Origin of the sequence: Flavobacterium lindanitolerans, from assembly GCF_002846575.1 — a bacterium.
Classification (GTDB): Bacteria; Bacteroidota; Bacteroidia; order Flavobacteriales; family Flavobacteriaceae; genus Flavobacterium; species Flavobacterium lindanitolerans.
The window spans coordinates 57672-115342 of record NZ_PJND01000008.1; the positions used below are offsets into that span (position 1 = coordinate 57672).

Sequence of the window (57671 nt, forward strand, 5' to 3'; positions counted from 1 at the left end):
AGAGTCGCTAAGCAAAAAGTATGACTCATGAAATCTATACCAATATAAAGTTTCGGATAATCGATAAAAAAATTAAAGAAAAAGGGGGATTTTACAATCCCCCTTTTTTATGTTTTGAAATTCCTGATTTTAACCAGGCTTCATACTCTTCTTTATCTGGAGTGTAACCTACCGGCTCATTTAAATCATTTCCTTCTGAATCCAGAATAATATAATACGGTTGTGCATTTGCCTTATATCTTGTGATTTGAAAATCACTCCATTTGTTACCTTTAGTTTTGATTTTTCTTCCGGTTTCTTTAGAAACATATTTTTCAGCTTCTGCGAGTTCCTGCTTTTCATCCACATATAAGGAAATCAACACTACATCATTTTTTAGAATAGACTGGATATTATTGTCAGACCATACAAAGTCCTCCATCTTACGGCAATTTTCACAGCCAAATCCGGTAAAATCCAATAAAATTGGCTTATTTACTTTTTTAGCATAGGCAACACCCTGGTCATAATCTGTAAAAGCAACAATATCGTGAACTGCTAATTTTGCACCTTCGGGAAGTGCTTCACCGGAAGAAGTCCCTCCTCCTTTTGAGTTTCCAACTCCATACGGTGACTCGCTATAAGTTATAGACGGAGGGAAACCGCTAATAATTTTTAACGGGGCGCCCCAAAGTCCCGGAATAAGGTAAATCGTAAACGATAATACCAAAAGACCTAACGAAAACCTGCCTACAGAAATATGGGTTAGCGGACTATCATGCGGCAATGTTATCTTTCCGAATAAATAGAACGCCCAGGCTCCAAACACGGCAATCCATATGGCAAGGAAAACTTCTCTTTCCAGTAAATGAGTCTGCATTACCAAATCTGCCTTTGAAAGGAATTTAAATGCAAAGGCTAACTCTAAGAATCCTAAGGAAACTTTAACCGTATTCAACCATCCGCCTGATTTTGGAAGTGAATTCATCCATCCCGGGAATAAGGCAAAAAGCATAAACGGAAGCGCTAAGGCCAAAGAGAATCCCACCATCCCTACAATAGGTGCGATACCGCCTTTAGAAGCTGCTTCGACTAAAAGCGACCCTACAATTGGTCCTGTACAGGAAAAAGAAACTATTGCCAGGGCTAACGCCATAAAAAAGATTCCGATAAAACCTCCTCTGTCTGCCTGTCTGTCTACTTTATTAGCCCATGAATTTGGCAAAACAATTTCAAAAGCACCTAAAAAGGAAGCAGCAAAAAATACCAGCAGAATAAAGAAAATAATATTAAACCAAACGTTGGTTGAAAGGGCATTCAATGCATCTGCTCCAAAAATTGCAGTAACCAATGAACCCAATATGACATAAATTAAAATAATTGAAACACCATATAATATAGCATTTCTTATTCCCTGGGATTTGGTTTTGCTTTGTTTTGTAAAGAAACTTACCGTCATCGGTATCATTGGAAAAACACAAGGTGTCAGTAAGGCTGCAAAACCAGAGAAAAAAGCAATCAGGAAAATAGTCAAAAGTCCTTTTTCAGTTTCCTTTGCCGGTTTTTGTGGGGTTACGGTTTCTGCTTTTTTTTCGACTTTGGTTGTTACCGGTTCAGAAAACGTCTTTACTTCCTGGGCAGTGAGATTTTTCAGGTCAAACTCAAAGTATTTATTTTGCTGGATGCAAACCTTTTTACATACCTGATAAGATAATTCTATCTGGACTAGGTTGTTATCTTTATTGATTATCTTAATCTTTTGTTTTAGCTGTACGGTATTTTCAAAAAATATCTCATCTATTTTGAAAATATCGTTGAACTCAGTACGTGTTTTACTTTCTTCGGCTTTACCTGTTGCCTCAAAATTACCCTCACCATTAATCATCAATACTTCCAATGGATTTACACCACCTTCTGGCGTAAATTGAGAATACATATGCCACTCCGGCTCAATAACTCCGTCAAAAGTCATTAGGTATTCTGTATCTGATATTTTTTCAATTTTGGAAGTCCATTTTACAGGGTCTAAAATCTGCGCATGAGTAGAAACAAGGGCGAAGAAGAAGAACAGCAGGAGGCTTATTTTTTTCATTTCAGGATTTCTATTTTTAATATTTGTTGAGTTGTATTGCTTACATAAAATCTACGGTCTGAACGTTTTCCTATAATCCAGACTATCTTATTGTCAGAAATCAGCAGCCATGTATTTTCTTTTTCGCTTAAAGACATTTTCTCGTCTTTAAAATACTTGCTGATTTTCTTTTTTCCATCGATTCCAGTCGGACAAAAATAGTCACCTTCCTGCCATTTTCTAATATGCAACGGAAACTTTAACGTTTCTTTATCTACATAAATCCGGTGAGTATCTGAAGCCTTTATTATTTGGTCTGTTTCCGAGATTTTCAGAGGTATGGGCGTCTTGATTTCATTGCCAATTATTTCATAAATGCCGGAATCTTTTTCTTTGACAGGCTCTAAAATCAGATATTCTCTATCTTTCAGCAGCCTGTAGTTTTCAGAGAGAATTATTTTTCCGGATTGGGCTTCTGTGAGTTCATAAATATCTTCCCATGCTCTGAATCCGAAAGGTTTTAGCCATTCATATAAATAGGCCTTATAATTAGCCAGTCTTTTCAGTTCTGAAATATTGAAATGCTTCTGGTTTTCTTTTTCAGAAACGACCTGCTTATAAACCAAAACCGAAGCATCTTCTGCCAATGATTTTGCCTGTTGCAGATTATTCAGAGTATCCTGAAAAGAATCCAAAAAAGAAGGATTCAGGCTTTTCAGCATTGGAATAATATCATGACGCAGCTTATTTCGGAGGTATTTGTCGGATGCATTACTACTGTCTTCCCTCCATTCAATTTTATTTTCAACGGCAAAATTTCGGATTTCTTCCCGGCTAAAATTCAGAAGCGGACGTACAATCCTGTTGTTTTTGTCAAGGATTCCTGTCAATCCATCCAGTCCTGTGCCTCGTGTCAGATTAATCAGAAAAGTTTCCAGATTGTCATCCAGATGATGTGCCGTGAGTATATAATCGAGCTTATTTTCTTCAAGCAACTGATAAAACCAAATGTAGCGAAGTTGCCGTGCCGCTACTTGAATTGATAGTTTATTATCTGTAGCAAAACTTTCTGTATCAAAACGGGTTACGAATAACTCAATTTTGTTTTGTGAAGCAAAATCTCTGATAAATTTTTCATCCCCATCACTTTCATTTCCGCGAAGTTGAAAATTACAATGTGCCATTGTAAAATTACAACCTGATTCTTTTAACAGATATGCCAAAACCATGCTGTCAAGACCTCCGCTAAGTGCCAATAACAGTTTTTTTTCTTTTAAGAAAGGAAGGTTTTCAGCTAAATGTTTTTGAAATTTTAAAAGCATTTCCAAAGATATAAAAAGGAAAAATGAATACCTAGCACCTTACGATTCCAATACTTCACGCATGGCCTTTGCTTTTAACAGGCATTCTTCATATTCTTTTTCAGCAACCGATAATGCTGTTATGGCACTGCCTACAGAAAAGGAAACATATCCGTTTTGTTGGTTATACAATATACTACGTATGACAACATTAAAATCAAAATCGTTTTCCGGTGTAAAATACCCCACAGCCCCGCTGTAAAGACCTCGTTTGGTTTCTTCCAGGCCTTCGATAATTTTCATTGCAGAGATTTTTGGCGCTCCCGTCATACTTCCCATAGGAAATGTTGTCTTGATAATTTCTACAGCAGATTTTTCTTTATCTGCTTTGGAAACAACTGTTGAAATCAGATGATGCACCTGTTTGAAGGTATAGGCCCCGCAAAGTTCCTCCACTTCTACAGAATTTTTTGCTGCCGTTCTCGACAAATCATTTCTCACGAGGTCAACAATCATGATATTTTCCGAACGCTCTTTTTCATTGGATAATAACCTTTGCTTTATGGCTTCGTCTTGCTGAAAATCGGGATGTCTTTTTGCCGTCCCTTTAATAGGTTGCGAAATAATCTTATCCTTTTCTTTTCTTAGGTATCTTTCCGGTGAAGCCGATAAAAGATACTGTTTGTTGTTTTTAAAAAATACGGCAAAAGGCGGTTCCGAAATCTTATTCAGACTTTTATAAGTTGCTATAGGGTTAATTGTTGCGTTTTCTGCAAAAAATTCCATGCAGAAATTGGCTTCATATATGTCTCCCCTATGGATATGTTGCTGCATCTCAGAAATTTTTTGCAAATAGCTCTGTTCAGAAATGCGTTGCTGTATTTTTAATTTTTGTTCAGCGTTAACCGGAGTAACCTGTTTGTTGATTGCTTCCAAATCCTCCTCTATTTCATCATCACACATATTCAGGTAACAAATCTCCAACTGATTGCCCTTCAAAAAGAAAAGTTTTTTAGGTTGGAAGAAAAACAGGTCAGGAAAGTGCAAGCCGTCAAAATTGTCAGATATCAAATCTTCCGTATCATTTTTCAAATCATACGAAAGATAGCCAAAAAGCCAGTCTTTAGTCGTTTGCTGGTATTGTTTCAGGTCTTCAAAAGCATTGTGCTCGTCTGTCTGGATTGACGTAAAAGCATCGACGGCAAGTATTGCATCAAAAGACGTATAATTTTGACGGTAATAATTGCTGTCTAAAAAAAGGGCTTCGCGGAATTGTTCGGACCAGCCTAAAAGCTGCTGTTTAAATTCCTTTGGTTTTTGGACCTCTATAATGATGGATGTTCTCAAGAATGCTTTGTTTGGAGACAAAATTACGATTTAGTTGTGAAAAATAATCGCTATATCAGGTATGAAAAAACCCGCTTCTTTTGAAAGCGGGCTTTTTTATCATAATTAGCGTCTGTTACATATGTATTGACCTGTTGTCTGTTGCAGCAAGTGCCGCTTCTTTTACAGCTTCAGCATAGGTTGGGTGAGCATGGCTCATTCTTGCAATATCTTCAGCAGAAGCCTTAAATTCCATTGCTGTAACTGCCTCCGCAATCAAATCGGCAGTTCTTGCACCAATCATATGGATTCCTAAAACTTCATCTGTTTTAGCATCGGCAAGGATTTTCACGAAACCGTCTGTATCACCGCTTGCACGCGAACGTCCTAAAGCCTTGAATGGGAAACTTCCTGCTTTATATTCTACTCCTGCTTCTTTCAATTGCTCTTCTGTTTTTCCAACAGCGGCAACTTCCGGCCAGGTATAAACAACTCCCGGAATCAGGTTGTAATCAATATGCGGTTTTTGTCCGGCAAGAGTTTCTGCAACAAATACACCTTCTTCTTCTGCCTTATGTGCTAACATTGCACCTTTGATTACGTCACCAATTGCATAAATATTCGGAACCGAAGTCTGTAAATGGTCGTTTACTTCAATCTGGCCTCTTTCCGTAATTTTCACCCCTGCTTTTTCAGCATTTAATCCGTCAGTGTAAGGACGACGTCCTACTGATACTAAAGAGTAATCTCCATCAAGAGTAATAGTTTCGCCTTTTGCATTTTCAGCCTGAACCTGAACACCATCTCCGTTTCTTTCAACTGATTTTACTTTGTGCGACGTATAGAATTTCATTCCTTGCTTTTTCAATACTTTTGTCAATTCTTTTGACAAACCGGCATCCATACCCGGAATGATTCTGTCCAGATATTCTACTACAGAAACCTGTGCTCCCAAACGCAGGTAAACCTGCCCTAATTCCAAACCAATGACACCACCACCAATAACAATCAGGTGTTTAGGAACTTCTTTTAAATTCAGAGCTTCTGTTGATGTGATGATTCTTTCTTTGTCAATTTTGATAAATGGCAAGGTAGATGGCTTCGAGCCGGTTGCGATAATCGTATATTTTGCTTCAAGAGTTTCAGATGAACCGTCGGCTTTGGCTACATTGATGTGCGTTGCATCTTCAAAAGAACCAACTCCCTGGAAAACAGTAATTTTGTTTTTATCCATAAGGTATTTGATTCCTGAAACGTTCTGGTCTACCACGGTTCCTTTGCGGGCAACCATCTGTTCAATACTGAATTTTACTTCTCCGGTTATTTCGATTCCGTGTTCCTTGAAATGCGAAACGGCATCATAGTAATGGTGCGAAGAATCAAGCAATGCTTTTGACGGAATACATCCAACGTTCAGGCAAGTTCCTCCTAAAGTACTGTATTTTTCAATGATTGCGGTGTTAAAACCTAATTGTGCAGCTCGGATTGCAGCAACATATCCACCAGGACCTGAACCTATAACGACTACGTCAAATGAACTCATGATATATATTTTTTTTGTGTTTTTAAAAATTTGTGACACAAAATTAAGGAAGTTTTTTTGTTCTAGGAAGCGCTTGGCTGTTTAAAAATTCTCTTACTGTTTTTATTAGTCTTTAAATACCATACAAGTAATTTCGGTCAATAAAAAAAGCCCGGAATTTCTCCCGGGCAGTTCTTTTAATTTTTTATTATCTGCTATATTGGCGATTGGTCGCAGGTATAGACTTGCGGGCAGGCAATATAGTAGATGCAATACTTAGGACCTGTCACGGCACCGCTGCACGAGCAGCCGCATAAAGATAAATCGATGGAGGTATCCAAATCTACCGACCCTTGTCCTTTAATTGCTTTTAAATTTTCTTTTGAGAGTACTGCTACTCCGGCGATGTTTAAAATGTTTGTTTTCATAACAATAATGTGGTTAAGTTAATAATCTCAAATATAAGGATTTACGTTTTTTTATTTTTACGATTTCCCACATATTTCAAAACTTTAACAAAATAAACACGAATAATATAGACTATTACTTATGAAGCACTAATACTTCCTGTTTCGTTTTTAGGCTTTCGATTAAGTAAAACATAGCCTGAAATTCCGGCAATTATAGAAGCGGCAAATATGGCTATCTTAGCTTGTGTAACATGTTGCGGGTTGTCATAAGCAAGTGTTGTTATAAAAAGACACATCGTAAAACCAATACCGGATAAAATACTTATACCCAAAAGATGCCTCACTGTCATTTTCTTTGGAAGCTTTACCAATTTGAGCTTAAGCAACAAAAACGTAATTCCAAAAATACCGAGAAACTTCCCTACTATCAATCCTGTCACTATACCCAAAAAAATATTATTTGAAAACAAATCTGCAAAGTCAATATCAAACACAACTCCGGCATTTGCCAAAGCAAAAATGGGCATGACGATAAATGAAACTACAGGATGAAGGCTATGTTCAAGACGTTGCAAAGGTGGAGTTGCATGTTTTGTCATCGACTTCATTTTTTTTATGATGTTTAACTGTCCTTTAGTTAAGGTAACACCTGATAACGATTCCGTTTTATCCAGTTCACCTGAATACGACTTGATTTTAGAAAGAAAACCTTTTTCACTTATTTTAGTAGTGGCAGGAATGGTAAACGCTACTAATACAGCCGCTATTGTGGCATGGACACCTGAAAGTAAAAACGGAATCCATACACCAATAATACCTACAATACCATAAAAGAGTGTACTCCTTACCCCTATTTTATTGGCCAAAATCAGCAGTAGAAAAAAGAGCAATCCTAATCCCAGGCTCCACATCGATATTTCATTAGTATAGACTAAAGCAATCACCAAAACAGCACCAATATCATCTACAATTCCAAAAGCCGTAAAAAAAATCTTCACAGACACCGGAACCCTATCTCCCAATAAGTATAAAATCCCAAGTACAAATGCAATATCACAAGCCATAGGAATTCCCCATCCGTTGATGGCCTGGGTATCAGATCCATTAAAAAGAAAAAAAATAAATGCGGGAAAAATCATTCCGGAAATCCCAACTATAATAGGCAGGACTGCATTTCTGAAACCTGATAACTGACCGTCCACCATTTCTCTTTTCAACTCCAGTCCCAAAACAAAAAAGAATATAGAAATCAAACCATCATTAATCCAATGATGCAAATCATAATCTAAAAAAACAGTATCATTAAATCCAATCGAGATTCTGTTTTTCCAAAATCCTAAAAAAGATTCCGACCAGGGTGAATTGGCTAAAATCATAGCAATAATGGCAGCGCCCAAAAGCACCACACCACCCATAACAGAATTGCTTATAAAAGATTTTAACGGATTGATTATGTATTTATCAACTGTAGTCTGTTGTAATTGATGCTGCATGTAATTTTTTTTGGTTATTCTCAAAAATAGATTTTTAACATTTAAAAACCAATGATTACAAGCACATTAGCATTTATTTAGCTTTTTGAAATCAAAAGACAAAAGCAGTAGTATTCTTGACTTCTCCAATCATAAACATACTGTGCGTACTGCCAATATGCTGCAGACTTGTAAGTTTAGTAACCATAAATTCCCTATATTCTTCCATATTTTCGACACAAATTTTAAGTATGTAGTCATAATCACCGCTCACATGAAAACATTCAAGAACTTCATTGAGCTGTACGACCTCTTTTTCAAACTGAGAAATAAATTCTTTGGTGTGCTGCATCAATTTCAAGTGGCAAAAAACAACAAATCCTTTTTGGATAGTATTTCTGTCAAGAAGAGCTACATATTTTTTTATGATTCCTTCCCTTTCCAGTTTTTTTATGCGTTCATAAACGGCTGTAACGGAAAGGTCCAGCTTTAGGGAAAGTTCTTTAGTAGTACGCTTGGAATCCTCCTGCAGCAGTTTTAAAAGTTTTTTGTCAATAGTATCTAATGTCATAATTGATGGATTTTCGGTTGATATAATATTTTACAATACAATTCAGATTAAAAAACTATCAAAATTATAATTTATAGTTTAATATTCTAAATTTTAAATATATAATTGATTTTTTACTTATTTGATTGTTTTTTTGGTTTTTATTTTACTATTAACTATCACTATATTATGAAAGATTTTAATCCGGCAGACAATATTCAGGACTTACAATATTTTGGAGAATTTGGAGGCGTAAACCCTTCTATATCTGACTCTTCTACTTATACTTTTTTATCGGCAAAAACAATGTTCGACACTTTTGAAGGCAATGCTGAAGGATGTTACCTGTATTCACGCCATTCCTCTCCAAGCAACCTGTATCTTGACAAGGCTCTGGCTGCTATGGAAGGTACAGAATCTGCAAATGTAGCGGCTTCCGGTATGGGTGCGATTACACCAACCTTATTGCAATTGTGCGGAAATGGTGACCATATTGTTTCCAGCAGAACTATTTACGGAGGAACTTATGCCTTTTTAAAGAATTTTGCCCCTAAATTTGGCATCAAAACAACTTTTGTAGACATTACAAAGTTGGATATTGTTGAAGCTTCTATTACACCTGACACTAAAGTTCTTTACTGCGAAACTGTGAGTAACCCGCTTCTTGAAGTGGCTGATATTGCCGGTTTAGCTAAGATTGCCAAAAAACACAATATCAAGTTGGTAGTCGATAATACTTTTTCGCCATTGTCTGTTGCTCCTGCAAAACTGGGTGCCGATATTGTAATACACAGTTTAACAAAATACATTAATGGTAGTAGTGATACCGTAGGCGGTGTTGTTTGTGCATCACAGGAATTTGTGAATAGCCTGAAAAATGTAAACAATGGTGCGAGTATGCTTTTAGGACCTACAATGGACAGTCTTCGTTCTGCCAGCGTGATGAAAAATCTAAGAACATTGCATATCCGTATTAAACAACATAGTTACAATGCTCTTTATCTTGCTGAAAAGTTTGAGAAAGATGGATTGAAAACAGTCTACCCGGGACTAAAAAGCCATCCGAGCCACGAATTATACAAAAACATGATTAATCCTGAATATGGCTTTGGAGGAATGATGACAATTGATGTAGGTACGCTTGATAAGGCAAATGAACTGATGGAGTTGATGCAACAGCGAAATCTGGGATATCTGGCCGTGAGTTTAGGATTCTACAAGACTTTGTTCAGTGCTCCGGGAACATCTACATCAAGCGAAATTCCTTTAGAAGAACAGGCTGCTATGGGATTGACCGATGGATTAATCCGTTTTTCAATCGGATTGGACAATGATATTGAAAGAACTTATTCTATGATGAGAACCTGTATGGAAGACTTAGGAATACTGGATAAGTCTATGGCTTTAGCATAATAACCAACCTAAATAAACCGTGATGCCTTTTTAGTTCCAATCTGGAATTATAAAGGCATTTTTTTCTTCTTTAGAACACTGACTTCTCTAATTCCTCAGATTTTCACTTATTTTAAAATCTGGGATAATCTATGCAATCTGTGGCATATATTTGATTCTGCATAATTTTAGGAATGCGGATAACACGGATTTCGCTGATTTCACGGATTTCCATCCATCTCTTGAAAATCTGGTGTAAATCTGAATCATCTGTGGCGTATATATTTGATTCCTTATAATTTAGGAACGCGGATGACGCTGATTTCGCTGATTTCCATCCGTCTATTAAAAACCTGAGACATCTTGATAATTTGTGACGTATACATTTGATTCCGTATAATTTAGGAATGCGGATGACGCTGATTTCACGGATTTCCATCCATCTCTTAAAAAATCTGTATTAATCTATGCAATAAGGTCAAAGATGGCATTACCTTTTTTAAGGAATATTTGTAACAATCTTTCATTTCCACGACTACTATTTTGAGTAAATTAGCGACTTTAATTTTAACAACATGAAAAAAATATCTTTTTTATCGGCTTTCCTTCTGGCTGGGATTGTCGCTTATGCCCAAAAGAACCTTACTATTGAAGAGGCTACTTTTGGACAATATCGAAACTTTGCCGTTGAAAACCTGGTTGCTCCAAAATGGAGAAAAGACACCAAAGCCATAACCTATCTGGACAATTCTTATTCAAAGCTGGTTTCAAAAAGCGAAGAAGGCAATTGGACAGAAACAATTCTTTTGACAAAAGCCGACCTTCAGACAGCCTTGAAAAACAAATTTTCTACTGATGAATTTCAATTGAGAATGTTCCCGTATTCTTATACGTGGATTGACAAAAGCACATTGGAATTTGAAGTAGACGGAAAGAACTCCAAATATCTTATCCAATTTGATGTTGATAAAAAAGAAGTCAGAAATGGCATTGCTTTTTCTTCTGATGGAAGAAACCAGATTATTTCGTCAGATGGAAAATATGCAGCCTGGCTTGACAATAACAACATTAAGATTACTACCAATTCAGGGCAGACAACTAACGTTACTTCTGATGAAAATGCTGGAATAGTAAACGGAAGCGATTATACACACAGACAGGAATTTGGAATCAACCGCGGAATGTGGTGGAGTCCAAAAAATGACAAGCTGGCTTATTACCGAAAAGATGAAACAATGGTTGCCGATTATCCGCTTACTGATTTTAGTGCGCGAATTGCGGCCAATAAAAATATCAAATACCCAATGGCGGGTATGAAAAGTGAGGAAGTAACTCTTGTGGTTTATGATGTAAATGCTAAGAAATCGGTAACATTGCAAACCGGAGAACCTAAAGAACAGTTCCTGACCTGTATTACCTGGGACCCAAGCGGGAAATTCGTTTATATTGGCGTATTAAACAGAGAGCAGAACCATTTGAAATTAAACAAATATGATGCTTCAACGGGAACTTTAGTAAAAACGTTATTTGAAGAAAAAGCTTCTACTTATGTTGAGCCGTTACACGACCTGACTTTCCTTCCAAATTCTGCAACAGAATTTTTATACCGAAGTGAAAAGGACGGTTTTGAGCAATTGTATCTTTACAATACAGACGGCAAACTGGTTCGAAAACTGGGCTATAATGATGTTGTGGTTACCAGCCTATTGGATTTTGATAAAGAAGGAAAGAACGTATTCTACATCGGAACATCAAACAACGGTCTGGACAGACAGTTTTTTAAAGTGGATTTGAAATCAGGTAAAACAACACAATTGACAACTACATCCGGAATGCATGCCGGTAGCATTAGCAGTGACGGAACCTTATTGCTCGACCAATTTACCAATGTGACTACTCCTAATGAAGTGGCCATTGTAAATTTAAAAACAAACAAATCAACCAATCTGATTAAAGCAACCAATCCTTACCTGGGAAAAACAAATCTTCCAAAAATGGAATTGGTAAAAATAACTGCTGCCGATGGTAAAACACCATTGAATGGGCGTTTGATTTATCCTGCTAATTTTGATGCTACTAAAAAATATCCTGTAATGGTATATGTTTATGGCGGACCTCATGCACAGTTGGTACAAAACGAATGGCTTGGTGGAGCGGGTCTGTTTGATTTCTTTATGGCACAAAATGAATTTGTAGTCTTTACGGTCGATAACAGAGGAAGTGATGCCAGAGGAAGAGATTTTGAGCATGTTATTCACAGAAATCTGGGACAAAACGAAATGGCAGACCAGATGAAAGGAATCGAATTCCTGAAATCAAAAAGTTTTGTTGACCAGGACAGAATCGGGGTTTACGGATGGAGCTTTGGAGGTTTTATGACTACTTCTCTCCTTTTGAACCATAATGACGTTTTCAAAGTAGGCGTTGCCGGAGGTCCTGTTTGCGACTGGAAATACTATGAAGTAATGTATGGTGAAAGATATATGGATATGCCGCAGGAAAACCCTGAAGGTTATGAAAAAGCAAGCGTTATCAACAAAGCCAAACAATTGAAAGGACATCTGTTAATGATTCACGGAGCACAAGACCCGGTTGTTGTACAGCAAAACAGCATGGAATTTATCCAGGCCTGCATCAAAGAAGGAAAACAGATTGATTATTTCTTATACCCTACACACGAACACAATGTTAGCGGTAGAGACAGAATCCACTTGAATCAAAAGATTGCAGATTATTTCTTCCTGTATTTGAAAAAATAATTTCCACTAATAGAAAAGAAAGCCGGCTTAATCAGCCGGCTTTCTTTTTATCTTTAATTCTCCTTTATAAAATTCAGTTTGCTGTGTTTTCTGCTATAGCCAAAGTAAATTGCCAATCCAACTAACAGCCAGATAAAGAAGTAAATCCAGTTCCAGACACTTAATTCTGCCATCATATACAAACAGCAAATTAATCCCAATAATGGTATGAGTGATAGATTTTGGCGGAATGCCCACACAGCCAGTCCTACCAAAACGGTAAGGAAAATCCACATTGGTATTTTGTGCTTGAATAAGGCAAAACCTGTTTCATATTTCAAAGATTTATCTATGGGAAGCGATTCTACAACGGCAATGTATTCTGTTTCATTTTCCTGAAAATCGCTTAGTATCTGCTCTAAATCCGTAGTCTTATTAAATACCCTTTCTTTATGATTTTCAACCAGGAATTTATATACTTCTTCCGTTTCAGCTTTATTAAGAGAAGTAACGATGGAAGCCGGACTGTTAATCTGCGGTACATTCGTTATAAAATCCATCGTGTTCTTTTTGTTGTAGGTAAACGAATAAACAATACCTGCAAGCAGTAAAACAGGAACGATGTATTTGGAATTGATATAAGGCGTTTTGAACTTTCCTCGCGGAATATTTGGTTTGTTCTGCAATACAAGTACACCCGTACAAACAAGTACAAAAGCAAATAATGTTCCTATACTGCACAAATCAGTAACCATGGTCAGATTTAGGAAAAGAGCCGGAATAGCAACCACGAAACCGGTTACAATGGTTGCAAAGGATGGCGTCTTGAATTTAGGATGCACTCTTGAAAATTTCTGTGGCAACAAACCATCGCGGCTCATGCTCATCCAGATTCTTGGCTGTCCCATCTGAAATACCAACAATACGCTGGCCATAGCTACAACGGCACTTACCGCTATAATTCCTGACATCCACTTCAAATCCAGCTTTTCAAACACAAAAGCCAAAGGATCACCTACATTCAGGGAATTGTATTTTACCATACCAGTTAATACCAGCGCAATAGCAATATACAGAATTGTACATATAATAATAGCCCACATCATTCCTCGCGGAAGATCACGCTGCGGATTCTTACATTCTTCAGCCGTAGTAGAAATAGCGTCAAAACCAATATAGGCAAAAAACACAGCAGAAACTCCTTTTAGCACGCCATTCACCCCATTTGGTGCAAACGGATTCCAATTTTCCGTATCTACATAAAAAACACCTACAGCAATTACCAAAAGTATGACACATAGCTTGACAACAACCATCAGGTTACTGGCATTTCTGGATTCTTTCATTCCTCTGTATACCAAAGCAGTTATCAAAACGATGATGAATAAGGCAGGAATATCTGTTACCAGATGAAAAGAACCTATTACAGGCGAAGTTGCCCAGGCTGTATAAGCATCCTGTAATCCTGCGTCCAGATTGGCGAATGATTTTCCGCCCTGCATTAAGGCAGTTGCTTCTGCATAGCCGTTAGAAGCTGTGAGATAATCCATCTGTATCCATTGCGGCAGATGGAGCCCGCCGCTTTCGAGCAGTCCGGTGAAATAATCACTCCACGATATGGCTACGGTAATATTCCCGATGGCATATTCCATAATCAGTGCCCAACCAATAATCCAGGCTATCAATTCCCCAAAAGCAACATAAGAATAAGTATAGGCGCTACCTGAAACAGGCACCATTGAAGCAAATTCAGCATAGGCAAAGGCTGCAAAACTACAGGCTAAGGCTGTAAACAAGAATAAAAAGATAACTGCCGGACCACCATCAGCACTGGCTTTTCCAATAGTACTGAAAATTCCGGCACCAACTATGGCTGCAATTCCAAAAGCCGTCAGGTCTCTGGCTGTCAGGTGTTTTCCTAATGAACTGTGTCCGTCTATTTCGTTTTTTTCAACCTGCTTTAAAATATCCTGTACTGTTTTCTTTCTGAATAAACTGGAAAAACTCATATATGGAAGTGCGTATTTAATTGATTTTGTGAAGAATCTATTTCTGTGGTTTAAAATTTAACCAAAAACAAATATATAAAACCAAACTTAATAATAGGATTTATGAAAAAGAAAAATGCCAAAACTGCGAATTCAATAAAAATAGAAATCAAAAATTAGAAGATTCTCAGCCTACCCAAAACAATAGCCTTAAACTATCGATAAATAAATATATATAATAATTTTCTATGTGTAAAAGTAAATCATAAGTGTAGTTTTGCATCAGATAAAAAAATAACTTTTAAACCAAATATATTATGTCATTAGTAGGAAAAAAATTCCCAAGCATTGCAGTAGATGCTATCTCAGAAATGGGTGATAATCTAAAAATCAACATTTTTGAAGAAGCAGTAAACAACAACAAAAAAGTATTATTGTTCTGGTATCCAAAAGATTTCACTTTTGTTTGCCCAACAGAACTACACGCCTTCCAGGCTGCATTGCCAGAATTTGAAAAAAGAAACACTATCGTAATCGGAGCTTCTTGCGACACTAACGAAGTACACTTTGCATGGTTGAATACACCAAAAAGCAACGGGGGAATCGAAGGTGTAACCTATCCTATCTTAGCGGATACTAACCGTAACCTTGCTAACATCCTTGGAATCTTAGACATAGAGTCTACTAGCTACAGCGAAGAAACAGATTCAGTAATCATCGAAGGTTCAAACGTAACTTACAGAGCTACTTATTTGATTGATGAGACAGGAAAAATCTTCCACGAAAGCGTAAACGATATGCCGTTGGGAAGAAACGTTGCTGAATACTTAAGACTAGTTGATGCTTATACTCACGTACAAACTAAAGGTGAAGTATGTCCTGCTAACTGGGAAGAAGGAAAAGAAGCGATGTTCGCTACAAGAGAAGGTGTTGCTTCTTACCTGAATAACTAATAACAATTTCAATTGCCGTCTTTATGACATTATTAAAGACGGCAATTTATAAACACAAAAAAAGATTGCTATGTTAATTGATTTAAACGAAGACACACTACAGAATTTAGTAAATTCTAATGAAAAAGTTGTCGTGCAATATTCTGCTTCCTGGTGTGGAAACTGCCGTATCATGAAGCCAAAATTCAAAAAACTGGCTTCAGAAAACGAAAATATCACTTTCGTTTTGGTAGATGCTGAAAATTCACCGGAATCCAGAAAATTAGCCAACGTTTCCAATCTGCCTACTTTTGCGACTTTCGTAAACGGACAGTTGGTAAACCAGACACAAACTAATAAAGCAGAAGTTTTATCAGAATTGGTAAATGAAATAGCTTAATTGAACCATTAAAAATTTAAGAAATCAAACATGAAATTACCCGTTATCAAACATCTGACTCAATTTATTGAAGAAAATGACCAGGATTATATAATTGAAACCATCGAAGTGCTTGAAGCTTTGACCGAAGTCCCGTCACTCAAGGATGAAGAACTGGATGTTATCGGGGAATTGATTTCTAATATGTACGGTGCTCTTGAAGTCAATAAGATGATTAAAGACGGTACAGATAAAAAGGAAGCGCTCAATAAGTTTATGCAGCGGGTTCTTGGCTCCATTGACAAATAAATCCTTTTTGCCTTATAAAATTTGCTCTCTTTACGGGGGCTTTTTTTTGTTTATTACTTCTGTATTTTCATAAAGTGCTACAATAGTTTTTAAAGTTTGAAATGTTCCTAAAAAACAATATGTTTGTAGGGTAAGCTTAGAAAGTTTCTTTTTTGTTATGACAGGTGAAATGTTTCCAATAAAAAGTTTTTCTATTCTACAGATACCGCATCTTGTAGAGTCCGGCTATTTGATGGCTGACAAGTCTCTAATCCGTAAATCCAAAATCATCTTCCCGAATTTATAAGCACCCGCGAGTGTGCTTAAAAACCTGAATCTATACCGCTAAATTTTTAGTGGGCATTGCTATGCCCGCCGCTTACTCGCAGGTATATTTTTCTATAGGTTTTAATTCCCCTGATACAAGAATTTTATTTCAAAACATTTAAAAGTTATTATCATGGCTAAAGGAAAAAATTTAAAAGCTCCGACTGTTGATTTAAAAGAAAAGAAACAAGAAAAAATAAAACAAAAATTAGAAGCTAAACAAAATCGTAAGCGCAAATAAATAATTCTGTCCAAAGCCCATTGCTGTTGCAATGGGCTTTTTATATTGACTCACTGCTACAAACCTGAATTGAAAGCAGCTCTATATCATCAATTCAAACATTTCAAATCACTTTTCTAGCCGTCACCAAATCCCCGCCGGTTCCATATACCATGAGAGTTTTTTAACATCACTCCTTTTAACAAATATATTTTTCATACTTTTGAACCTTATAAAATTTAAAAAAATGGCAGCAGTAACATTAGGAGGAAATCCAATAAAAATAAGCGGTGAGTTACCTAAAGTAGGTTCAAAAGCACCTGATTTCAAATTAGTAAATAAAGATTTAGGCGTTGTATCCCTATCTGATTTTGCAGGAAAAAAATTAGTGCTGAACATTTTCCCTAGTATCGATACAGCCACTTGTGCTACTTCTGTCAGAAGTTTTAATGCTAAGGCAAGCAGTTTGGAGAATACTACTGTACTTTGTATTTCAAGAGACCTTCCATTTGCTCAGAAACGATTCTGTGGTGCTGAAGGACTGGATAATGTAATCTGTCTTTCTGATTTCAGAGATGGAAGTTTTGGAAAAACCTACGGATTGGAAATTGCAGATAGCGCTTTGCAAGGCCTGCACTCCCGTGTGGTTATTGTTCTTGACGAAAACGGTACTGTGCTGCATACAGAACAGGTTTCTGAAATTGCCAACGAGCCGGATTATGAAAGTGCATTGGCCGTACTTTAAATTATAATACAAATATGAAGACAGACCATTCTTTTGTAACCGGGCGGCTAAAAAGTTTTAAATATGCCATTCGTGGTGCTTACAAACTAATTTCAACCGAACATAGCGTTATGGTCCAATTCTTTCTGGGAATTGCAATCACAATTGCCGGATTCTATTTTAATATTTCCAAAACGGAATGGCTATTCCAGACAATGGCAATTGGGCTGGTCTTAAGTATCGAAGGATTGAATACGGCTGTGGAAAAAATAGCCGATTTTATTCATCCCAATTTTCATGATAAAATTGGTTTTATAAAGGATGTTGCTGCCGGAGCCGTGTTTTTTGCTGCGGTAGCCGCCATCGCTGTCGGCCTCATTATATATATACCGAAATTTCAAAATTTGTAGAAAATTTATTTATTTTTACATCTAATCATCTCCTCTTTTAATGGCTAAAACGACAAAAAAAGAAACTCCCGGCAAAAAGGATTCTCAATCTTCTGAGAAGAAAACCTGGAAATTGACAAGACAACACAAAGTAATCTTCGGAGCTTTATTAGTCTTGTTTTCTGTTGCCCTTTTGCTGGCTTTTATATCCTTTTTCTTATACGGTCAATATGACCAGAGCGCTGTAGATGCATTGGCAGACCGTTCAGTAGAAGTTCAGAACTGGTTAGGGAAATTTGGTGCTTACCTTGCCAATTTATTCTTATACCAGGGATTTGGTGTAGCCTCATTTCTTTTGGTACGCTTATTCTTCATAACCGGAATGTACCTTATTCTGGATTTGCCGGTAAAAAAACTTAAAAACACCTGGTTTTGGGATTTGTTTGCCATTATCATCATTTCCATATTATTTGGATTCTTTGCCGATTTCCTACCTGAACTGGGAGGTGTTATTGGCTTTGAAATGAATCTTTTCATGCAGGATTATCTTGGAAAAGCAGGTACCCTACTCCTATTGGTTTTTGGATTGCTTGTTTACCTGATTTTCAAAATGAAAGTTTCGCCGGATGCTATCAAAAACTATTTCGAGGAAAAAAAGAGAAAAGCAGAAGAAAGAGCCGTGGCCGAATCTGTTGCAGCTCCTGTAGCCGTACAGGAACTGACAGACGAAATTTTGGAAGAGGATATTATCGAAGAAGAAGATATTATTGAAGAAGAGGATGAGGAAATTGAAGAACCTACCCTAAAACCGCTTTCCCAATTTGAAATCAATAAGGAAGCGTTAAAACCTACCATCAATAATCCTTCACATATTACTATCGAGCCAATCGTCAAACCTCCGGTAGCTCCGGTACATTCGCACGAACCGGAAATTATAGAAACAAACGACGACGCTTTCGTAATTGAAAAATTTGCCGATGAAGATACGGTTATAGAAAACCTGGCTTCAAAATTAGTTGCCGATTTTGGAGAATTCGACCCTACTTTAGACCTGTCGAATTACAAATTCCCAACACTGGACCTCCTGAAAGAATATTCAAATGGTGGAATTACAATCAATCAGGAAGAGCTTGAAGAAAACAAAAACAGGATTGTTGAAACCTTACGAAACTATAAAATAGAAATTGCCCAAATCAAAGCTACGGTTGGTCCTTCTGTAACATTATATGAAATTGTTCCGGAAGCCGGTATCCGAATTTCAAAAATCAAAAGCTTGGAAGACGATATTGCCTTATCATTATCTGCTTTGGGAATCCGTATCATTGCGCCAATTCCGGGAAAAGGAACTATTGGTATCGAAGTGCCTAATAAGAATCCGACTATGGTTTCTATGAAAAGCGTTATTGGGGCTGCAAAATTCCAGGAAGCTGAAATGGAACTTCCTATTGCACTTGGTAAAACAATTTCCAACGAAACATTTGTTGTCGATTTGGCAAAAATGCCTCACCTTTTAATGGCGGGTGCTACCGGACAAGGAAAATCTGTCGGTTTAAATGCCGTATTGACATCATTGCTTTACAAGAAACACCCGGCGGAAGTAAAATTTGTTTTGGTAGACCCTAAAAAAGTCGAGCTTACGCTATTCAATAAGATTGAACGCCATTACCTGGCCAAACTTCCTGATACGGAAGAAGCCATCATAACCGATAATGCCAAAGTAATCAATACGCTAAATTCTCTTTGCGTTGAAATGGATAACCGTTATTCTTTATTAAAAGACGCGATGGTGCGTAATATTAAAGAATACAACGAAAAGTTTAAGTTAAGAAAATTAAATCCTGAAAACGGACACCGGTTTTTGCCTTATATCGTTTTGGTCGTCGATGAATTTGCCGACCTTATTATGACAGCTGGCAAGGAAGTCGAAACTCCTATTGCAAGACTGGCACAGTTGGCAAGGGCCATCGGAATCCATTTGATTATTGCAACGCAACGACCATCGGTTAACGTTATTACTGGTATAATCAAAGCGAACTTCCCTGCAAGGATTGCTTTCCGTGTTACTTCAAAAATCGATTCCAGAACTATTCTGGACACTCAGGGTGCCGACCAGCTTATTGGACGTGGAGATTTACTATATACCAACGGAAACGATGTAATCCGTGTGCAGTGTGCTTTTGTAGACACTCCGGAAGTAGAAAAAATTACTGAATTTATAGGTGCACAAAAAGCCTATCCTAACGCATACCTGCTTCCCGAGTACATCGGAGAAGAAAATGGCATTAAACTTGATGTGGATATTAGCGAAAGAGATTCCATGTTCAGGGAAGCTGCCGAAATCATTGTTACAGCACAGCAAGGTTCAGCCTCCCTATTACAGCGCAAGCTGAAACTGGGTTATAACCGTGCCGGAAGATTAATTGATCAATTGGAAGCCGCCGGAATTGTTGGCCCTTTTGAAGGAAGTAAAGCCAGAACCGTTAATATTCCTGACTTGAATTCTCTTGACCAATTCTTTAACAATGAGCAAAATGATTTTTAAAATGAAAAGGTTATTACCCGTTATTGCATTATTTTTTATCTCCTTTACTATTCAGGCGCAGAACAGCCAAAAAGCCAGAAATCTGCTGGATGAAGTATCTGCCAAAGTAAAAAGCTATGATAATATTGCTATTGACTTTAAATATTCCCTTACCAATCCAAAAGAAAACCTAAATCAGGAAAGCAAAGGAAATGTTATCATGCAGGGCAATAAATATGTCCTGAACTTCATGGGAGTGACCAAAATCTATGACGGAAAAAAAATATATAATATTGTTCCCGAAGATGAAGAAATAAGCATTTCAAAATTTGACGAAAATGAAGAAGATGCCGTAACACCATCCAAAATGCTGACATTTTTCAATCACGGATTCAAATATTCCTGGGATATCCTGCAAAACGTTCGCGGTAGAAAAATCCAATATGTGAAGCTGGTTCCAACAAGTTCTAAAGACGAAAGAAAAGAAATCTATTTGGGTATTGATGTTCAGACTAAACACATCTACAATCTTATGGAAATAGGAAAGAACGGATCAAAAACTACAATCACTGTTAATTCTTTTAAAACCAATCAGCCATTATCAAAAAATCAATTTACCTTTGCGGAAAGTAAATACCCTAATTACTATATCAACAAACTAGATTGATACATCGGTGAAAATTCTTGACAGATACATTCTAACGACATTTCTGAAGACATTAGCTACGGTTTTTGTAATCCTCTTTTTCATTTTTATCTTGCAAACAGTCTGGCTTTTTATTGCTGAATTGGCAGGAAAAGATTTGGATATGCTTCTAATTGTAAAATTTCTTTTGTTCTATTCGCCAAAGATGATTCCTTTGGTATTGCCGCTTTCCATATTACTGGCCTCTATCATGACCTTCGGGAACCTGGCAGAGAACTATGAATTTGCGGCTATGAAATCTTCAGGAATTTCGCTTCAGAGAGCGATGAAAAGCCTGATGGTATTTATTGTCTTCTTAAGTATCGTAGCTTTCTTTTTTGCGAACAATGTCATTCCGGTAGCGGAATACAAATCCTTAAATCTTCGCAGGGATATCGTTCAAACCAAACCTGCTATGGCTATTGCAGAAGGACAATTTAGTGACGTTGGCGATTACAATATCAAAGTCAATAAAAAATCGGGAGATAAAGGCGAAAAGCTGAGCGGAGTGACTATCCACAAAAAAGCGGCCAATGGTATTGGAAACAATATTGTCATCAAGGCTAAAAATGGCCTATTGGTAAATCAGGAAGAATCTACTATGCTGCAAATGATTTTGTTTGACGGCAATTATTACGAAAATATTATTCCTAAGAAATACGAAGAGCGTAATAGAGTTCCTTTTGTGAAAGCTTCCTTTAAAAAGGACATTATCAATATTGATTTGTCCAAACTGAATACGGTGGAAGACGAATCGAATATTACGAATACCAACGCCATGCTTAATGTAAGTGAACTTAAATACACCTTAGATTCCCTTCATAAAAACTTCAATAAGGACTTGGTTTCTTTTGCAGAAAATATTTACCAGAGAAGCGGGGTCATTAATTACAAAGCTCCAAATGCAGCAGCTGCCAACAGCAAACCTAAAAAAGATACTAACATAACAGATCCTTTAAGCATTTTATCTACAGCCGACAAATCAAGAGCATTGGAAATTGCAATAAGTAATCTTGAAAGCGCCAAATTCTCTATTGAAGGCACAAAACAGGAAATGGAATTAAAACAAAAAAACATCAATAACCACTGGCTGGCTTTGTATGAAAAATTTGTCATTGCTTTTTCCTGTATATTAATGTTCTTTATCGGAGCTCCTCTTGGCGCAATTATCCGAAAAGGAGGATTGGGATTGCCAATCGTATTTGCCGTCCTCATTTTTATTACCTTCCATTTTATCAATACCTTTGGCCGAAAACTGGCTCAGGAAAACGGAATTCCACCATTTTTGGGTTCCTGGATGTCCTCATTTGTTTTGTCCCCTTTGGCCATCTTACTGACTTACAGGGCTACAAACGACATCGGATTGATTAATATGGATATTATCCTCTCTCCTATCCAGAAAGGATTCCAAAAATTATTCAGAATTAAAAACAACAACACACCTAAATAATGTCCGAGAATAAAATTACAAAGCTCAATACTATTGAAGAAGCGATTGAAGACATCCGTCAGGGAAAAATCATCATTGTAGTTGATGATGAAGATCGTGAAAATGAAGGCGATTTTATTGCCGCTGCAGAAAAAGTGACACCTGAAATGATTAATTTCATGGCAACGCATGGTCGTGGGCTGATTTGCGCCCCGCTAACCGAAGCCCGCTGCAAGGAATTAGACCTCAACCTGATGGTTACCAATAATACGGTATTACACGAAACCCAATTTACGGTTTCTGTTGACTTGATAGGACATGGTTGTACTACTGGAATTTCCGTACATGACCGTGCCAAAACCATACAGTTTTTGGTTGACGATAATACCAAGCCGGAAGATTTGGGACGTCCGGGACATATTTTCCCGTTAAGGGCAAAACAAGGCGGTGTTTTAAGAAGAACCGGACATACAGAAGCTGCTATCGACCTGGCACGTCTTGCCGGGCTAAAACCGGCCGGAATTCTTGTAGAAATCCTAAACGAAGATGGCTCTATGGCACGTTTGCCACAGCTGTTTGAAGTGGCTAAAAAATTCGACCTGAAAATCATTTCAATCGAAGATTTGGTAGCTTACAGAATGCAGCACGACAGTCTTATCCAAAAGAAAGAAGATTTCGAAATTGAAACCCGTTTTGGCACATTCAGACTTAGAGCTTATGTACAAACTACAAATAAGCAAGTCCATCTTGCCCTTACCAAAGGAAGCTGGAATATAGGAGAATCAATATTGACCCGTATTAATTCCACACAAGTCAATAATGACATCTTAGGTACGCTTACGAATGATCCTGACCAAAAACTGGAAAGAATGTTCCAACGTATCAATGAAGAAGGCAAAGGTGCCATTCTGTTCATCAATCAGGAAATCCAGCCTATTGAACTCCTGAATCGTATCACAGAACTAAAAGGATTACAGGAAAAAGGAGTTTTTAAGGCACCACAAGTAAAAATGGACAACAAAGATTTTGGTATTGGCGCACAAATATTGCATGATATCGACATCACCAACATCCGATTATTATCCAATTCTGAGCAGACGAAACGTGTCGGTATGATTGGATATGGCTTAGAAATCATGGAATACGTCGAATTCTAAAAAATAAATGAATTTTATTTTTGGTGTAAACACTAGAAAATGAAATAATTAAAAATGTTGCTGAAAAATGTTTTGAATTTTACCTTCAAAATGTTTTGAAACTCAAAAAAGGTTTCTATATTTGCACTCGCAATCAGGAAATGATAGCAACATACTGGAGAAATGGCAGAGTGGTCGATTGCGGCAGTCTTGAAAACTGTTGACTGTAACAGGTCCGGGGGTTCGAATCCCTCTTTCTCCGCAGAAGAATCGGAAGATATCTTTAAAAGCATTATAAAGCCTGCAAATCTTAAGATTTGCAGGCTTTTGCTTTTTACTCCTACACGCATTATTTTCAAAAGTGCTCTAAGTTTTAGTGGCAGATTCGTGGCAAAAATTTATTTAAAAAAACTGCCACGAATTACTACATAAACCACTATAAATCAATACGAAAATTCATTTATATCTTGTTTCTAGAATGTGATGCTACTATATTTATTGACTAATAATATTACTAAAAATTAAAGACACACAAAGTTGAATAATTTCCTTCGTATGTCTTTATTTAAATAATACTACAATGCTTATTGTCTTGCAAACTTTTCTAGCTCTGTATTGAATTTTTCTGTTTCTTCAACAAATAAGGCGTGCCCACTATTTTCAAATCTTATGATACGGGAATTTTTAATTCCTTTATTCAGCTCTTCCGCAAACCCGAATGGACATAATTTGTCTTGTAGCCCATGAAAAATCGCTACGGGAATATTAATTTTAGATAATTCAGGACGTAAGTCAATATTTGAAAGCGCTTTTATCGATTCGGTGATGGCATAAGGCGATGCTTGCAAATTGATACTTTCCAGCCATTTTTCTACATTTTTCGAGATATTGCCTTCTTTGGCAGGAAAGGCGCTTCCAAATCCAGCGATCAAATCTTCTCTGCCTGTCATGGTTTTTGCGATCAGTCCGTTTGCATCATCTTCAGATATGCCATAAGGAGATCCGTCTCTTTTCTTCCACGAAGGGGCTGCTGCTCCAAAAAGGGCTAGTTTGTTAACATGGGCTGCATCATATTTTGTAACATAATGAAGCACTACCGCACCACCCATGGAGAAACCACCCATTACAGCATTTTTAATTTTCAGTTTGTCTAAAACCACTTTAATATCATCCGAAAAAACATCAAAATCATATCGCCCATAAGGCTTGTCTGATTTTCCAAAACCTCTCAAGGTTATTCCGATTACCCTAAACCCCTTTCGGCTTAGATACTGGTATTGGTATTCATACATTTCGTCGCTTAGAGGCCAGCCATGAATTAAAACAACAGGCTGTCCTTCACCTAAATCGGTTACATGAAGTTTTACATTTTTCTCTACTTCAATATATTCTTCCCTACCAGCCGAAGCGGCGACTCTTTTTGTTTGTGAAAACGAAACATTGCTTATTAATAAGGTTGAAAACAATCCGACTGCTAAAATTAAATTTTTCATTTTTTGTTATTTTTAAATTGTTAGTATTATTCGATGAAGCAAAGTTGCGGGAAATGTTCAAGGACATCAATGGACGGTTTTCTCTTTAAATTGCACTTTTTTCCCTGAATGCAAAATCAAGCGGATTCATAATGCTTTACATTATTTCCCTGTATTGGTTTAATAGAAAAAGCACGACATAATTGCCGTGCTTTGCTTATAAATTTGCTGTCTGTTTAGATTTAGAATTGCTTTCTAAAAGACATCGGCGACAAACCTGCGTATTTGGTAAAAAAGCGGATGAAATAAGCATCGTCTTCATAATTGAGAATGAAGGCAATTTCTTTTACTGTCATTTTGGTATGCGCCAAAAGTCGCTTGCTCTCTAATATGATTCGTTCTTTTATAATATCGTTTGGAGTTCTTTTGCTGATTAGCCCTATTTTTTTACTTAGGTTTTTTGGCGTTATGAATAACATCTCAGCATAATCGGCAACGGTATGATGTGTCTTAAAATTTTGTTCAACCAATTTGCTGAACTTCCTTAAGAACTGAACATCTGCATGCTGGCTGTTTTCCGATAGCTGATGTTGCTGTTTCCATATGCGAGTCGATTTGAGAATGATAACTTTTAATAGAATTCTTAACATTTCCTCTGTACTGGAATCATCATTTGTCATTTCAGTGTTGATTTCCTGAATAATACTTTGGATATTCCCGGATTGAATTTCATCTAATTTGATAAATGGAATTTCAAAAACATTACTATAAAGGATACCATCACAGGCCACTTCCTGGTCGTGAATTTCGATACAATAAAAATCTCTATTAAAATAAATCAACTGCCCATTGACGGTTTCACAAGGTTTAATAATCACCTGGGGATTGATGAATAAAAGCGTATCTGTTTCCATCGTGAATTCCTGGAAATCAACCTGTATAGTAGCCTTTCTTGGTATAAATAGAATTTTAATGTGTTCAGCTATTGAAGCGAGTGCCGTTTCTTCTGTAGCTTCCTTGCTGAATTCAATGTTCCCAAACTGTTTATATGAAAATTCTCTTAGCATATTTCGATCTTATGTAATAAAAAGAATAGTACTCATTAGTTTTCGTTTGGATAAAAAAATTATGCTAAAAATAATGATTATTAGTTTTTTTATTCATCATGACTTTGAATCTAACCGTTTCAAAATGAGCGACCGCAAACGCTCTTCATGTTCATCTCCCCATCCGCCAATTGCTGCAATTACGGGAATCAGCGTTTTTCCAAAATCTGTCAGGCTATATTCAACTTTGGGAGGCACAACAGGATAAATCATCTTTGAAATCAATTCATGGTCCTCCAACTCTTTCAGCTGAATCGTCAGCACTCTTCTTGAGGCATCCGGGATTTTACGTTGCAGTTCGCTGGGGCGCTTATGTCCCTGGTTGATAAACCACAACAAACGCATTTTCCATTTTCCATAAAGGACTTCGCCAATAAGGTCAAGGCCGCAATTCAGGTTTAAAGGTATTTTTCTCTCGTACATATAGCAAAGCTAGTGCAATGTTCCAAATTGTACAATAGGGGAAAAAATTATCCCTATGCAATTCGATTTTCCCTTATTGCCAGATAGTTATATACATCCCAACTTTGTACAAAAATATAAAACAATGGAACAAACATTTAATTTCAACAACGAGTTATCCGGCAAGATTGCTTTGGTAACCGGAGGTACAAAAGGAGCCGGAAAGGCAATTGCAGAAAGACTGCTACAGGCTGGCGCAACCGTTATTATTAGTGCAAGGAACGCACCCGAAAAAGAAAACAGCAGACTGCATTTTATTCCTTCCGATTTAAGTAAGGCAGAAGGAACACAAAAGGTAATCCGTGAGGTGCTATCTGTTTATGGAAAGCTTGACATCCTTGTGAACAACCTTGGTTCTTCAACAACACCCGCCGGTGGTTTTACCGCATTGAGCGATGAAGATTGGGAATCAACCCTACAAGCTAATTTACTGGCTCCTGTGCGGTTGGACAGGGGATTTCTGCCACAAATGATAAGTCAAAAAAGCGGTGTCATTATACATATTGCCTCAATTCAGGGCAGATTGCCTTTGTATGATTCTACTTTGCCCTACGCCGCTGCAAAAGCAGGACTGATCAATTATAGTAAAAGTTTATCAAATGAAGTAACACCCAAAGGTATTCGCGTGCTTACTGTTTCACCAGGATGGATAAATACAACAGCATCGGAAGCGTGGCTGGGCGAGATTGCAAGAAACGCAAACAGTACCATAGAAGAAGCCCAACAGGGTGTCATGGATGCGTTGGGAGGAATACCTTATGGCAGGCCTGCCCAACCGGAAGAAGTAGCCGAATTGGTTGGTTTTCTCGTTTCACCAAGGGCCAATTATTTAACGGGAACAGAATTTATAATCGATGGTGGTACAGTACCAACAATTTAATCATCTAAAAAAATAAAAATGAACTTACCGAAAATAATAACAGACTTGGTTAATGCACAAAACAGCTTCGATAGCATTGCCTACACCAATTGCTTTTCTGAAACCGCCGTGGTGTTTGATGAGGGCAAAACGCATAACGGAAGAGTCGAAATCCAGTATTGGATAGAAGAATCAAATGAAAAATACAGATCTGTGATGAAACCTCTTGAATATACTGAAAATGGCACTTCAAGTGTTTTATCGGCAGAATGTTCCGGTACATTCCCGGGAAGTCCTATTGTATTAAAATTTCATTTTGATATTGTTGATGGATTAATTCAGCATTTGAAAGTAACGGGATAGCATCAACGAAAAAAGAGTGACTCATTTTAAGACACCCTCTTTCAAATTGAAGGCTATTGAATAAATTTTATCAAAATCACCGACGTAGTGCTTATATTCTTTTAGGTTTAGGTTCATTAGCCGACTTGCAATTTAAAATACTTATATTCACTTGCTGTGCGGAAATTTCAATATTATTTTTTAGCTGTTCAAAGAAATATAAAAGCGAAAGGGTTCGTCTGAAATCCCAAGACTCCAAAGTATACTTTAAATCAAATAACCAGGTTGTTTGTTTCTAGTAAAAATTATTGGAATACCTCATGAAGCCTGCAATTGTGATAATTGCAGGCTTTATCGTTTTAAATTGGCAACAAACAAAATGCTCTGCAAGTTTGTAAACATGTATAAAAAAGAAAAAACGTCTAACTCAATTAAGTTAAATCGTCTTTTTTATTTAAACAAATAAAAATCAAATAGAGCTATAGCGCCAAACCGCTGTTGATCGCCAACAAATTTTATTAAGATTTTTTTAGCATTTTAAAAAGATTAATATTAATTTTCCAGCCAAATCAACAAACCCAATGCTTAAACAGTATCAATTCGACAAAGAAGAGCTGTACTCCGATTCCACTCAACTTTTGTTGACCTCATCCCTGACTCCTTGTCATCAAAATGTTGTTTGTCAATTCCTGATTCTTTTACCTATTGACTTATGCTAAAAGTAATCCTAAGGCCCTCAAATTTTAAGCTTCTTTTTTCCATAAAAACGATGCTACACTGAATTACTACGTTAATATCCAAAAAAGCTTCGCTTATACATCAGTTGAGATTATGATTTTTCTTTGATTTATTATTGTATGCTGAAAAAACCATAAAGTATGAAATTAGAATGCCTTACGGTCAAAATAACGTCGGTTAAATTCAGCATCTGAAAATTTAAAAGCAAACCTTAAATATAAACTATGAAAACAAAAATTACTTTTCTGTACCTTCTGGCACTTATATGCTTTATCCAGAAGGTCAGTGCGCAATGCACTTACGGAAGTCTGACTTCCTCCCAAGCAATTACCCCCGTTTATGACAACAATGAACGTATCATCTTCAATGGTATACGTCCGGGCGAATATCTGTTGATAAAAACATTTTCAACGGCTACGCGATATACATTCAAAAGCACACGTGCCACAGATTATATCACAATTGCCGATGCTAATGGTGCACAGGTATTTGTGAGCGGTCTCTCGGGTTCGAATGGTCTGAACTTTACACCTCCTTATCCTCAGACGATTCGTTATTACATTCACACCGGCTCACAGTGCGAGAGTGGTGATATAACAGATAGACAAGTATATTTAAAAACTACCACAATAGACAGTTCCTGTGATTCTCCTAATACACTTTCGGTTTCGAATATCACTTCGAACTCTTGTAAAGTGAGTTGGAACGCTCAAATTATAGGGCAGATTACATCCTATGATGTTTATGTAAACACTACTGGAATTTCTCCTGTTACGAATACAATTCCAACTACGGAGGCTAACGGTTCCAGAGAAGCTCAAGTATCAGGATTAGCTCCTAATACAACACACTACTACTGGGTACGTACTCAATGTGTTTCCGACAGAGGAGTTTGGGTTCCTGGTGGCTCTTTTACGACTACTGCTTCCGGAACGGGTACTGCAGGCTGTAACGGCGCTCCTTTTGGACTGTATCCTGAAGCCACTGTCAATGTAACCTGTAACGGAACTGTTCAGCAAATTGCTGCCGATGCCCATGCAGGAGAATATACAAACGTATATGTAACCCCTAATGAGCAATATACATTCACCAGTTCTGTATCGACAGATTTTATTACTATTACTGATCCTACCGGAGCTACTATTTATACTTCCGGACAAACTCCATTAGTATGGGTTAACAACTCTAACTGGGGTACTATCAGATATTACCTGCATACCAATTCTTCTTGCGGTACACAGAATACAGCAAGAATCAAATCGATTAAATGTGGTGGTGTTGTAGGAGGATGCACCGTTGGTGAGCTTCATCCACAAACTACATTTACTCCGGCTTGCTCCGGCTCTCTTGAAATGATTGTTAACGACGCCTATGCCGGCGAATATTCAAATGTCAATGTAACGGCAAACAAACAATATACTTTTTCAAGTTCGAATGTAAATGATTACATCACTATTGCGAATCCGGTTGGAAATGCAGCTATAGCTACCGGCCCTTCTCCATTGGTTTGGAATTCAGGTTCTACGTCTGGTGTTATCAGGTATTACATACACACTAATTCAAGTTGTGGTACACAAAACATCAACAGACAACGTTACATACAGTGTACTGCTGCTGCAGCAACTTGTGGTGTGCCAACTGCTTTATCGGTTTCAAACATAACTTCAAATTCAAGCCGATTAAGCTGGACTGCACCTGCAACAGCACCTGCTTCATACGATCTTTACATCGTTACTACCAATACGGCTCCTACTACAAATACGGCTGCTACAGTTACAAGCACTACTGCCGGAGTTGACGTTTTAAGCGGATTGGAAGGTTCTACAACTTATTACTACTGGATCAGATCCAATTGTGGATCTACAAAGAGTGCCTGGGTATCTGGCGGAAATTTTACAACTATTGCAGCCCTAAACTGTAACGGTGCTATCTACGGATTGTATCCTAATGCTACTTTCACACCTGCATGTACAGGAGCTAATGAACCAATAGCTACTGACTGCTGGGCTGGAGAATACTCAAATGTGAATGTAGTGGCAAATAAACAATATACTTTTACAAGCTCGGTTGCTACAGACTATATTACTATTACAAATGCTGCCGGAACAACAGTTTTGGCAAGCGGAGTAACTCCTTTAAACTGGACTTCAGGTTCTACTACAGGAGTTGTAAGATATCATTTGAATACGAATGCTAGCTGTGGAACTGCAAACACAAATAGAACACGTTCTGTTAAGTGCGTTGATGCTCCAACAGGAGGTTGTGGTGTGCCAAGTGCTTTATCGGTTACCAACATAACATCAAACTCAATCCGATTGAACTGGACTGCGCCTGCAACTGCACCTGCTTCATACGATATTTATATCGTTACTACAAATACGGCACCTACTGCCAATACTACAGCGACTGTTACAAGTACTACTGCCGGTGTGGGTGTTTTAAGAGGATTGGATGCTTCTACAACTTACTATTACTGGATCAGATCCAATTGTGGTGGTACAAAAAGTGCATGGGTATCTGGTGGGAATTTTACGACCATTGCCGCTCTAAACTGTAATGGTGCTACTAATGGATTGTATCCTAATGCTACTTTCACGCCAGCGTGTACAGGAGTTAATGAACAAATCGCTTCTGACTCCTGGGCAGGAGAATATTCAAATGTCAATGTAATGGATAACAGACAGTACACGTTTACAAGTTCTGTTGCCACAGATTATATCACGATTACAAATGCGAATGGAACAGTAATTCTGGCTAGCGGAGTAACGCCTTTAAACTGGAGTTCAGGCACTACTTCAGGAGTTGTAAGATACCATTTGAATACCAATGCGAGCTGTGGAACTGCAAACACAGATAGAGTACGTTCTATCAAGTGTGTTGATGCTACCCCAAGTTGCGGTGCACCTTCTAACCTTTCAGTAACCGATGTAACATCAAACTCAGCCCGAATTATCTGGACGGCACCAACTCCTGCTCCTATGGGATATGACTTGTATGTGGTACAAAGCAATACTGCTCCAACAGCAAACAGTAATCCTACGCACCTGTCTTCTACCAACTCAAGACTTATTACCGGATTGAGTCCTGCAACCAATTATAACTATTGGGTACGTGCAAATTGCGGTTCCACAAGAGGAAACTGGGTTTATGGCGGAAGTTTTGATGCTATTCCTGCTGTTGGTTGTAATGGTGCTATATATGGCTCTTACCCTACAGAAACGCTTCAATTAGCTTGTACAGGAAGCCCTCAGATAGTTGCTGAAGGTCTTGCCGGTCAGTTTACAAAAATGTACATCAATTTTGGTCAGTATTATGTATTCTCAAGTTCAATAGCAACAGATTACATCACTATTACGGATGATAATGGAATGACCGTTTTGGCAAGTGGAACTACGCCACTAAGCTGGTCATCTGGAAGCAATGTTGGCGTTATCCGTTTTTATGTACATAGCAATGCAAATTGTGGTGCTGAAGATGCTATCAGAGTAAAATCGGTTACCTGCAGCAGTACTCCTATCGGAGGTTGCGGTCTGCCAACCAATGTTTCTGTATCTAATGTAACATCAAACTCTGCCCTGATCAGATGGACTGCTCCATCACCAACACCTTCGTCAGGATATGATTTATATGTGGTTCAAAGTAATACTGCTCCAACATACAATAGCACACCAACGCATACGGTTTCTAATAACTACACTTCAATGGTTGTTAGCGGACTAAGTCCTGCAACAAATTACAGCTATTGGATACGAGCTAATTGTGGTTCTACAAAAGGAGACTGGGTTTATGGCGGAAGTTTTGATGCTATTCCTGCTGTTGGATGTAATGGTGCTACATTTGGACCTAATCCTGCAGAAGCAATTCAAATAGCCTGTATGGGATCTGCAGAGGTAGTTTCTCAAGGTTTTGCCGGTGAGTTTACAAACATTTACATCAATTATGGTCAGCAATATACTTTCTCAACTTCAGTAGCAACAGATTATATTACTATCACAGATGATAATGGAATGACCGTTTTGGCAAGCGGACCTTCGCCATTGAACTGGTCATCTGGCAGCAATGTAGGTGTTATCCGTTATTATGTGCATACTAATGCAAATTGTGGTTCTCAGGATGCCGTTCGAGTTAAATCAGTTACTTGTAGAAATCCTCTTGGTATTGATCAGTTTGCTCAAAATAATGTTACTATTTATCCTAACCCAAGTTATGGTCAGTTTACTGTAGAAACCGGAAGTGTAATAGCTGATAACATTACAATTACAGATAACCTTGGAAGAGTAATCACTACTTTCAAACCATCTCTGTCAAAATCGGATTTATCGATAGATAGTTTTGCAGAAGGTATTTATTATGTGAAAATAGATTACCAGAATAAGAGTGTTACTAAAAAACTGGCTCTTAAAAAGAACTAATTTTTATAAATTACTCTGACTTAAACTTAAAACCCCGCTAAAAGCGGGGTTTTTATTTTTATAGCTATCAAGTTGAAGTTTATAACTGCCACTTAGTTTCTAAACGAAAAAACTATAACTTTACAGAAATACAAGAGATAATGCTTATCATAAATTTTTCAGATTTTCCTGAATTGGAAACCCAAAGGCTGAAACTCCGACGTGCTGATTTAAATGACGCCAATGAACTATTTGCACTACGTTCTGACCCAAACATCATGAAATATATTCCGCGTCCGGTAGCTACATCACTTGAAGAAGCAACAGAACACTTCAAAATGATGGATGAAAAAATCAGCAACAATGAGATGATTAATTGGGCCATTACGCTAAAAGACAATCCTAAAATGATTGGAACTATTGGCTATTTTCGTATGAAGCCGGAACATTACCGGGCAGAAATTGGCTATATGCTACTCCCTGACTTTCATGGAAAAGGTTATGTTACCGAAGCCATTAATGGGGTTGTTGATTATGGATTTACCAAAATGGGATTACATTCTATCGAGGCAATGATTGATCCTGAAAATATAGCGTCGGCCAAAGTATTGGAAAAATGCAGTTTTGTTAAGGAAGCACATTTTAAGGAAAATGAATTTTATAACGGAGAATTTATCGACACTGTAATCTACTCTAAATTAAACAGATAAGAATTATCAATAACCATAGCCTTACATAATGGAACCAGACACAAAATATAAAACTCTATTCTATATAATCATTATTACTTTATTTGTAGGGGCTACTCTACCCGTTAAAGGCCAGGAAGGAAGTCATAAATCTTCTGAAAAAGCCAATATTCCACAAAAGTTATCTGTAAAAAATATGCAGGCCGATATGGCTATCCTGTGGTCGGCAATAAAAGAGATGCATCCGGGATATAATTATTATACCTCAGCTGACAGTCTCCGCAAAGCTTATGATCAGACCTATTCATCAATCAATAAATCGTTATATGAAAGTGAATTTATTTCTCAGCTATACCCATTTATCTGTAAATTAAGATGTGGGCATACACAGATAAAACATTCTGTAGGACATAAAGATCCTCAGGGTCTGTATCCTGCCCATATACCATTTGAAGTACTTGTCACTAATGGTAAGGTTTTTATAACTACCCATCAAACAGAGGTATTACGAACCGGGGATGAAATTATCAGTATCAATGACGTTGTTGTAAAAGAAATTATCAAACATGGTTTTGACTTGTATTCTACTGACGGATATAATCAAACCTTTAAAGAATTGTTTTTAAGTGAATACGGCGGTTTTGCGGACGCCTGCAATAAATATTACCATTGGAAAGGTGCTTATAAAATGCAGATACGAACCAGGCAAGGCGAACTTAAAGATTTGACTGTAGATACAGATGAAATAATCTTGAACGACCCCCAAGCTTCGCTTCTTGATAATTATACAAACTGGACTACGGCAAAAAACACAGGAAATCTTAAGCTTCGGTTTTTTAATGATTCTCAGACTGCATTATTTGAGACAAAGCCTTTCTCCTATCAGGACACCATTACTTATAAAGAGGCTTTTAAGCAGATCGAGTCTAAAAAAATAAAGAATCTGATACTGGATATGCGACACAATACGGGAGGTGACATCCGTGTTGCAATTCAATTGTTGTCCTATCTCGCAGACTCGCCTTTTTCTATCATTAAAGATGTCAAGTCGCGGTTACAAAACCCGGATTTAAATAAGTCTGCCAACTATTTTGATAAAGATCGTACCAATGATTTTTTACAGGGATATAAAATCACCAATAAAGAAGGTTTATGGTATCATGTAGAGACGACACCTGCAATGGGCACAGTATACGGTCCGCTTCCGTTAGCAAAAGAGTATCATTTTGATGGCAATTTGTATGTCTTAATTGATGGAGCTACTTTTTCTTCGGGTGCTCTTTTTACAGCAGCGCTTAAATCACAACGTAAAAATGTAAAATTCATTGGGAGAGAAACTGCCGGCAGTGAAGAAGGATGCAATGGTATGGTCATGCAGGAATTAACGTTACCAAACACCAAGATAAGGATTGACTTCCCCTGGATGCGTGTCGAATCTGTAGCCCTAAATTCAATTCGTGGTCGGGGAATTATGCCGGATTACAAAGTGGAGTATGCTCCATCAGACATTATAAGTAAAAAAGATTGTGATCTTGAAAAGGCTATGGAGCTGATAAAGTAATTAGCTAGCCGTAAGCATTAACCAACATGGTTCAAAATGAAATCTTACACATTATTTATAATTCTATTTTTTCTGGCTTTATGCAGTTGCGAATCCAGAGAAGAAAAAATAAACAGCAATTGGAAATACGCAGGAGGTTATCATATTGGAGATTTTTTAAGTTTTAAACATCAAAATTTAAAAATACAAAATGATACTATTTATAAAGGCTCAATGCCTTTAGCAGTTATAGTAGAATTAAAAACAACCTACTTACCCGGAACGGAAAACAAACTTACATTAAAAGATATAGAAAGTGGAGCGTTAGGAATCTATACAGATAAAGGAAAATAATATTTATTAATGAAACACCTAACCTTAGCCCCTCAGAACCTTAGTCACTTAGCCCCTCTTTTAAATAAACCTTCTTCCTGTAATCAATTCCCCATTTTGCCATTTCATCAATTAATGGCGAAAGTGTCTTACCATATTCCGTAATTGAATATTCAACCGTTATTGGTTTTGTATTCATTACTTTTCGATTAACTAAATTATTTACTTCCAAATCCTGAAGTTCCTTTGAGAGCATTTTTGTCCCAATTCCGTTTATTTCCCGTAACAGATCCATAAATCCCAATGTATTGCCTTCTATTAGTGTTCCCAATATATGAAATTTCCACTTTCCTGATAACAGGCTCATCGTATCACTAATAGCTTGCATTCGAACCTGACAAATAGGTGTAGCATTTATTTCGGCGGTTTTTTTCATCGTTTTTGGATTAAATGTATGTTTTACAAAGTTATGCAATCCATCAGACACTTTCTAAAAGGAAAGTAGTTTCCAAAGGGAAACCCATAGCAAATATACATCGAATGTAGCGTAGTTTTGTGGGTATAAATTGTAAGCCTATTCTGAAATAGTATTCAAAAAAAATGAAATTAAAATCTATAACAGTACTAGTATTAATGCTGGCTAACTTCGGTTGTCAGGCTCAAACAGATAAAAAAATGGAAAACAATACCAACCCCCTATTATGTGATCCTGTTGAAGGTATTTGTGGAATACCCGATAATGCAGAATCAGGAAAAGTTGTAACGCAAAACACCCAAAAACCAGTAAAGGTTATTTATTTCACAGACCCTATTTGTTCTTCTTGCTGGGGAATAGAACCACAAATCCGAAAACTAAAATTGGAATACGGTAATAGTATAGAAATTGAGTACCGAATGGGTGGTTTATTACCGGATTGGAGCTATAACAGCGGCGGTATCAGCAAACCTTCTGATGTAGCACATCATTGGGATGAAGTGAGTCTTTATTATGATATGCCTATTGATGGTGATGTTTGGTTGGAAGACCCGCTACCATCCTCCTATCCGCCATCGATAGCTTTTAAAGCAGCAGAAATGCAGAGCAAAGAAAAAGCTATTCATTTTTTAAGGGAAATCCGGGAAATGGTTTTCCTGCAAAAAAAGAACATTGCCAAGTGGGAAAACTTAGAAATGGCGGCTAAAAAAGTTGGTTTAGACGTAAAACAATTTACAACCGATTTTAATGGCAAAGCCAAAGTACTTTTTGAGGAAGATTTGCATTTTGCAAAACAAAATGGTGTCAGAGGATTTCCAACTATCTTCTTTATAGATGCAACAGGACAGAAGGAAACCGTTTATGGTTCAAAACCATATGTATTTTATGAAAGTGCTATTTTAAAACTTCACTCAAAAGCTACCAAAAGCGAGTATTATAAAAATTGGGAAGTGCTTTTTTCAAAATATCCTTCTTTAACGGCAAAAGAATTTTCTGAACTTTCCGGAACACCAAGAGCAGAAAGCGAAAAGCAATTAAATGAACTTGTAGCAAAAGGCAAATTAGAGAAGCTGACAACTAAAAATGGTTCTATTTGGACGGTAAAGAATTAGTTACTGAAGCTCAAACACAATCTAGTTTTAAAACCTGTAAACCATAAGATTTACAGGTTTTTATTTTTACTGACATCTCAATATACGAGCCGTTTCTATGGTTGTTTTTGAAAAATATTAGATGGATTTTTTTCGGAAAAACATTATCTTTATCAGTAGTATATTATTCATTCTTAATGAAAAACAATATAAACCGCTTAATTATCGCATCAAACCCATGCTTAAAATAGAATTTGAAGAACCACATTTAGAACTTTGTGAATGCTGTGGAAAAGAAACTGTAAATCTTACACGGTTTGTTTATGAAGACGATGATGCTTTTGCCATTTATTACATAAAATTTACCAGAGACCATGAAGATAAAGTAGCTAACGGAATAATTAGTATTGGAGATTGGGGAACTGATGAAGTTCCTGAAAACAGATATTCTTTTCCTTTCAGAATATGGACTAAGGGAAAAAATTATCAGGTTGGTTTGATGGACAGAGAAGAATCACCTTGGACACATCAAATACTTGGGAAAATATTAGACAGAAATGATGCCCTAAAACACCCTTGGATAAAAGAAGTTTTTCATATTACTGACCATATTGTCATGGAAGATAAAGAAGTGATTGAATACTTTTCGGAATAACTAAAACGATCTATAAATATAAGGGTTGATGTAGTTCTTATTTAAAAATATAAAAACCTGTAAATCTTATGCTTTACAGGTTTTTTGTTCTTACTGACACCTCCAAATATACAAATTGTTTCTATGTTTGTTTTTGACGAACACTAGGTGAAATTTTTTTCAAGAAAATAATACCATCATAGGTTTCCTCATATTTTCTTGAAAAAAACTTCGGGTCCTTCGGGTCAAATCCTGGTCCCCCTATAAAAAGCTGCTTCATTTTAGTACCAAAGAATTTTTTCATCTCAGGATTTTTAACAGCTGTGGCAATATCAACAAAATAGATATCAGGCAGGGCTTGAAAAAAAGTTTCTGCATACGTTTTATTATAAGGTTTGTCAAGTAGACGGTATTCCGATCCTAATACCTGCTTATTTTTAATAATAAAGCCCAACATCTTGCCGCTTCCAAAATCAAATCCCATAGCATAATAGTCATCCTTAAAGTGTTCTTTAAGCCTGCTGCCCAAGCTTGGTACCGTCATACCCAAATCTTTTTTATTTATATGCTCATTATGTGCCCATATAAATACCTTACTATCTGGCACTTCTATATTCATTATCTTTAAAACATTCTCATACATTGCATTATCACGCACATCTGCAGCCGGCCATGAAATATAAGCTGTATAATCTTCCAGATAGCCCAACCCTCGCATCATATCAATATATTCATTTGCATTTGCAGCCTTTAAGCGTGTTGAATCCTGTTCTAGCAATTGGGTTAACTGCTGTAGTTTCGGTTGCATTTTCTTTGCCCATTCCTTTATTTTTACATGTCCATATTCTGCTACCGAACAACTGTCTGCTGCTGCTAACAGGTTTTCATCAATATTAATATTATACTTTTGAACGTAGCTTCTTAGTCTTTTATTAATATCATCTCCCATTTGGTTATCTATTCCATAAAATCGTATCTGTGCCTCCCGGGGTTTTCCCTGATTGTAATTACGCATCCATTCCAGCAAATCAGCTACTTCAGTAGTACGCCATAAAAAATGTCTGAAATTTTTTATAAGACTAGCTTTATCTCCAGGACCGCCACTTATCCATTCATTAATAGCTTGTTCAGCCTGATAACTTTCCTCCATAATAAAAATCCTCACACCATTGTGCTCAACCAGGTATTTAAAAAACTTGGCTTTCAGGTCAAAAAATTCTTTAGCATGATGGGTAGCTTCACCAAACCCATAAATTCTTGCTTCTTTAAAGCCTTGAGGTTCATTCTGTGTAAATGCCACTAGCTCTGCATCAGGATTTGCATCTTCAATAACAATTGCGTTGGTATTTAGCCAGGATACGACATTGCTGGTTTGTGCATTCAAGCTAATCGAAAACAAAAATCCTAAACAGTAAAAAGCTCTATACATAGTTTATTTTGGTTTTGGGTAAATGTAAAAATAAAAAAGTTGCTTCTGGGCACTAATACGCAAACAGGAGTAATTTATACTACAACTACAATTTTACAACCTTTTATATCCTATATTGCGGGTAATGATTCTTTTGTTTTTTTAATTTGTATTATGAACTCATTATATAACTATTTCTGCACGGTACATCCTGTTTTTGCCCCTAGTGATTTTGAGCTTCTTACAAAAGATTTCCAGACGAAGCACTTCAAAAAAGGCGATTATATAGTGCGCGAGGGCGAAACACAGCGCAATATCTACTTTGTTGAAAAAGGCATTCAGATGTATAACTTTGATACACAGGGAAAAACCAATATCCTGGGGTTTGCCTATCCACCCAACCTGTGTGTGGTAATGGAATCGTTTATTTTTCAGAAACCATCGACCTATAATGTAACCTGTATTACAGACAGTACGTTAAGCTACCTGAGCTATGCTGCTTTACAGGAAATTTTTGAACGGTCCCAACAGGTGGAACGGCTATTCCGGAAATTATCTGAGAACCTGTCTATAGGTCTTCTCAACAGACAGATGGAACTCCGCTCTACTACTATTGAAGAGCGTTTTAAAATATTCTGCCAGAGAAGTCCACATCTGTTGCAACAAGTACCTCAAAAATATATAGCAGCCTATCTGGCAATAGATCCGACCAACTTTAGCAAGCTGATGAATACCGTGCGGTTCTGACGTTGGTGCAGACCAATATTTTTACCGAAACAAAAGCTGTTCTTTGAAGCATTCTTAAACGGTAAAAATATAAGGCTATGACTTTTCAACACATTTTTTATATACCCACAATTTTCTTGCTGGGTCTTATTTTTGGAATACTTCTTGGCAATAACACAAATACTGTATCCGCAGATGGAAAAGTAAGTGTGAAAAAGCTGGGGCTTGTCTTTTTGATTTTTCTTATTGTATTTATCATTACACATGCCTTTACTATTCCCGCAGGCTCCAAACAGGTAAGTATGCTATTGGGCGGACTGGAAATATTCGACAAAAAGCCAATATTCGGGAGCGATGCTGTATATCACTATATGCAGTCATTTACTGAGATAGGAATACAGGTATATAAACGTTTTACATATACTATTGATGTTGTTTTTCCTTTATCTATGCTGGCATTTCTGCATACTTTTTCCAAATTCACATTGCAACGGATAAAACTTCCAAAATATTTCTTCAAAATAGCCGGGTTACTTCCGTGGATATGGTTTGGGTTTGATATGCTTGAAAATGCAACAGTATTTTATCTCCTTTCCGAATTTCCAAAACAACATCCGTTTATAGCCGGGTCGCTTGGATGGATTACTGTAATAAAATTTGTTTTGCTCTTCCTTTCGCTTTTCGTACCGGCTTCGTTACTTTTATTGGCACGAAAACTGCGCTATCAGTACTAATTTTAAAATGATTTAAAAACGGCAGACTACTAATCTGCCGTTCTTCTATCTATTTCCACCAATGGTAGTAATTATGCAATCCGTCATACTCAAATCCACAACGCGGATAGAGTTGGTTTCCAATATCGTTTGTCTTTTCTGTTTCAAGCATTAATCCGCAAGCCCCGGTTTCTTCACACCATTGTTTACTACGGTCAATCAAGGCTACAGAAAGTCCTTTCCCTCTGTAATCCGGATGTACAAACAAATCGCTTAATAACCATTGTTTCTGCAGTTTGGTGTAATGAAAAAGTTTGTACAGCTGGACGAACCCTACCGCTTTACCATCAACTATAGCCAGAAAAATATCAGATTCGCTGTTTAGGAACCTTTCTTTTAAAAATGTCTTGCCTCTTTCCAAATCGGATTCCTGTCGGTAGAAAACTCTGTAGAGATTAAACAAAACGGCGGTTTCATTCAAGTCTTCCAGACTTGCTTTTTTAATTTGATAATTCATGTTGTTAAGTATTTAAATTATCCGGCTAAAGTATCTTTAATTTGGACTACCTTTGTAATCCAGATATAACTTAATAAGTAGTCCAGATGTTTCCATTTCAAAATATCATTACCATTGATAAAGGGAGTAAGACTCCTTTATACAGACAGATTGCCATCTCAATTATCAATAAAATAAGAACGGGAACATTAAAAGCCGGAACTCCCTTGCCAGGAACAAGAGAACTTTCTAAATTACTGGGCGTACATCGTAAAACAGTGATTGCGGCCTATGACGAACTGCATGCCCAGGACTGGATAATTGTCATTCCAAGAAAACAGGTGACTGTATCGAAACAGATTCCGGTATTAAAAGCCAAGAACTGGAGTCAGAAAGAAGCTGCATCATCCTATCAAAATACTTTTAGCCTTCCTTTTCATAAAGCAGAAGAAAAAACGTCTGATAAGAAAATACTAACCGCTCCTGAAATCCTTATCGATGACGGCTATCCCGACATAAGGCTTTCACCCATAGAAGACCTGTTAAAAATATACAGGTCCTATACAACCCGGAAATATGCCGTCAAAAATGCTATAGTAGGAACCACGCAAGGCACATTGAAACTAAGAAATGAACTTGTCAACTATTTATCCAAAACCCGCGGACTGAATATCACAGCCGATAATCTGTTAATTACACATGGCGCCCAGATGAGTATTTATCTGGCTTCTCAGCTGCTATTAGATAAAGACGCTACTATTATTACCGGTAATCCCGATTATCCTATAGCTAACAAAACATTTGCAAGAACCAAAGCAACGCTAATTGAAGTCGCTGTTGATGAAAATGGACTGGATATGGCTGCAGTGGAAAAAATATGCAAAAAGAAAAAAATAACCGCAGTTTATGTTATTCCCCATCACCACTATCCAACAACCGTGACATTGAGTGTGCAAAGAAGAATGAAACTTTTGGAACTCTCCCATCAATATTCTTTTGCTATTATTGAAGATGATTATGACTACGATTACCATTATGCTTCCTCTCCCTTTTTGCCTATAGCCAGCGGAAGCCATAACGGCAATATAATTTATATGGGGTCTTTCTCTAAGATTTTAGGTCCTTCTATACGTATTGGTTTTATGATAGCACCCAAAAACTTTATTGAACAATGCACAATGCTTCGGGAAGAAATTGACTTTGGAGGCGACGGATATATGCAGAATGCGTTGGCGGAACTCATTAAAAACGGAGATTTGAGCAGATGTCTTAAAAAAACAAAAAAAAGCTATCATCAACGCAGGGACTATCTGGATGCACTGCTAAAAAAGCATTTGGGTGATTCTGTTTCGTATTCTCTGCCTGATGGAGGAATGGCAATCTGGATTAAAATAAACCCCACTTTTTCAGTAAACAAATTGGAGTCAGTACCTCAATTGCATATCAAACGAATTCATACTCAGGAAAATGCCTTTCGCTTTGGATTTGCCTCAATGAATGAACCAGAACTTGAGGAAGCTGTTTTATGTTTAAAAGCAGCATTGGAAAACTAAATTTTCGCTTGTTTTTTTAAATAAAAAAAAAATCCAATTCCCAATATGTGGTTTCATTTTTTTCCTAATTTTACAATAGAAAAAAGTAGCCCTAAAGAATATTTAACCTTCTGTGTAATAACCTACCCCATGGCTATACACAACGGTTCCCTTACTCCCCATGAATTTCTTCATGGATACTTTTATGGATAGAAATTGAATAATCTTTGTCCAAAAAAGCAATTTCAAATTAAATTTAGGAAACCATGAATAAAAGCTACTTGACTATGCTAATGCTGGGCTTTTTAGGGACAGCATATGCCCAAATTGGTATCGGAACAATTAACCCGGATGCTTCTACTGCCCTGGATGTGACAGCTACAGACAAAGGTATCCTGATTCCAAGAGTAGCACTAACCGGTTCAACCGATACCTCAACAATTACTACAGGAAACGTAGATGGTCTGCTCCTGTTCAATACCGCAACTGTAGCCGACATTACGCCTGGCTATTATTACTGGTTGGGCGGGAAATGGCAACGCATGGATAGCCGCGGTAACGGATGGCAATTGGCCGGAAATTCCGGAACCGATGCCAACGCTGATTTTTTAGGCACTACAGACGCGCAAGACCTCACTTTCAGAACAGACAATATGGAACGTCTGAGAATTACGCAGAGAGGAAGATTAGATTTTTCAAATACCAGTAGTGACCCGCTATACACCAATATCTTTTTAGAAGGTGGTAACGAGACTACTTCCGGAGCCGCCAATATAGCCATAGGTGAATCTGCCCTTACGAATATTGATAGCGGTCAATTAAATATAGCCATTGGTAGGAATGCATTACAGGCAACTACATCTGGCAGTGTAAATATTGCCATTGGAAATCAAACACTGTCAAGTAATACAGACAGTTTTTCTAATATTGGTATAGGTTTTGGAGTTCTGCCTTCGCTGAATAATGGTGGGCACAATATTGGCTTAGGTGACAATACCGGATTGTCTTTGGTAAGTGGCAACGGAAATACTTTTATAGGTTCGTTTGCAGGCAGCACTCTCAATAGCTTAGAAAATGCAACTGCAATTGGCTACTCGGCAGTAGTTGAGGCAGATAATAGTATGGTATTGGGTGGAATTGATTCGAATGCTGTAAATGTAGGAATTGGCAACACTACCCCAAACAGTACGCTACAAATTACCGGCTCCTTTAGTGCAGCAATCAAAAGCACTAATATCAATTACTCGCTCACAGACAAAGATTATACTGTACTTTATGCTGTTTCCGGAATCACAGTAACACTTCCAGCAGCAGACAGCAGTAATGTTGGAAGAATTTATAATATAGTATGCGATGTTACAGGAGGTTCTGTAAACCTGAATGCGACCGGAACAGATATTACAAAAGACGGATCAGTTATTACCTCAGCAACCGGTTCTATAGTAGTGCAGAGTACCGGAACAAAATGGATTGTTATTCCATAATTACCAAAAGATTTATTTACTTATTAATTTATATCCAGACCAAAATTCCCTGACTAACAATATATTGACGATACGGAAAAAACAATAAACCCGTTGACAAATCAACGGGTTATTCTTATCACTTCTGGCTACAATCTGTTCAACTCTTCAGAATTTCCAGATTGACGTTCGCTTGTTTTAAGATTTCTATTACCAAAACGATAAGTCAATGAAAAACGGATGCGCTGTGTGTCCCAAACATTTTTAAATTCCTGGGTTACCCCATACATGTTCTGTTTTGAATATTCGCGTCCGTTAAAAATATCAGTTCCGCTAATGCCCAACTCTAATTTTTTATCCAGCATTTGGTATTTTACCGTCGCATAAAATTTGGCATACGGTTTTAGGCTTGAGTTCTGGAAAGTTTCTCCAAAATTCTGAAAATAACTAATACTCAGGAAAAACGTTTTGTTTTTGTTTAAGGTAAAATCATTGGTTGTGAAAAAAGACGAAGACGCTCCCTTATTTCTCCTGTCAGAAACTGCAATATCGGATTCGGAATAACTCAAACTAAAATTATTCACGCTGGTCCACCACGGAGTTGGTTTTGCCGTATAACTCTGCGTAAAGCTAAGCATGTCTTCATTTACATAATTCATCCAGATATAATTGTTCTGTTTGGTATCCGGATTCAGGATAGAAGCCTGGTTTACGCCATCTCTCATACTTGAAAAACTAAGTCGTGAATCAAATGTCTTATACGTAAATGTCACTTCAAAATTATGCGTAAATGACGGTCTTAAAAACGGATTTCCTTCATTGTAACTAAATTCGTTGTTAATCGTACGGAATGGATTCAGGCTTTCGTAACTCGGACGACGGATACGACGGGAATAATTGAAACCAAGACTTTTATCTTCTGTGAATTGATGCAATACATACAGCGTAGGAAACAATTTAAAATAGTCATTCTTATGTCGGTTATTGGCCTCTCTCGAATATCCGTCCGTTTGGGTAGCTTCCAAACGTAAGCCCGCCTGAATGTTCCATTTATCATTGAACTTTTTATTTCCGGAAATATACAATGCCTCATTCTTTTCGGTGTATTCAAAATAATTCGACAGATTGGTATCATATACCATTTCACCGTTTTCGTCCTGTTTAAAAGCATTAATAAGGTTATCAGATTTTGAATTGGAAAATCGGGCACCAGCGGTAAAATCGGCTATTTTGGTTGGCAGTTCAAAATCTACTTTAGCCGACAGATTTTGTATTCTGATGTCGACATCATTAATACCGGCATGTTGGGAATTGGCAATCAGTTCGTTTGCCGGATTATAGTTGGCATAAGCATAACGATTAAAAGTTGGCGTGTGATAGTTCACAAAATCAACATCCACCATCATTTTTTTGCCCAAAGTATCCAGCTTATATTCTGAATACAGGTTGTAAATCTGCTGATAAGTTTTATCATTTGATGTCGCATTATTCTTCATAAATTGTTGAATAGCTCCTCCTTTTTGGTCAAAAATAGTCGTAAGCTGTGGCTGCATATCCGTAAATTTAGAAGTGTAGGCAGAAACTTTTGTGCCAATTGTCCATTTTTTTGTCAGTTGATAATCCAGGGCCAACTGTCCGTTGAAATAGCGGTTTTTACCATCGGAGCTGCTTTCATTCTGCCAAAAAGCATCAGAGTAATAAATATCATTATCCCAATTGATTAATGAACGTCGTATTCCTGTGCTGGCAGAACTTCTTAATGTGAGCTTATTCTTTTGCAGATTGAAAGCGGTATTGTACTGTTGCGTATTTCTATGTCCGCGTTGATAAGCTCCGCCAAATAACCCATTCCAACTGTCTTTCTTAACCTTTTTCGTAACAATATTGATAATACCGCTATTGCCTTCCGCCTGATATTTGGCTGGCGGTGTCGTAATTACTTCAATCTTTGACAAGTTCGACGCGCTGATACTCTCCAGATAATTCATCAGTTCCGCCTGTTCCATATAAGTTGGCTTATCATCAATTAACACCATAACTGAATTTTTACCCGAAATGCTGATGCTTTCCTGAGTCACCGTAACACCGGGTGTTGTTCTGAGTGCGTCTATAGCAGTACCTCCTGTAGATGATGTTGCATTGGCTACATGATATACAAAACGGTCTGCTTTGCGTTCCATCAGTTTTTTAGGAGCTTCAATTACAACCTCATCGAGTTTTGTTTTGCTTTCAAACGCAATCACTCCTAAATCAGTATTGCTCTTTAACAAAAGTTCTTGTTTGTATACCACTTCATCAAAATATAAAACCTCTAAACGGTAATTGCCTGTTTGTGCCTGTAAGGCAAAAGAACCATTTTCGGCAGTCTTGCCTCTAAGAGTATCTTTAGCTATCAACAGAACATCGTAAAATGCTGCAGGCTCGCCATTGGCTTGTGCTATGCCTTTTATTTCATGTGTCTGTGCAAAAAGTGAAGTGGTAAATAGAATTGAAATCCAAACTAAAAAATGTGATGCTGTTTTCATGTGTAATATTTTTCAGCAAATCTTCGGCTTTTACTGTTTTTATTTTTTTTATTTCGACCAGCCCGGTCAAAAATCCGACCAATGGGTTGGTCGGAGAAAATGGAGTGTTTGTCGAAAAAAAGTTTTTTCTTATTGCGTAATGCCCTACTTTTCCACTCTGAAAAAATAGCCCTGAAATGAAAAAAAAATATGTGATTCTGCTACACCTTTTGTTTTGGTTGTATTATATAATGCAGGATTTGACTGTATTCGACTTTAAGCAACAAAAAATCTCTTTTCCAATACTGGCTTTCGATTTCAATAAACCGGAATATCTCCTGATGCTCTCATTTACAGCAATTTATATTTTTGTTTTTTACCTGAATTACTTAGTATTTATGCCAAAGTTTTTTGATGTAAAAAAAGTAAAACGCATTGCATTGTCATTTTTGGCCCTGTTTATAATTTTTATCGGAATGCGCTATTTGATAGAAGAAGTTTTGTTTGACATTCTGTTTGGTTTCCATAATTATTACAAAGGAGTAACCGTTACTTACTATATCTATGATAATTTAGCGTACAGCAGCCTTCCTATTATGGCTTCTTCTGTCTTATGGTTTATTGTAAACATGTTACGCCTGCAAAAAGAGCAACTCGCTTTATTGGAAAGCAAGCGGGAGACCGAAATCAATTTCCTGAAATCGCAAATCAATCCGCATTTTATATTTAATACCCTGAACAATATTTATTATCTGATATTCGAAAAATCAGAAAAAGCACTTCCGGCTGTCGAGCAATTGAGCGGACTCATGCGTTATATGACCTATGAGAGCCAAAATGAAACTATTGCATTGCAACGTGAAATAGCCTACATAGAAAATTTTATTGCTTTAGAAACCATGCGGATTTCAGGCGATGCGCAGGTGTTTTTCAAGAAGAATATCGAAAATCCGGAATGCCGCATTCCTCCTTTGTTACTGATTCCATTTGTAGAAAATGGCTTTAAACACGGTATTCTGAACAATCCGGAACAGTCCTTTACTATTGAACTGACACAAAATAAAAATCATCTAATTTTACAGACACAAAACAGCATCAACAATTATAAAAAAGACCATCAGTCGGGCGTTGGTATTGAAAATATAAAAAAGCGATTGCAATTGTATTTTCCTGACAAGCACTCATTAGAAATTACCAGAAAAGAAAACATGTATTACATAAAATTAGACATCACACTATGAGAACCATCCGCTGTGCAATCCTCGACGATGAACCCATGGCAGTGGCGCTCTTGTCAAAATATGTAGAAAAAATTTCAAGTTTTGAATTGGTAAAAGCTACAACAAATCCGTTTGAAATACTGCAACTCATAGCCCAAACAAACATTGATGTATTATTTATCGACATACAAATGCCGGAACTTACAGGCATACAGATGATGGAAATGCTGGGCAATAAGACCAAGTTTGTCATTACTTCTGCCTATAGCGAATATGCACTGAAAGGCTACGAACATAATGTAGTCGATTATTTACTAAAACCTATTTCATTTGACCGTTTTTATAAATGCATACAGAAAATAGAATCCCTTGCCCAGGAAAAACCGGCTCCCACTGTAGAAATAGCGGCTAAAACCGAAGAAAAACCGGATGAATTCTTATTCATAAAAACCGATGGCAAGCTGGTAAAAATAAACCTGAACGATTTACTACTGGTTGAAGGCTTAAAAGATTATCTGTATTTGCATCTAAAGAATGAAAAACTTATCGTGCTCGATACGCTCAAAGATTTTGAAGCAAAATTACCTGCATCTGATTTTATGAGAGTACACAAATCTTATATCATCAGGCTGGACCAGATTGAAACGATTGAACGTAACAGGGTGTTTATCCAAAAAAACATTGTTCCTATAGGCGAAACGTATAAGATTAAGTTTCAGGATTGGGTGAAAAGCTTCTTATAATAGTTGATAGTGGATAGTTGGTAGTGGATAGTGGATAAGCTATACTTTTGATTTATGATTTTAGATTTTAGATTTTCGACTTTTGACTTTTGACTTTCAACTTTCGACTTTCAACTTTCGACTTTCAACTTTCGACTTCCAACTTTCGACTTCCAACTTCCAACTTCACTATTTTTTTTCAAGTTTTTTAATGATGGTAAGTAAGGCTTTACGGTTTTTAGCCTCATGATAAAATTTAGGGAGTTTTTCCAAAAGGGTGAAATGTGTGCGGTCTTTATGCTCACGTAGGGTTGCGGAAATATACTGTTCCAGATAATTCAGATGTTCGCCGTTATAAGCAAAAAACACATCGTTTTTAAACGGATATTGCAACCAGAGTTCCACATCGAAATAATTGTGTGCGGCCCATCTAAGAATCGCTTTTTGGCCTGCTATTGAAGTTTCCATTGAGGCTTCTTTAATATAACCGCAGTTGGAACAATACAATCGGGTCGATTTATTCTCAGCAGAAGCTTTAGCCACAGCTTTCTTGCCGCATGCAGGACAAACCACCCAAACCTCATCATAGAAATGGGAAAGAGTCTTATTTTGGTCTGAAAAACGGTTTTGCATAACTGTTCCATTGGTTATTGCCGGCAACTATTTTCACGTAAAAATATAAAGTTGCAAAGCTTAAAATTTCCTATATCCAAAAGTAAGAAATTAGATACTCATTTCATAAAATAAGTAATATTCCTCCATTACGACTTTAAGTATCTTATTTATGGAATAAATGCTTATATTAGCCTGTATAGTTCCCCGACTCTACCAAATCAAGGCCATATGAAAAGACTATCTTTTTTCTGTTTATTGTTGCTAACTTGGAATATAAGCTTTGCTCAGTCCTCTGAATTAAAAAAAATCCAGGCTTCCCTTCCTAAAATCAGTGATAGCCTTCAATATGTTGATAGGCTGAACAGAATGGCAATGTTGCTCTATGAAAAAAATGCCGACAGTACTTTTTATTATGCCCGAATGGCCCGCGAAATTGCCAACCGCCATAATTATGAGCAAGGCAGAGCCGATGCCATGAACAATCTGGGTGTTTTTTTTGACATTAAAGGCAATTTTCAACTGGCTTTAAAATATTATAACCAGGGCTATACGAGATATAAAAAACTGGGCGATGCTACGAATTGTGTGCAATCCCTGATGAATATTGGTATGGTTTATCAGGAAATGGGCAAAGACGACCGTGCCTTGCGCCGTTATGATTTGGCTTTCAGGCAATCCGAAAAGCTCCGTAACGATTCCATCAGGTCTTTGGTTATTTATAACTATTTGCTGTCTTATCCGGAACATTTTAGCAGAGATTCAACCCACTATTATATCAACGTAGCCCAAAAGATTGCTGCAAAATATAAAGACGAACGTACGCTGGTTGCCATTGACCAGCTTATTGCAGACGACCTTATCAAGCATGGCAATCGTGCCGAAGGATTGGCCTTGCTGGAACAGACCATTTCAACTGCCATCGACAAAAAATTATTTTATGTGTCAATGGATATGCATATTGATATGGGCCAGCAACTGGAAGCAACAGACCCAGAACAGAGCATACACTACTATAAACAGGCTTTGGCTATTGCAGAAAATAACGACTACCTGTATTATAGCGAAATCTTAGTACGGAAACTGTTTGAAATCTATAATGCCCGCAAAGACTATGCAGCCGCGGCCGAATATAGTCAGAAACTAATTGAAATTCACGATAAGGAATCGGCACTAAGCCGGGAATCGGGAATAGATTATATCGATTACGCCGTAAAAGATGAAGAAATAAAATCATTGGAAAGCAGGTATAACTACCAGTTAGCCTTGTCTGTATTGGCGTGTATTGCTTTTGTTCTGGCCATTTCAATGATTATTTCCATTCGTAAACATTTACGGCGTACCAAGCGGCAGAACAGCCAGATGAAAAAGGCATTAAGCGCATTGGAGCAGAGTCAGGCAGACAATACCCGTATGATACGCATTGTGGCGCATGACCTTCGCAATCCCATAGGCGGAATACATGCTATTGCCTCCATGATGCTCGAAGAACCTGACAGGTCTGAGGAAGACAGAACCATGCTTGAACTGATGAAAACATCAGGACAAAACTCACTGGATTTGGTCGACAACCTGTTACAGCTACAATTTAGCAGCGAGCAGTTGAAAAAAGAGCCCGTTGATATCGCAGAAATGCTTAAATATTGTGTGGCCCTGCTAAAAAGCAAAGCCGATGTAAAGCAACAACAGCTCAATTTGGAAATTGTTACCGCAATAGTAAATGCAAGTCGCGAAAAACTGTGGAGGGTCATCAGTAATCTGATTGCCAATGCCATCAAGTTTAGCCCTAACGGAACCAGGATAAAGATTAAAATGACACAGAAAGAACAAAAAATACGCATTTTGGTTAAAGACGAAGGTATTGGCATACCTCCTGAAATGGGTGAAAAGATTTTTGACCTTTTTACTGAAGCCAAAAGACCCGGCACTGCGGGCGAACAGCCATTTGGAATGGGATTGGCCATTTCAAAACAGATTGTAGAAGCCCATAATGGAAAAATCTGGTTTGAAAACAATAACTCCAGCGGTACCACTTTTTTTGTTGACCTGCCCTTTAATTCTGGAAATTAATTACATAAATTAACTCCCGGAGTCTTAAACTTTCTTAATTCAGCCACAGATTCAAAGAATTACACACATTCAAAGAATCCATACCAATATGAAAGAACGACCGGAAATCTATTTTTAATAACTTGTGTTTTAAACGACATACATAACCTTAAAACCTCAGTACCTCAGCAACTTAGTACCTTCATACCTTAGCCACTGCCAAAAAAATTATTGCGACATAATTGCATTAAATGAATTATCTTTATTTTTGTTATAACTAATAAACGAGTTATTATGGCAGAATTTTGGGAAACAAATTTTAGCGAAAAACGCGAAATGTGGGGACTGGAACCTGCGAATTCAGCCCTTCTGACGAAAAATCTTTTTGTAGAGAATGCAATCAAAAAGATACTCATTCCGGGCATTGGCTATGCCAGAAATGCACAGGTTTTCAGAGAAAACAGAATAGATGTAACCGGAATAGAAATATCAAAAACGGCTATTAAATTGGCTAAAAAGCATTACGGAAACGACATCACTATTCACCATGGTTCCGTAACCGATATGCCGTTTGACGCCAATCTATATGATGGAATTTATTGTCATGCACTCATCCATCTGCTGGACGAACAGGAAAGAAAAAAACTGATTCAGGATTGCTTTCAACAATTAACAAACAATGGATATATGGTCTTTACAGCTATTTCCAAAAAAGCGCATACCTATGGTTCCGGAAAATTTATCAGCAAAGACCGTTACGAAATTTTTGAAGGAGTTAAGATGTATTTTTACGAACCGGAATCCATACAGTCAGAATTTGGAAAAGCCGGATTAATTGAAATCCGGGAGATTACGGAAAACTATCCGTTTTATCTGATTGTATGTAAAAAACGGTAGCCAAACAAACTTTATAAGCATTCTTGGAGATGATATAACACCTTTGCAAGACAAATAACGGAAATTTGTAACTAAGCTAATGATACGAAAAGTTATAAAAACAACGTTATGAAAGGTAAAAATCAAACTCCGGTCCCAAAAGTTTCAAGCAAAAAAAAGCCTGAAATTGATTATGACAATCAAAAACCTGCTGAAGAACATCTTGAATCCGGCCATTCGAAAGGCATTAGTCCTTCCAGCAAGGAGACTTCAAAAGACATCAAAACGACAAAGGAAGCGCAGGAAAAACGCGAAAAGAATTTAGAAAGAGGACACGATAGTCTTGACATCCCATCCGGCTCCGAAGGCAAAGCCAAAAGAAAGAAATAATTGCCCTCAAAAACATTATGGCACTTTTTAATGATACTGAGCTATTTTTTAGCGGCAACAGAGGCAAAAAAATATTTGACCTGCCCGATACGGAATTGCTTTTGATTGATAATTTTTTCACTAAAGAAGAATCTGATTTCTATTACACTACCCTGCTCCATCAAACAAAATGGAGAGAATATGAAATGGAAATATATGATAAAGTAGTAACCGCACCCCGAATGATTGCCTGGTATGAAGATAAGGAAAACGTCGGAGCAGACGTGAATGGTCCTGACTGGACACCCGAACTATTGGCTATCCGCAAAAGAGTGGAATCTGAAACCCAACTGAACTTTAACAGTGTGCTGCTCAATCTGTACCGCAATGGCAAAGATGGCGTGTCCTGGCATAGCGACAGGGAAGGAAATTCAGGCAAAGACCCCATAATTGCCTCCGTCACTTTTGGAGCAACAAGAATGTTCCGGTTACGGCACAAATTCCGTACAGATATTCCGCAGGTTGAAATTCCTTTACACCACGGTTCTTTCTTACTCATGGCAGGAACCACTAATAGTTTCTGGCAACACCAGATTCCTAAAACAACAAAAGAAGTATTACCGAGAATCAACCTGACTTTTAGACAAGTAAACAGAAAAACTTAAAGTTTTAATTTATTGTTTACTTATCGCAATTATCTCTTCTTTTGTGAGTACATAGGCCGTGTCTCCTTGCCGTAATTCCATGGCGAATGTTCCTGTAAATTCACCAAAAGCAGGCAGGATGATTTGGAATGGCGATTGAAAAAAACAAGGCAGTTTTAAAAACTGCCGACCTTCTCCGGCAAGTACTATGGAAGGATGAATGTGCCCGGAAATAGTATACAAGCCTTCACGTTCTTCCGGAAAATGGGTGAGCAGAAAACCATCCAGCAACCATTCGTTTACTACGGGAATATGGAGTTCTTCGTATTTTTTACGGTCAACAATATCGTGATTACCGGCTACTAATACGATTGGCAAAGCTGTACGGTTTCTCCATTGTTCAAAAAGAAGCCATTCCCTATTCATTGAGCTATGAAATAAATCACCCAGAAAACAGATTTTTTGTGGGGCAAAATGGTCCACAAGCTTGTCGAGCTTACTGAAATTTTTAAAGATTGGTTGGGTAGGCAACGCCGAACCGTGTTTTCTGAAATGCGAAATTTTACCCAAATGCACATCCGAAACCAAAAGCATTTCCTGTCCTTTCCAATAGAGGGCACCGCTGTTGTGGAGTACAAACTCATGGTTATTAATTTCAATTTCTAATGTCATCCTTCTTCTTTATTTCCTAATTGGACTTCATATAACTGGCTGTCATTTTCTTGATACGTTCTGCCAGAGTTTCTGTTGACAATCGTTCCCGCAACCTATCTGTGATGATAGGAAAACTGAAAGGAGTCGGTTTTTCACATTGTTTCCAGACTACCTGCTGGTTTTGAATTCGCTCTAAAGCCATAATCAGACGGCCTTCCTCTAACTGGTGCTCAAAAGTTTCCCTATAGGCCTGCTGTAGCAACAAATTATCCGGTTCATAATCGCGAAATACTTCAAAAATTAATTGCGACCCACTTTGTAAGTGTTTCGTTTTTATAATCCTGCCGGGATAGCCTGCAAAAACCAATCCTGCTATTACGGCTATATCCCTGAATTTTCTTCTGGCAATTTCAGTAGCATTAAGGCTTTTCTGAAGGTCTTCATGCAAATATTCGGGTGTAAACAAATTGTTGTCCAGAAGTTCCGCTACAGCTATCTGTTTGTCACTCAACAATTCAAAACCATAATCATTATAAGCCAGCGAAAAAGTAATAGGCGTTAGCAGGCTTATCCTGTACGCTATCAGGCTTGCCAAGGCTTCATGCACGAAGCGACCTTCAAACGGATAAAACAAAATATGATGTCCTTCGCGTGTTTTAAAAGTCTCAATCAGAAACTCATCGGCATCAGGCACAACAGATTCCTTCTGCTGTTGCTTAAAAACAGGTTTAAGTGCGCGGAGTTCCGGTGAAGCCTTTTCATTGTTTGCGGCATATAATTCGGTTCTTATAAGCTCACCCATTTGTGCAGAAAGTGTCATTCTGCTTCCCATCCAACTGGCATGCTGTGCTTTGGCAGATGGATTGGCCTTACGTACTAAAACCTCCATATTTTTTGTACGATACAATTCCAATTTCCGACCGGCAAAAATAAATACATCACCCGGATATAACTTTGATACAAACGACTCTTCAATACTGCCGATATAGCCACCGCTCATAAATTTGACACTCATCACAGCATCACCCACTATGGTTCCCATCTGCATGCGATGGCGTAATGCAACGCTTCTGCTGTTTACTTTAAAACGCCCGTCTTCTTCTATTTCAACTTTTTTGTATTCGTCATAGGCCTCAAGGCTCTGGCTTCCTTTGGTAATAAAATTAAGTATCCATGCCCATTGCGATTCTGTCATGGCCTGATAACAGAAAGTACTTTTGACTTCTTTATAAATTGCTGAAGGATAAAACCCGTCAGATACCGCCAACGTAACCAGATATTGTACCAAAACATCCCAACTGTTCAGGTAAGGAATCCTATCTTCCACAACGGTTTCCTTTACGGCACGTTTTAAGGCTGAGGCTTCCACCAGCTCAATAGCATGCGTTGCCAGAAAATAAATAACACTTTCTTGTCCGGGACGATGCCCGCTACGTCCGGCCCGTTGCAGAAAACGTGCAACGCTCTTAGGTCCGCCAATTTGAATTACGGTTTCTACCGGAGCAAAATCTACTCCTAGGTCAAGACTTGACGTACAAATCACTGCTTTGAGTTGTTCGTCACGTATGGCCTGCTCTACCCATTGTCTGGTTTCACGGCTAATGCTTCCGTGATGCATAGCCATTTCGCCCGCAAATTCAGGATATTTTTCCAGCAAAGCCTGAAACCATATTTCGCATTGAGACCTTACATTGGTAAATATGAGGGTTGTCCGGCTGTTTTTGATAATATTAGCCACCTCATCAATGAGATGCAATCCCATGTGTCCGCGCCACGGATAACTGTCCATTTTATCCGGAATAATAGAGATGACTTTTATTTTTTTCTCAATGTGTGCCCTGACCAATTCCTTATTTTGAAACGCTTCCGATTCAGGTCCCAGCAATACTTCCATGGCCTGTTCCAGATTGCCTATAGTTGCCGATATTCCCCAAATACGAAGCTTTGGCGCTACAGTCTTCAATCTTGAAAGCGCCAGTTCTATTTGCACACCGCGTTTGCTTCCCAACAATTCATGCCATTCATCAACAATAAAAGCGGTACAGTCTTTAAAAACAGCCTCATATCCTTTGGTAGCCAGCATAAGATGCAGGCTTTCCGGTGTTGTTACAAGCAAATCGGGCATTTTGGTTTTCTGCCTGCTTTTTTCTGTAGCAGAAGTATCACCTGTGCGAATGCCTACCGTTAACCCCGTTTGCAAATCGTCTGCAACACGTTCCGCCGCCTGTTTTATTTCAACAGAGAGTGCCCGAAGCGGCGTGACCCATATTGCTTTTAAACCGGGAATATGCCGGGTCTTATATTCAGGATTTTTTTTAATATAATCAAGCACCACCGGCATCCACAATGCATAAGTTTTACCGCTGCCTGTAGGAGCATTCAGCAGTCCGTTTTTTCCCTGCAAAAAGGCAGTCCAGGTCTTTAGCTGAAAAGTATGCGGTGTCCAGCCTTTACCTGAAAACCATGTCTTTGCTATATCAAAAAGTGCCTCCCTGTTCATTTTTACTGTTACTACCGTATCATATTTTTAAGTTCCTGAATCGTATTTGCTTCTTCTATCTTCTTATCAGTACGCCATCTTAAAATACGGGGAAAACGTGTTGCAATTCCACTTTTATGTCTTGATGAAAGTGCAATTCCCTCAAAACCGATTTCAAAAACCAGTGCCGGTGTCACACTCCGTACCGGACCAAAACGCTCCAACGTATTTTTCTTAATGAAATCATCCACCATCCTGAATTCGGCATCTGTCAACCCCGAATAAGCCTTGGCAAAAGTAACCAGTTCACGTGAGCCGTCTTCCTTATCCTGCCAGAGCGCAAAAGTATAATCCGTAAACAGGTTTGCCCTTCGTCCGCTTCCTCTCATAGCATAGGTCAGCACCGCATCAATAGTAAGCGGCTCCAGCTTCCATTTCCACCAATCGCCTTTTTTACGTCCCACCAGATAGGGAGATTTTTTACGTTTCAGCATAAGACCTTCGCTATTCAATTCCCTTGCTTTCATTCTTTCTTCGGTTACGGCCTCCCAGCTTTCCATATCAAAACGCTCCGAAAGTTGCATCGGCAATCCCAAATCTTTTACGGCATCATAAAGTTCTTCCAACAATTGCCTTCTTTCTTCATACGGATGGTTCCGGATGTCTTTTCCCTGCCATTCTAAAAGGTCATATGCTCTAATAATAACCGGCGTTTTCTGTAGCAATGCTTTAGTAATTGTTTTGCGGCCAATACGCGTTTGCAAGTCTCCAAAAGTTCCAATTCTGCCATCCTTATAGGGTAAGATTTCACCATCAATTACGGTTCCATCCGGCAATACATTCACAAATGCCTGAAATTCGGGATATTTGTCCGTAATCAATTCTTCACCCCGACTCCAAAGATAAACTTCTCCGTATCGGATAATGGTTTGCGACCGGATGCCATCCCATTTATGCTCTATGCTCCAATCACGGACATCACCTAAATTTTCAGGTTCCGATTCGATGGCATAAGCCAGATAAAACGGATAAGGTTTGGATAAATAGTCCTGGCTTTTTTCTTCCAGTATCAGCTTTTGGAAAGTAATTTTTTGAGGATTCCAGTCTCCCATCAACTTGTAGGCCAGTACATCTTCATCAATGCCTACTGCTTTGGACAATGCTCTGGTCATTAATTTCTGACTGAGCCCGATACGGAAACTGCCAGTAATTAATTTTGTAAAGACAAAACGTTCGTAGTAATTGAGCATTAGCCAGTTTTCATGAAGGTATAAGCGTTTTTCAGCTTCACTT

Annotated in this window: 48 protein-coding genes and 1 tRNA gene (1 of these 49 only partly in view); 30 read left to right on the forward strand and 19 right to left on the reverse strand. The window is 37.7% G+C overall.

Annotated elements, in window-relative coordinates; all coding sequences use genetic code 11:
• Nucleotides 1-91: 91 nt before the first annotated feature.
• From B0G92_RS10125 to B0G92_RS10155, 7 genes are all read right to left on the reverse strand, one after another.
• Nucleotides 92-2071, reverse strand: a complete 1980-nt coding sequence (locus B0G92_RS10125) for a protein-disulfide reductase DsbD family protein (RefSeq protein ID WP_101472108.1) — start codon at nucleotides 2069-2071, stop codon at nucleotides 92-94.
• On the reverse strand, nucleotides 2068-3372 hold the full coding sequence (gene tilS / locus B0G92_RS10130; protein WP_101472109.1) for a tRNA lysidine(34) synthetase TilS: 1305 nt from the start codon (nucleotides 3370-3372) through the stop codon (nucleotides 2068-2070). The genes B0G92_RS10125 and tilS overlap by 4 nt, the downstream gene beginning before the upstream one ends.
• Nucleotides 3373-3411: 39 nt before the next feature.
• A complete protein-coding gene (locus B0G92_RS10135; RefSeq protein ID WP_101472458.1) occupies nucleotides 3412-4698 on the reverse strand; it encodes an anthranilate synthase component I family protein in 1287 nt (428 codons plus the stop codon).
• Between the two features lie 115 nt (nucleotides 4699-4813).
• A complete protein-coding gene (gene lpdA, locus B0G92_RS10140; protein WP_101472110.1) occupies nucleotides 4814-6220 on the reverse strand; it encodes a dihydrolipoyl dehydrogenase in 1407 nt (468 codons plus the stop codon).
• 194 nt (nucleotides 6221-6414) lie between these two features.
• On the reverse strand, nucleotides 6415-6627 hold the full coding sequence (locus B0G92_RS10145; RefSeq protein WP_101472111.1) for a hypothetical protein: 213 nt from the start codon (nucleotides 6625-6627) through the stop codon (nucleotides 6415-6417).
• A 119-nt stretch (nucleotides 6628-6746) separates the two neighbouring features.
• A complete protein-coding gene (gene nhaA / locus B0G92_RS10150; RefSeq protein ID WP_101472112.1) occupies nucleotides 6747-8102 on the reverse strand; it encodes a Na+/H+ antiporter NhaA in 1356 nt (451 codons plus the stop codon).
• Nucleotides 8103-8193: 91 nt separating this feature from the next.
• A complete protein-coding gene (locus B0G92_RS10155; protein ID WP_056066528.1) occupies nucleotides 8194-8652 on the reverse strand; it encodes an Lrp/AsnC family transcriptional regulator in 459 nt (152 codons plus the stop codon).
• Between the two features lie 168 nt (nucleotides 8653-8820).
• Between B0G92_RS10155 and B0G92_RS10160 the strand changes: the two genes are divergently transcribed.
• On the forward strand, nucleotides 8821-10044 hold the full coding sequence (locus B0G92_RS10160; protein WP_056066525.1) for an aminotransferase class V-fold PLP-dependent enzyme: 1224 nt from the start codon (nucleotides 8821-8823) through the stop codon (nucleotides 10042-10044).
• Between the two features lie 554 nt (nucleotides 10045-10598).
• Nucleotides 10599-12782 carry a S9 family peptidase gene (locus B0G92_RS10170; protein WP_101472114.1) on the forward strand — a complete coding sequence of 728 codons (2184 nt, stop codon included), beginning with the start codon at nucleotides 10599-10601 and terminating at the stop codon, nucleotides 12780-12782.
• A 53-nt stretch (nucleotides 12783-12835) separates the two neighbouring features.
• Here the strand turns inward: B0G92_RS10170 and B0G92_RS10175 are convergent, their stop codons facing one another.
• Complete coding sequence (locus B0G92_RS10175) at nucleotides 12836-14770, reverse strand: amino acid permease (protein WP_101472115.1); 1935 nt, start codon at nucleotides 14768-14770, stop codon at nucleotides 12836-12838.
• 296 nt (nucleotides 14771-15066) lie between these two features.
• Between B0G92_RS10175 and B0G92_RS10180 the strand changes: the two genes are divergently transcribed.
• From B0G92_RS10180 to B0G92_RS10225, 10 genes are all read left to right on the forward strand, one after another.
• On the forward strand, nucleotides 15067-15702 hold the full coding sequence (locus tag B0G92_RS10180; protein ID WP_056066516.1) for a peroxiredoxin: 636 nt from the start codon (nucleotides 15067-15069) through the stop codon (nucleotides 15700-15702).
• Nucleotides 15703-15772: 70 nt separating this feature from the next.
• On the forward strand, nucleotides 15773-16081 hold the full coding sequence (locus B0G92_RS10185) for a thioredoxin family protein (protein ID WP_056066513.1): 309 nt from the start codon (nucleotides 15773-15775) through the stop codon (nucleotides 16079-16081).
• A 30-nt stretch (nucleotides 16082-16111) separates the two neighbouring features.
• A complete protein-coding gene (locus tag B0G92_RS10190; protein ID WP_056066510.1) occupies nucleotides 16112-16369 on the forward strand; it encodes a DUF6952 family protein in 258 nt (85 codons plus the stop codon).
• A gap of 773 nt (nucleotides 16370-17142) precedes the next feature.
• A complete protein-coding gene (gene tpx / locus B0G92_RS10195; RefSeq protein WP_101472116.1) occupies nucleotides 17143-17640 on the forward strand; it encodes a thiol peroxidase in 498 nt (165 codons plus the stop codon).
• 14 nt (nucleotides 17641-17654) lie between these two features.
• A complete protein-coding gene (locus B0G92_RS10200; protein ID WP_056066505.1) occupies nucleotides 17655-18029 on the forward strand; it encodes a diacylglycerol kinase family protein in 375 nt (124 codons plus the stop codon).
• Between the two features lie 40 nt (nucleotides 18030-18069).
• Complete coding sequence (locus B0G92_RS10205; protein ID WP_056066500.1) at nucleotides 18070-20550, forward strand: DNA translocase FtsK; 2481 nt, start codon at nucleotides 18070-18072, stop codon at nucleotides 20548-20550.
• A gap of 1 nt (nucleotide 20551) precedes the next feature.
• Nucleotides 20552-21196 (forward strand): outer membrane lipoprotein periplasmic chaperone LolA1, encoded by a 645-nt coding sequence (gene lolA1, locus B0G92_RS10210; protein WP_245867790.1) that lies wholly within the window; start codon nucleotides 20552-20554, stop codon nucleotides 21194-21196.
• A gap of 7 nt (nucleotides 21197-21203) precedes the next feature.
• A complete protein-coding gene (locus tag B0G92_RS10215) occupies nucleotides 21204-22664 on the forward strand; it encodes an LptF/LptG family permease (protein WP_101472118.1) in 1461 nt (486 codons plus the stop codon).
• Nucleotides 22664-23800: a 3,4-dihydroxy-2-butanone-4-phosphate synthase gene (ribB, locus tag B0G92_RS10220; RefSeq protein ID WP_056066492.1), complete on the forward strand. Its 1137-nt coding sequence runs from the start codon at nucleotides 22664-22666 to the stop codon at nucleotides 23798-23800. The genes B0G92_RS10215 and ribB overlap by 1 nt, the downstream gene beginning before the upstream one ends.
• A gap of 156 nt (nucleotides 23801-23956) precedes the next feature.
• Nucleotides 23957-24041, forward strand: a tRNA-Ser gene (locus B0G92_RS10225).
• A 322-nt stretch (nucleotides 24042-24363) separates the two neighbouring features.
• Here B0G92_RS10225 and B0G92_RS10230 read toward each other — a convergent pair.
• The 3 genes from B0G92_RS10230 to B0G92_RS10240 all read right to left on the reverse strand — a co-directional run bounded on the left by B0G92_RS10230 (nucleotide 24364) and on the right by B0G92_RS10240 (nucleotide 26780).
• A complete protein-coding gene (locus tag B0G92_RS10230; protein WP_101472119.1) occupies nucleotides 24364-25272 on the reverse strand; it encodes an alpha/beta fold hydrolase in 909 nt (302 codons plus the stop codon).
• A gap of 221 nt (nucleotides 25273-25493) precedes the next feature.
• Complete coding sequence (locus tag B0G92_RS10235) at nucleotides 25494-26318, reverse strand: helix-turn-helix domain-containing protein (protein ID WP_101472120.1); 825 nt, start codon at nucleotides 26316-26318, stop codon at nucleotides 25494-25496.
• Nucleotides 26319-26414: 96 nt separating this feature from the next.
• The gene (locus B0G92_RS10240) at nucleotides 26415-26780 is read right to left on the reverse strand and encodes a winged helix-turn-helix transcriptional regulator (RefSeq protein ID WP_101472121.1); all 366 of its coding nucleotides are present in this window, start codon (nucleotides 26778-26780) and stop codon (nucleotides 26415-26417) included.
• A 124-nt stretch (nucleotides 26781-26904) separates the two neighbouring features.
• On the opposite strand from B0G92_RS10240, the gene B0G92_RS10245 reads away from it, so the two are divergent.
• The 6 genes from B0G92_RS10245 (at nucleotide 26905) to B0G92_RS10270 (ending at nucleotide 35732) form a co-directional block, all read left to right on the forward strand.
• Nucleotides 26905-27699 carry an SDR family oxidoreductase gene (locus tag B0G92_RS10245; RefSeq protein ID WP_101472122.1) on the forward strand — a complete coding sequence of 265 codons (795 nt, stop codon included), beginning with the start codon at nucleotides 26905-26907 and terminating at the stop codon, nucleotides 27697-27699.
• A gap of 18 nt (nucleotides 27700-27717) precedes the next feature.
• Entirely contained in the window at nucleotides 27718-28041 is a 324-nt protein-coding gene (locus B0G92_RS10250) for a nuclear transport factor 2 family protein (RefSeq protein WP_101472123.1), read from the forward strand.
• Between the two features lie 941 nt (nucleotides 28042-28982).
• Nucleotides 28983-33170, forward strand: coding sequence for a fibronectin type III domain-containing protein (locus tag B0G92_RS10255; RefSeq protein ID WP_101472124.1), 4188 nt, complete (start codon nucleotides 28983-28985; stop codon nucleotides 33168-33170).
• Between the two features lie 140 nt (nucleotides 33171-33310).
• Nucleotides 33311-33859, forward strand: a complete 549-nt coding sequence (locus tag B0G92_RS10260; RefSeq protein ID WP_101472125.1) for a GNAT family N-acetyltransferase — start codon at nucleotides 33311-33313, stop codon at nucleotides 33857-33859.
• Nucleotides 33860-33887: 28 nt separating this feature from the next.
• Nucleotides 33888-35399, forward strand: a complete 1512-nt coding sequence (locus B0G92_RS10265; RefSeq protein ID WP_101472126.1) for a S41 family peptidase — start codon at nucleotides 33888-33890, stop codon at nucleotides 35397-35399.
• A gap of 36 nt (nucleotides 35400-35435) precedes the next feature.
• Entirely contained in the window at nucleotides 35436-35732 is a 297-nt protein-coding gene (locus B0G92_RS10270; RefSeq protein WP_101472127.1) for a hypothetical protein, read from the forward strand.
• A gap of 40 nt (nucleotides 35733-35772) precedes the next feature.
• On the opposite strand, the gene B0G92_RS10275 is transcribed toward B0G92_RS10270, so the two are convergent.
• Complete coding sequence (locus B0G92_RS10275; RefSeq protein ID WP_101472128.1) at nucleotides 35773-36147, reverse strand: winged helix-turn-helix transcriptional regulator; 375 nt, start codon at nucleotides 36145-36147, stop codon at nucleotides 35773-35775.
• 239 nt (nucleotides 36148-36386) lie between these two features.
• On the opposite strand from B0G92_RS10275, the gene B0G92_RS10280 reads away from it, so the two are divergent.
• Nucleotides 36387-37298, forward strand: coding sequence for a ClpXP adapter SpxH family protein (locus B0G92_RS10280; protein WP_101472459.1), 912 nt, complete (start codon nucleotides 36387-36389; stop codon nucleotides 37296-37298).
• A 217-nt stretch (nucleotides 37299-37515) separates the two neighbouring features.
• Nucleotides 37516-37932 carry a hypothetical protein gene (locus tag B0G92_RS10285; protein WP_101472460.1) on the forward strand — a complete coding sequence of 139 codons (417 nt, stop codon included), beginning with the start codon at nucleotides 37516-37518 and terminating at the stop codon, nucleotides 37930-37932.
• Nucleotides 37933-38053: 121 nt separating this feature from the next.
• Here the strand turns inward: B0G92_RS10285 and B0G92_RS10290 are convergent, their stop codons facing one another.
• The gene (locus B0G92_RS10290; protein WP_101472129.1) at nucleotides 38054-39340 is read right to left on the reverse strand and encodes an erythromycin esterase family protein; all 1287 of its coding nucleotides are present in this window, start codon (nucleotides 39338-39340) and stop codon (nucleotides 38054-38056) included.
• Between the two features lie 153 nt (nucleotides 39341-39493).
• On the opposite strand from B0G92_RS10290, the gene B0G92_RS10295 reads away from it, so the two are divergent.
• The gene (locus tag B0G92_RS10295) at nucleotides 39494-40066 is read left to right on the forward strand and encodes a Crp/Fnr family transcriptional regulator (protein ID WP_101472461.1); all 573 of its coding nucleotides are present in this window, start codon (nucleotides 39494-39496) and stop codon (nucleotides 40064-40066) included.
• A 77-nt stretch (nucleotides 40067-40143) separates the two neighbouring features.
• Nucleotides 40144-40779: a hypothetical protein gene (locus tag B0G92_RS10300; protein WP_101472130.1), complete on the forward strand. Its 636-nt coding sequence runs from the start codon at nucleotides 40144-40146 to the stop codon at nucleotides 40777-40779.
• Nucleotides 40780-40828: 49 nt separating this feature from the next.
• On the opposite strand, the gene B0G92_RS10305 is transcribed toward B0G92_RS10300, so the two are convergent.
• Entirely contained in the window at nucleotides 40829-41275 is a 447-nt protein-coding gene (locus B0G92_RS10305; RefSeq protein WP_056066411.1) for a GNAT family N-acetyltransferase, read from the reverse strand.
• 86 nt (nucleotides 41276-41361) lie between these two features.
• Between B0G92_RS10305 and pdxR the strand changes: the two genes are divergently transcribed.
• Both pdxR and B0G92_RS10315 read left to right on the forward strand, forming a co-directional pair.
• Nucleotides 41362-42807 carry a MocR-like pyridoxine biosynthesis transcription factor PdxR gene (gene pdxR, locus B0G92_RS10310; protein ID WP_101472131.1) on the forward strand — a complete coding sequence of 482 codons (1446 nt, stop codon included), beginning with the start codon at nucleotides 41362-41364 and terminating at the stop codon, nucleotides 42805-42807.
• A gap of 245 nt (nucleotides 42808-43052) precedes the next feature.
• Nucleotides 43053-44270, forward strand: a complete 1218-nt coding sequence (locus B0G92_RS10315; protein WP_101472132.1) for a hypothetical protein — start codon at nucleotides 43053-43055, stop codon at nucleotides 44268-44270.
• A 128-nt stretch (nucleotides 44271-44398) separates the two neighbouring features.
• Here B0G92_RS10315 and B0G92_RS10320 read toward each other — a convergent pair whose 3' ends face one another.
• Nucleotides 44399-46774: an outer membrane beta-barrel family protein gene (locus tag B0G92_RS10320; protein WP_101472133.1), complete on the reverse strand. Its 2376-nt coding sequence runs from the start codon at nucleotides 46772-46774 to the stop codon at nucleotides 44399-44401.
• 176 nt (nucleotides 46775-46950) lie between these two features.
• Between B0G92_RS10320 and B0G92_RS10325 the strand changes: the two genes are divergently transcribed.
• Nucleotides 46951-47994, forward strand: a complete 1044-nt coding sequence (locus tag B0G92_RS10325) for a sensor histidine kinase (RefSeq protein WP_101472134.1) — start codon at nucleotides 46951-46953, stop codon at nucleotides 47992-47994.
• Nucleotides 47991-48716 (forward strand): LytR/AlgR family response regulator transcription factor, encoded by a 726-nt coding sequence (locus B0G92_RS10330; protein WP_101472135.1) that lies wholly within the window; start codon nucleotides 47991-47993, stop codon nucleotides 48714-48716. Before B0G92_RS10325 ends, B0G92_RS10330 begins: the two co-directional genes overlap by 4 nt.
• Nucleotides 48717-48884: 168 nt before the next feature.
• On the opposite strand, the gene B0G92_RS10335 is transcribed toward B0G92_RS10330, so the two are convergent.
• Nucleotides 48885-49328: a hypothetical protein gene (locus B0G92_RS10335; RefSeq protein ID WP_101472462.1), complete on the reverse strand. Its 444-nt coding sequence runs from the start codon at nucleotides 49326-49328 to the stop codon at nucleotides 48885-48887.
• A gap of 210 nt (nucleotides 49329-49538) precedes the next feature.
• On the opposite strand from B0G92_RS10335, the gene B0G92_RS10340 reads away from it, so the two are divergent.
• The 4 genes from B0G92_RS10340 to B0G92_RS10355 all read left to right on the forward strand — a co-directional run bounded on the left by B0G92_RS10340 (nucleotide 49539) and on the right by B0G92_RS10355 (nucleotide 53266).
• Nucleotides 49539-51377 carry an ATP-binding protein gene (locus B0G92_RS10340; protein WP_101472136.1) on the forward strand — a complete coding sequence of 613 codons (1839 nt, stop codon included), beginning with the start codon at nucleotides 49539-49541 and terminating at the stop codon, nucleotides 51375-51377.
• Nucleotides 51378-51650: 273 nt separating this feature from the next.
• The gene (locus B0G92_RS10345; protein WP_101472137.1) at nucleotides 51651-52253 is read left to right on the forward strand and encodes a class I SAM-dependent methyltransferase; all 603 of its coding nucleotides are present in this window, start codon (nucleotides 51651-51653) and stop codon (nucleotides 52251-52253) included.
• A gap of 108 nt (nucleotides 52254-52361) precedes the next feature.
• Complete coding sequence (locus B0G92_RS10350; RefSeq protein ID WP_056066389.1) at nucleotides 52362-52622, forward strand: hypothetical protein; 261 nt, start codon at nucleotides 52362-52364, stop codon at nucleotides 52620-52622.
• A gap of 17 nt (nucleotides 52623-52639) precedes the next feature.
• A complete protein-coding gene (locus tag B0G92_RS10355) occupies nucleotides 52640-53266 on the forward strand; it encodes an alpha-ketoglutarate-dependent dioxygenase AlkB family protein (RefSeq protein WP_101472138.1) in 627 nt (208 codons plus the stop codon).
• A 9-nt stretch (nucleotides 53267-53275) separates the two neighbouring features.
• On the opposite strand, the gene pdeM is transcribed toward B0G92_RS10355, so the two are convergent.
• The 3 genes in view from pdeM to B0G92_RS10370 are tightly spaced (at most 16 nt apart) and all read right to left on the reverse strand, a layout consistent with a single transcriptional unit that may run on beyond the window.
• Complete coding sequence (pdeM, locus tag B0G92_RS10360; protein ID WP_101472139.1) at nucleotides 53276-53917, reverse strand: ligase-associated DNA damage response endonuclease PdeM; 642 nt, start codon at nucleotides 53915-53917, stop codon at nucleotides 53276-53278.
• Nucleotides 53918-53933: 16 nt separating this feature from the next.
• Nucleotides 53934-56399, reverse strand: a complete 2466-nt coding sequence (locus B0G92_RS10365; RefSeq protein WP_101472140.1) for a ligase-associated DNA damage response DEXH box helicase — start codon at nucleotides 56397-56399, stop codon at nucleotides 53934-53936.
• 11 nt (nucleotides 56400-56410) lie between these two features.
• Nucleotides 56411-57671, reverse strand: partial view of an ATP-dependent DNA ligase gene (locus B0G92_RS10370; protein WP_101472141.1) — the 3' portion only. Its footprint extends 341 nt past the window's final position; 1261 of the gene's 1602 nt are visible here — the last part of the coding sequence; its start codon lies off the right edge, out of view; the stop codon is at nucleotides 56411-56413.

Bases quoted from the DNA above. Each gene is read 5' to 3' on its own strand.
- B0G92_RS10335 (WP_101472462.1), bottom strand. From the start codon at position 49,328: ATGCAAAACCGTTTTTCAGACCAAAATAAGACTCTTTCCCATTTCTAT.
- lpdA (WP_101472110.1), bottom strand. From the start codon at position 6,220: ATGAGTTCATTTGACGTAGTCGTTATAGGTTCAGGTCCTGGTGGATAT.
- lolA1 (WP_245867790.1), top strand. From the start codon at position 20,552: ATGAAAAGGTTATTACCCGTTATTGCATTATTTTTTATCTCCTTTACT.
- B0G92_RS10355 (WP_101472138.1), top strand. From the start codon at position 52,640: ATGGCACTTTTTAATGATACTGAGCTATTTTTTAGCGGCAACAGAGGC.
- B0G92_RS10330 (WP_101472135.1), top strand. From the start codon at position 47,991: ATGAGAACCATCCGCTGTGCAATCCTCGACGATGAACCCATGGCAGTG.
- B0G92_RS10285 (WP_101472460.1), top strand. From the start codon at position 37,516: ATGCTTAAAATAGAATTTGAAGAACCACATTTAGAACTTTGTGAATGC.
- B0G92_RS10265 (WP_101472126.1), top strand. From the start codon at position 33,888: ATGGAACCAGACACAAAATATAAAACTCTATTCTATATAATCATTATT.
- B0G92_RS10345 (WP_101472137.1), top strand. From the start codon at position 51,651: ATGGCAGAATTTTGGGAAACAAATTTTAGCGAAAAACGCGAAATGTGG.
- B0G92_RS10200 (WP_056066505.1), top strand. From the start codon at position 17,655: ATGAAGACAGACCATTCTTTTGTAACCGGGCGGCTAAAAAGTTTTAAA.
- B0G92_RS10245 (WP_101472122.1), top strand. From the start codon at position 26,905: ATGGAACAAACATTTAATTTCAACAACGAGTTATCCGGCAAGATTGCT.
- B0G92_RS10230 (WP_101472119.1), bottom strand. From the start codon at position 25,272: ATGAAAAATTTAATTTTAGCAGTCGGATTGTTTTCAACCTTATTAATA.
- B0G92_RS10185 (WP_056066513.1), top strand. From the start codon at position 15,773: ATGTTAATTGATTTAAACGAAGACACACTACAGAATTTAGTAAATTCT.
- tpx (WP_101472116.1), top strand. From the start codon at position 17,143: ATGGCAGCAGTAACATTAGGAGGAAATCCAATAAAAATAAGCGGTGAG.
- nhaA (WP_101472112.1), bottom strand. From the start codon at position 8,102: ATGCAGCATCAATTACAACAGACTACAGTTGATAAATACATAATCAAT.
- ribB (WP_056066492.1), top strand. From the start codon at position 22,664: ATGTCCGAGAATAAAATTACAAAGCTCAATACTATTGAAGAAGCGATT.
- B0G92_RS10290 (WP_101472129.1), bottom strand. From the start codon at position 39,340: ATGTATAGAGCTTTTTACTGTTTAGGATTTTTGTTTTCGATTAGCTTG.
- B0G92_RS10295 (WP_101472461.1), top strand. From the start codon at position 39,494: ATGAACTCATTATATAACTATTTCTGCACGGTACATCCTGTTTTTGCC.
- B0G92_RS10190 (WP_056066510.1), top strand. From the start codon at position 16,112: ATGAAATTACCCGTTATCAAACATCTGACTCAATTTATTGAAGAAAAT.
- pdxR (WP_101472131.1), top strand. From the start codon at position 41,362: ATGTTTCCATTTCAAAATATCATTACCATTGATAAAGGGAGTAAGACT.
- B0G92_RS10155 (WP_056066528.1), bottom strand. From the start codon at position 8,652: ATGACATTAGATACTATTGACAAAAAACTTTTAAAACTGCTGCAGGAG.
- B0G92_RS10260 (WP_101472125.1), top strand. From the start codon at position 33,311: ATGCTTATCATAAATTTTTCAGATTTTCCTGAATTGGAAACCCAAAGG.
- B0G92_RS10365 (WP_101472140.1), bottom strand. From the start codon at position 56,399: ATGAACAGGGAGGCACTTTTTGATATAGCAAAGACATGGTTTTCAGGT.
- B0G92_RS10235 (WP_101472120.1), bottom strand. From the start codon at position 26,318: ATGCTAAGAGAATTTTCATATAAACAGTTTGGGAACATTGAATTCAGC.
- B0G92_RS10170 (WP_101472114.1), top strand. From the start codon at position 10,599: ATGAAAAAAATATCTTTTTTATCGGCTTTCCTTCTGGCTGGGATTGTC.
- B0G92_RS10270 (WP_101472127.1), top strand. From the start codon at position 35,436: ATGAAATCTTACACATTATTTATAATTCTATTTTTTCTGGCTTTATGC.
- tilS (WP_101472109.1), bottom strand. From the start codon at position 3,372: ATGCTTTTAAAATTTCAAAAACATTTAGCTGAAAACCTTCCTTTCTTA.
- B0G92_RS10340 (WP_101472136.1), top strand. From the start codon at position 49,539: ATGAAAAGACTATCTTTTTTCTGTTTATTGTTGCTAACTTGGAATATA.
- B0G92_RS10280 (WP_101472459.1), top strand. From the start codon at position 36,387: ATGGAAAACAATACCAACCCCCTATTATGTGATCCTGTTGAAGGTATT.
- B0G92_RS10300 (WP_101472130.1), top strand. From the start codon at position 40,144: ATGACTTTTCAACACATTTTTTATATACCCACAATTTTCTTGCTGGGT.
- B0G92_RS10180 (WP_056066516.1), top strand. From the start codon at position 15,067: ATGTCATTAGTAGGAAAAAAATTCCCAAGCATTGCAGTAGATGCTATC.
- B0G92_RS10320 (WP_101472133.1), bottom strand. From the start codon at position 46,774: ATGAAAACAGCATCACATTTTTTAGTTTGGATTTCAATTCTATTTACC.
- B0G92_RS10250 (WP_101472123.1), top strand. From the start codon at position 27,718: ATGAACTTACCGAAAATAATAACAGACTTGGTTAATGCACAAAACAGC.
- pdeM (WP_101472139.1), bottom strand. From the start codon at position 53,917: ATGACATTAGAAATTGAAATTAATAACCATGAGTTTGTACTCCACAAC.
- B0G92_RS10125 (WP_101472108.1), bottom strand. From the start codon at position 2,071: ATGAAAAAAATAAGCCTCCTGCTGTTCTTCTTCTTCGCCCTTGTTTCT.
- B0G92_RS10305 (WP_056066411.1), bottom strand. From the start codon at position 41,275: ATGAATTATCAAATTAAAAAAGCAAGTCTGGAAGACTTGAATGAAACC.
- B0G92_RS10160 (WP_056066525.1), top strand. From the start codon at position 8,821: ATGAAAGATTTTAATCCGGCAGACAATATTCAGGACTTACAATATTTT.
- B0G92_RS10350 (WP_056066389.1), top strand. From the start codon at position 52,362: ATGAAAGGTAAAAATCAAACTCCGGTCCCAAAAGTTTCAAGCAAAAAA.
- B0G92_RS10175 (WP_101472115.1), bottom strand. From the start codon at position 14,770: ATGAGTTTTTCCAGTTTATTCAGAAAGAAAACAGTACAGGATATTTTA.
- B0G92_RS10325 (WP_101472134.1), top strand. From the start codon at position 46,951: ATGAAAAAAAAATATGTGATTCTGCTACACCTTTTGTTTTGGTTGTAT.
- B0G92_RS10275 (WP_101472128.1), bottom strand. From the start codon at position 36,147: ATGAAAAAAACCGCCGAAATAAATGCTACACCTATTTGTCAGGTTCGA.
- B0G92_RS10315 (WP_101472132.1), top strand. From the start codon at position 43,053: ATGAATAAAAGCTACTTGACTATGCTAATGCTGGGCTTTTTAGGGACA.
- B0G92_RS10205 (WP_056066500.1), top strand. From the start codon at position 18,070: ATGGCTAAAACGACAAAAAAAGAAACTCCCGGCAAAAAGGATTCTCAA.
- B0G92_RS10145 (WP_101472111.1), bottom strand. From the start codon at position 6,627: ATGAAAACAAACATTTTAAACATCGCCGGAGTAGCAGTACTCTCAAAA.
- B0G92_RS10240 (WP_101472121.1), bottom strand. From the start codon at position 26,780: ATGTACGAGAGAAAAATACCTTTAAACCTGAATTGCGGCCTTGACCTT.
- B0G92_RS10255 (WP_101472124.1), top strand. From the start codon at position 28,983: ATGAAAACAAAAATTACTTTTCTGTACCTTCTGGCACTTATATGCTTT.